Source organism: Nocardiopsis sp. TSRI0078, assembly GCF_001905145.1.
Lineage (GTDB): Bacteria > Actinomycetota > Actinomycetes > Streptosporangiales > Streptosporangiaceae > Nocardiopsis.
Window position 1 is genome coordinate 625,888 of sequence record NZ_LWLB01000001.1, and the last position, 57,671, is coordinate 683,558.

At 72.2% G+C, this 57,671-nt stretch carries 47 protein-coding genes, 2 pseudogenes and 1 riboswitch (2 of these 50 only partly in view); of the genes and pseudogenes, 19 read left to right on the forward strand and 30 right to left on the reverse strand.

What is annotated here, in order from left to right:
- Positions 1 to 427, reverse strand: partial view of a catalase gene (locus A6A08_RS02845; protein ID WP_073700896.1) — the beginning only. Its footprint begins 1,670 nt before the window's first position; 427 of the gene's 2,097 nt are visible here — the first part of the coding sequence; it begins with the start codon at positions 425 to 427; its stop codon lies beyond the left edge, outside the window.
- Between the two features lie 250 nt (positions 428 to 677).
- Between A6A08_RS02845 and A6A08_RS02850 the strand changes: the two genes are divergently transcribed.
- Positions 678 to 1,532, forward strand: coding sequence for an SDR family oxidoreductase (locus A6A08_RS02850; RefSeq protein ID WP_073700897.1), 855 nt, complete (start codon positions 678 to 680; stop codon positions 1,530 to 1,532).
- Between the two features lie 128 nt (positions 1,533 to 1,660).
- Here the strand turns inward: A6A08_RS02850 and A6A08_RS02855 are convergent, their stop codons facing one another.
- Positions 1,661 to 2,074: a ChaB family protein gene (locus tag A6A08_RS02855; RefSeq protein ID WP_073700898.1), complete on the reverse strand. Its 414-nt coding sequence runs from the start codon at positions 2,072 to 2,074 to the stop codon at positions 1,661 to 1,663.
- A gap of 362 nt (positions 2,075 to 2,436) precedes the next feature.
- On the opposite strand from A6A08_RS02855, the gene A6A08_RS02860 reads away from it, so the two are divergent.
- Positions 2,437 to 3,369, forward strand: a complete 933-nt coding sequence (locus A6A08_RS02860) for a serine aminopeptidase domain-containing protein (RefSeq protein ID WP_073700899.1) — start codon at positions 2,437 to 2,439, stop codon at positions 3,367 to 3,369.
- Between the two features lie 559 nt (positions 3,370 to 3,928).
- Here A6A08_RS02860 and A6A08_RS02865 read toward each other — a convergent pair.
- The 6 genes from A6A08_RS02865 to A6A08_RS02890 all read right to left on the reverse strand — a co-directional run bounded on the left by A6A08_RS02865 (position 3,929) and on the right by A6A08_RS02890 (position 11,760).
- Positions 3,929 to 5,254 (reverse strand): ABC transporter substrate-binding protein, encoded by a 1,326-nt coding sequence (locus A6A08_RS02865; protein WP_073700900.1) that lies wholly within the window; start codon positions 5,252 to 5,254, stop codon positions 3,929 to 3,931.
- A gap of 129 nt (positions 5,255 to 5,383) precedes the next feature.
- Positions 5,384 to 6,466, reverse strand: coding sequence for a branched-chain amino acid ABC transporter permease (locus A6A08_RS02870; RefSeq protein WP_073700901.1), 1,083 nt, complete (start codon positions 6,464 to 6,466; stop codon positions 5,384 to 5,386).
- A gap of 3 nt (positions 6,467 to 6,469) precedes the next feature.
- Complete coding sequence (locus tag A6A08_RS02875) at positions 6,470 to 7,321, reverse strand: branched-chain amino acid ABC transporter permease (RefSeq protein WP_073700902.1); 852 nt, start codon at positions 7,319 to 7,321, stop codon at positions 6,470 to 6,472.
- A gap of 11 nt (positions 7,322 to 7,332) precedes the next feature.
- Positions 7,333 to 8,052: an ABC transporter ATP-binding protein gene (locus A6A08_RS02880; RefSeq protein WP_073700903.1), complete on the reverse strand. Its 720-nt coding sequence runs from the start codon at positions 8,050 to 8,052 to the stop codon at positions 7,333 to 7,335.
- Positions 8,049 to 8,858 carry an ABC transporter ATP-binding protein gene (locus A6A08_RS02885; protein ID WP_073700904.1) on the reverse strand — a complete coding sequence of 270 codons (810 nt, stop codon included), beginning with the start codon at positions 8,856 to 8,858 and terminating at the stop codon, positions 8,049 to 8,051. The genes A6A08_RS02880 and A6A08_RS02885 overlap by 4 nt, the downstream gene beginning before the upstream one ends.
- 85 nt (positions 8,859 to 8,943) lie before the next feature.
- Positions 8,944 to 11,760, reverse strand: a complete 2,817-nt coding sequence (locus A6A08_RS02890; RefSeq protein ID WP_073701073.1) for a helix-turn-helix transcriptional regulator — start codon at positions 11,758 to 11,760, stop codon at positions 8,944 to 8,946.
- A gap of 438 nt (positions 11,761 to 12,198) precedes the next feature.
- Between A6A08_RS02890 and A6A08_RS02895 the strand changes: the two genes are divergently transcribed.
- Positions 12,199 to 13,386 (forward strand): glutamate--cysteine ligase, encoded by a 1,188-nt coding sequence (locus tag A6A08_RS02895; protein ID WP_073700905.1) that lies wholly within the window; start codon positions 12,199 to 12,201, stop codon positions 13,384 to 13,386.
- 277 nt (positions 13,387 to 13,663) lie between these two features.
- On the opposite strand, the gene A6A08_RS27320 is transcribed toward A6A08_RS02895, so the two are convergent.
- The 3 genes from A6A08_RS27320 to A6A08_RS02915 form a co-directional block, all read right to left on the reverse strand.
- A complete protein-coding gene (locus A6A08_RS27320) occupies positions 13,664 to 14,050 on the reverse strand; it encodes a hypothetical protein (RefSeq protein WP_073700906.1) in 387 nt (128 codons plus the stop codon).
- A 484-nt stretch (positions 14,051 to 14,534) separates the two neighbouring features.
- A complete protein-coding gene (locus tag A6A08_RS02910) occupies positions 14,535 to 15,572 on the reverse strand; it encodes a carbohydrate kinase (protein ID WP_073700908.1) in 1,038 nt (345 codons plus the stop codon).
- The gene (locus A6A08_RS02915) at positions 15,569 to 16,849 is read right to left on the reverse strand and encodes an AGE family epimerase/isomerase (RefSeq protein WP_073700909.1); all 1,281 of its coding nucleotides are present in this window, start codon (positions 16,847 to 16,849) and stop codon (positions 15,569 to 15,571) included. Before A6A08_RS02915 ends, A6A08_RS02910 begins: the two co-directional genes overlap by 4 nt.
- A gap of 260 nt (positions 16,850 to 17,109) precedes the next feature.
- Between A6A08_RS02915 and A6A08_RS02920 the strand changes: the two genes are divergently transcribed.
- Entirely contained in the window at positions 17,110 to 17,946 is an 837-nt protein-coding gene (locus tag A6A08_RS02920) for an SDR family oxidoreductase (RefSeq protein WP_073700910.1), read from the forward strand.
- Positions 17,947 to 17,979: 33 nt separating this feature from the next.
- Here the strand turns inward: A6A08_RS02920 and A6A08_RS02925 are convergent, their stop codons facing one another.
- The 5 genes from A6A08_RS02925 to putP form a co-directional block, all read right to left on the reverse strand.
- The gene (locus A6A08_RS02925; RefSeq protein WP_073700911.1) at positions 17,980 to 18,840 is read right to left on the reverse strand and encodes an alpha/beta fold hydrolase; all 861 of its coding nucleotides are present in this window, start codon (positions 18,838 to 18,840) and stop codon (positions 17,980 to 17,982) included.
- A 98-nt stretch (positions 18,841 to 18,938) separates the two neighbouring features.
- Positions 18,939 to 20,276 (reverse strand): acyltransferase, encoded by a 1,338-nt coding sequence (locus tag A6A08_RS02930; protein ID WP_073700912.1) that lies wholly within the window; start codon positions 20,274 to 20,276, stop codon positions 18,939 to 18,941.
- Between the two features lie 468 nt (positions 20,277 to 20,744).
- Positions 20,745 to 21,575 carry an ammonia-dependent NAD(+) synthetase gene (gene nadE, locus A6A08_RS02935; RefSeq protein WP_073700913.1) on the reverse strand — a complete coding sequence of 277 codons (831 nt, stop codon included), beginning with the start codon at positions 21,573 to 21,575 and terminating at the stop codon, positions 20,745 to 20,747.
- 99 nt (positions 21,576 to 21,674) lie between these two features.
- Complete coding sequence (locus A6A08_RS02940; RefSeq protein ID WP_073700914.1) at positions 21,675 to 22,259, reverse strand: putative glycolipid-binding domain-containing protein; 585 nt, start codon at positions 22,257 to 22,259, stop codon at positions 21,675 to 21,677.
- A gap of 187 nt (positions 22,260 to 22,446) precedes the next feature.
- A complete protein-coding gene (gene putP, locus A6A08_RS02945; RefSeq protein ID WP_083608797.1) occupies positions 22,447 to 24,015 on the reverse strand; it encodes a sodium/proline symporter PutP in 1,569 nt (522 codons plus the stop codon).
- Between the two features lie 381 nt (positions 24,016 to 24,396).
- Between putP and A6A08_RS02950 the strand changes: the two genes are divergently transcribed.
- Together A6A08_RS02950 and fxsT are read left to right on the forward strand one after the other, a co-directional pair.
- The gene (locus A6A08_RS02950) at positions 24,397 to 26,283 is read left to right on the forward strand and encodes a serine protease (RefSeq protein WP_242422068.1); all 1,887 of its coding nucleotides are present in this window, start codon (positions 24,397 to 24,399) and stop codon (positions 26,281 to 26,283) included.
- 271 nt (positions 26,284 to 26,554) lie between these two features.
- The gene (gene fxsT, locus A6A08_RS02955; RefSeq protein WP_073700917.1) at positions 26,555 to 30,346 is read left to right on the forward strand and encodes an FxSxx-COOH system tetratricopeptide repeat protein; all 3,792 of its coding nucleotides are present in this window, start codon (positions 26,555 to 26,557) and stop codon (positions 30,344 to 30,346) included.
- Positions 30,347 to 30,544: 198 nt separating this feature from the next.
- Here fxsT and A6A08_RS02960 read toward each other — a convergent pair whose 3' ends face one another.
- Positions 30,545 to 30,823, reverse strand: coding sequence for a DUF397 domain-containing protein (locus A6A08_RS02960; RefSeq protein ID WP_338013111.1), 279 nt, complete (start codon positions 30,821 to 30,823; stop codon positions 30,545 to 30,547).
- A gap of 83 nt (positions 30,824 to 30,906) precedes the next feature.
- Between A6A08_RS02960 and A6A08_RS02965 the strand changes: the two genes are divergently transcribed.
- A complete protein-coding gene (locus A6A08_RS02965) occupies positions 30,907 to 31,227 on the forward strand; it encodes a CU044_2847 family protein (protein ID WP_073700918.1) in 321 nt (106 codons plus the stop codon).
- 122 nt (positions 31,228 to 31,349) lie between these two features.
- Here A6A08_RS02965 and A6A08_RS02970 read toward each other — a convergent pair whose 3' ends face one another.
- From A6A08_RS02970 to A6A08_RS29295, 7 genes and pseudogenes are all read right to left on the reverse strand, one after another.
- Positions 31,350 to 32,432, reverse strand: a complete 1,083-nt coding sequence (locus A6A08_RS02970; protein ID WP_073700919.1) for a ribonucleotide-diphosphate reductase subunit beta — start codon at positions 32,430 to 32,432, stop codon at positions 31,350 to 31,352.
- Between the two features lie 187 nt (positions 32,433 to 32,619).
- Positions 32,620 to 35,184, reverse strand: a complete 2,565-nt coding sequence (locus tag A6A08_RS02975; RefSeq protein WP_073700920.1) for a ribonucleoside-diphosphate reductase subunit alpha — start codon at positions 35,182 to 35,184, stop codon at positions 32,620 to 32,622.
- 156 nt (positions 35,185 to 35,340) lie between these two features.
- Positions 35,341 to 35,523: riboswitch (cobalamin riboswitch) on the reverse strand.
- 566 nt (positions 35,524 to 36,089) lie between these two features.
- Positions 36,090 to 36,662 carry a hypothetical protein gene (locus A6A08_RS02980; protein ID WP_073700921.1) on the reverse strand — a complete coding sequence of 191 codons (573 nt, stop codon included), beginning with the start codon at positions 36,660 to 36,662 and terminating at the stop codon, positions 36,090 to 36,092.
- A 27-nt stretch (positions 36,663 to 36,689) separates the two neighbouring features.
- A complete protein-coding gene (locus tag A6A08_RS02985) occupies positions 36,690 to 38,354 on the reverse strand; it encodes an NYN domain-containing protein (protein WP_073700922.1) in 1,665 nt (554 codons plus the stop codon).
- Positions 38,355 to 38,589: 235 nt separating this feature from the next.
- Positions 38,590 to 39,435 (reverse strand): hypothetical protein, encoded by an 846-nt coding sequence (locus A6A08_RS28500; protein WP_242422069.1) that lies wholly within the window; start codon positions 39,433 to 39,435, stop codon positions 38,590 to 38,592.
- A 246-nt stretch (positions 39,436 to 39,681) separates the two neighbouring features.
- A complete protein-coding gene (locus A6A08_RS28505; protein ID WP_242422070.1) occupies positions 39,682 to 40,119 on the reverse strand; it encodes a hypothetical protein in 438 nt (145 codons plus the stop codon).
- A gap of 401 nt (positions 40,120 to 40,520) precedes the next feature.
- A pseudogene (locus tag A6A08_RS29295) lies at positions 40,521 to 40,610 on the reverse strand (hypothetical protein); the annotation flags it as partial.
- A gap of 753 nt (positions 40,611 to 41,363) precedes the next feature.
- Here A6A08_RS29295 and A6A08_RS02995 point away from each other — a divergent pair.
- From A6A08_RS02995 to A6A08_RS03015, 4 genes and pseudogenes are all read left to right on the forward strand, one after another.
- Complete coding sequence (locus A6A08_RS02995) at positions 41,364 to 42,107, forward strand: hypothetical protein (RefSeq protein WP_073700923.1); 744 nt, start codon at positions 41,364 to 41,366, stop codon at positions 42,105 to 42,107.
- 1,409 nt (positions 42,108 to 43,516) lie between these two features.
- Positions 43,517 to 44,254, forward strand: a pseudogene (locus tag A6A08_RS03005) (type VII secretion protein EccC); the annotation flags it as partial.
- A 184-nt stretch (positions 44,255 to 44,438) separates the two neighbouring features.
- The gene (locus A6A08_RS03010) at positions 44,439 to 45,167 is read left to right on the forward strand and encodes an RDD family protein (RefSeq protein ID WP_073700925.1); all 729 of its coding nucleotides are present in this window, start codon (positions 44,439 to 44,441) and stop codon (positions 45,165 to 45,167) included.
- Between the two features lie 267 nt (positions 45,168 to 45,434).
- Positions 45,435 to 46,019, forward strand: coding sequence for a hypothetical protein (locus tag A6A08_RS03015; protein ID WP_073700926.1), 585 nt, complete (start codon positions 45,435 to 45,437; stop codon positions 46,017 to 46,019).
- Positions 46,020 to 46,084: 65 nt separating this feature from the next.
- Here the strand turns inward: A6A08_RS03015 and A6A08_RS03020 are convergent, their stop codons facing one another.
- The 5 genes from A6A08_RS03020 to cutA all read right to left on the reverse strand — a co-directional run bounded on the left by A6A08_RS03020 (position 46,085) and on the right by cutA (position 49,435).
- Positions 46,085 to 46,996: an alpha/beta hydrolase gene (locus tag A6A08_RS03020; RefSeq protein ID WP_073700927.1), complete on the reverse strand. Its 912-nt coding sequence runs from the start codon at positions 46,994 to 46,996 to the stop codon at positions 46,085 to 46,087.
- The gene (locus A6A08_RS03025) at positions 46,972 to 47,478 is read right to left on the reverse strand and encodes an IS5/IS1182 family transposase (protein ID WP_073700928.1); all 507 of its coding nucleotides are present in this window, start codon (positions 47,476 to 47,478) and stop codon (positions 46,972 to 46,974) included. Before A6A08_RS03025 ends, A6A08_RS03020 begins: the two co-directional genes overlap by 25 nt.
- A gap of 263 nt (positions 47,479 to 47,741) precedes the next feature.
- A complete protein-coding gene (locus tag A6A08_RS03030; RefSeq protein ID WP_073700929.1) occupies positions 47,742 to 48,401 on the reverse strand; it encodes a GNAT family N-acetyltransferase in 660 nt (219 codons plus the stop codon).
- Between the two features lie 105 nt (positions 48,402 to 48,506).
- Positions 48,507 to 49,097, reverse strand: a complete 591-nt coding sequence (locus A6A08_RS03035; RefSeq protein ID WP_073700930.1) for a hypothetical protein — start codon at positions 49,095 to 49,097, stop codon at positions 48,507 to 48,509.
- On the reverse strand, positions 49,094 to 49,435 hold the full coding sequence (cutA, locus tag A6A08_RS03040; RefSeq protein ID WP_073700931.1) for a divalent-cation tolerance protein CutA: 342 nt from the start codon (positions 49,433 to 49,435) through the stop codon (positions 49,094 to 49,096). The genes A6A08_RS03035 and cutA overlap by 4 nt, the downstream gene beginning before the upstream one ends.
- 65 nt (positions 49,436 to 49,500) lie before the next feature.
- Here cutA and pyrE point away from each other — a divergent pair, with 65 nt between their 5' ends.
- A complete protein-coding gene (gene pyrE, locus A6A08_RS03045; RefSeq protein WP_073700932.1) occupies positions 49,501 to 50,034 on the forward strand; it encodes an orotate phosphoribosyltransferase in 534 nt (177 codons plus the stop codon).
- A 317-nt stretch (positions 50,035 to 50,351) separates the two neighbouring features.
- Here pyrE and A6A08_RS03050 read toward each other — a convergent pair whose 3' ends face one another.
- Positions 50,352 to 50,729, reverse strand: coding sequence for a RodZ domain-containing protein (locus tag A6A08_RS03050; protein WP_073700933.1), 378 nt, complete (start codon positions 50,727 to 50,729; stop codon positions 50,352 to 50,354).
- A 408-nt stretch (positions 50,730 to 51,137) separates the two neighbouring features.
- On the opposite strand from A6A08_RS03050, the gene fbaA reads away from it, so the two are divergent.
- The 7 genes from fbaA to A6A08_RS03085 all read left to right on the forward strand — a co-directional run.
- A complete protein-coding gene (gene fbaA / locus A6A08_RS03055; RefSeq protein WP_073700934.1) occupies positions 51,138 to 52,160 on the forward strand; it encodes a class II fructose-bisphosphate aldolase in 1,023 nt (340 codons plus the stop codon).
- 239 nt (positions 52,161 to 52,399) lie between these two features.
- Positions 52,400 to 52,810, forward strand: a complete 411-nt coding sequence (locus tag A6A08_RS03060; RefSeq protein ID WP_073700935.1) for a hypothetical protein — start codon at positions 52,400 to 52,402, stop codon at positions 52,808 to 52,810.
- 57 nt (positions 52,811 to 52,867) lie between these two features.
- Positions 52,868 to 53,629, forward strand: coding sequence for an ATP-binding cassette domain-containing protein (locus tag A6A08_RS03065; RefSeq protein ID WP_073700936.1), 762 nt, complete (start codon positions 52,868 to 52,870; stop codon positions 53,627 to 53,629).
- Positions 53,626 to 54,939 carry a hypothetical protein gene (locus A6A08_RS03070; RefSeq protein ID WP_073700937.1) on the forward strand — a complete coding sequence of 438 codons (1,314 nt, stop codon included), beginning with the start codon at positions 53,626 to 53,628 and terminating at the stop codon, positions 54,937 to 54,939. The genes A6A08_RS03065 and A6A08_RS03070 overlap by 4 nt, the downstream gene beginning before the upstream one ends.
- On the forward strand, positions 54,927 to 55,586 hold the full coding sequence (locus A6A08_RS03075; RefSeq protein ID WP_073700938.1) for a hypothetical protein: 660 nt from the start codon (positions 54,927 to 54,929) through the stop codon (positions 55,584 to 55,586). The genes A6A08_RS03070 and A6A08_RS03075 overlap by 13 nt, the downstream gene beginning before the upstream one ends.
- Positions 55,587 to 55,637: 51 nt before the next feature.
- A complete protein-coding gene (locus tag A6A08_RS03080; RefSeq protein ID WP_073700939.1) occupies positions 55,638 to 56,054 on the forward strand; it encodes a DUF3151 domain-containing protein in 417 nt (138 codons plus the stop codon).
- A gap of 452 nt (positions 56,055 to 56,506) precedes the next feature.
- Positions 56,507 to 57,671, forward strand: the 5' portion of a protein-coding gene (locus tag A6A08_RS03085; RefSeq protein ID WP_073700940.1) for an adenylosuccinate synthase. Its footprint extends 119 nt past the window's final position; the window shows 1,165 of its 1,284 coding nt (coding positions 1-1,165); the start codon lies at positions 56,507 to 56,509; the stop codon falls past the right edge of the window.

Here is a 57,671-nt window from a genome sequence, read left to right on the forward strand (position 1 = left end):
CCAGGTCGTAGTTGCCCTCCTCGGTGTAGAACTTCACCGCGAACCCGCGCACGTCGCGCACCGTGTCGGCGGAGCCGCGGGACCCGGCGACCGTGGAGAAGCGGACGAAGACGGGGGTGGTGACGTCGGGGCTGCTGAGGAAGTGCGCGGCGGTCACGTCGGAGAGCCCCTCGTAGGGGCGGAAGTGCCCGTAGGCGCCCGCTCCGCGCGCGTGCACCACCCGCTCGGGGATGCGCTCGTGGTCGAAGTGGGTGATCTTCTCACGGGCGTGGAAGTCCTCCAGCAGTGTGGGCCCCCGCGCGCCCGCGCGCAGCGAGTTGTCGGTGTCGCCCACCCCGACCCCGGTGTCGGTGGTCAGGGGCTGGTCCGGATCGACCCGGTCCCTGTCGAGCTGGCGGTCCTTGGCGTCGCGTTCCTCCGCGGCCATGGCAAGCCTCCGTGGGTCGTGCTGCTCCGGTGGATCGGTGTGCCCTGCGTTCGGGGGGATCGCCTCCCGTCCCTCTGACCGACACCGTTCGCGGACAAACACGGTTGACCCCGTTTTGGAGCGGTGTTCACCGCTTCCCGGTCAGGGCAAAGGAAGGTCCCGCGATCGCACCGGGTCCGAATCGGAAAGGAGCGAGGCGGGTAGGGGCGGGCACGCGAGGAGACCGCGAAGACGAGAAGGGGAGACGACCATGCCCGAGACTCCGCTCCCGGCGCAGAGCCAGCCCTACCCGGGCCGGACCGAGCCGATGGATCCGCAGCCCAAGGACGAGATGCGCGACTACGAGGGCCGCGGCCTGCTCCAGGGGAAGCGGGCGCTGGTCACGGGAGGCGACTCCGGCATCGGCCGCGCCGTCTGCGTGGCCTTCGCCAAGGAGGGGGCCGACGTGGTCTTCGGCTACCTCGACGAGGAGGACGACGCCCAGCACACGGTGAAGCTGGTCCAGGAGCAGGGGCGCAAGGCCGTGGGCGTGCGCGGTGACGTGGCCGACGAGGCGTTCTGCTCCCAACTGGTCCGGCGCGCGGTCGACGAGCTGGGCGGGATCGACGTCCTGGTCGAGCACGCCGGGACCCAGAAGCCGGTGAACGACTTCACCGAGCTGAGCACCGAACAGCTGCGCCGCACGTTCGACGTCAACGTGATGGGGGTGTTCTGGACCGTCCGCGAGGCGCTGGAGCACATCCCCGAGGGCGGCTCGATCATCATCACCGGGTCGGTCAACGGCCTGCGGGGCAACAAGTCGCTGATCGACTACGCCGCGAGCAAGGCCGCGGTGATGAACCTGTCGTCCTCGCTGGCGCAGACGCTCATGGGCCGGGGTATCCGGGTCAACTGCGTGGCCCCCGGACCGGTGTGGACCCCGCTCATCCCCGCCACGCTCGGGGAGAAGGGCACCGAGGGGTTCGGCGGGCAGGCTCCGATGGGCCGGGCAGCCGACCCGGACGAGATCGCGCCCTCGTACGTGTTCTTCGCCAGCGGCCGGATGTCGTCCTACTACAGCGGCGAGACCCTGGCCCCGATCGGCGGGGAGATCCAGTCGAGCTGAGTCCGGCGCGGAACCGGACCCGGTGGAGGGCGCGGCCCCGGGGCCGCGCCCTCCACCGCTCTCCCCGGCACCCGCCCGGCACGGGTCGGCCCCCTCCACGCGTGTGAAGGGGGCCGGGAGGGCGTGCGTCAGGACGAACGGGCCCTGGCGGTGCGCCGGTTGTTCTCCTTGTTCAGCGCCTCCACGAGCTGGCCCTTGCTCATCTTCGAGCGCCCCTCGACGCCGAGCTTCCGCGCCTGTTCGTAGAGGTGCTCCTTGCTGGCGTTGGCGTCCACTCCCCCGGCGGTCTTCTTGTCCCCGCCCCGTCCGGGGCCCGCCCCGGGGTTGGAGGCCTGCTCGTCCGAGGGGCCCGAGCGCTGCTTGGGCACCCAGCGGTCACCCTGCTTCTCGAACTCGTGCTTGACGGCGGCGAAGGCGACGCGGTGCGCGCGCTCCCCCTCGCCGTACTCCTCCACGGCCGAGTCGTGCGCCTTGATCCACGTGCGCTGGGCCTTCTCCGGAGACCGCTGGAGGGTCGACGGAAGTTCACTTGCACCGGGCATGGTTCTCACTCCCTCGTCGTACGCCTACACGGTCCGCCTGCCCGTGGACACGACGCCGAAAACACCGATTTGCCCCTAATACGCCCTATGTCACCCCTGTGAACTGCACTCCGTCACTACTGGTGATTCAACGGATGCACGTTCACCGGGGCGACACCATAGTGAAATCACGAACGGAGGGAGGTGAATTCCAGGTACCCGGTTCCTTTCGCTCTCCTCCATGAGAGGACGGGTCACCTGACACGGCCGACGTACCGGAACCCCCGCAGTACGGGTGGGTCGGCTGCTTCCCCCACGGGAAACCCCCCTGGTCCGCGACGCGAGGCGCGCGGATTCCCGCTGCACGAAAAGAGGAAAAAGGCGTGCGAACACACCCCCTTGCCCCCGAAACCGACGGCGCCCGCCGTAGTCCCCGTTCCCGTATCTCCCGGATCGCCGCTCGTGCGGCACTGACCCTGACGCTCGTCGCGGGTGTCACCGGCGGTGTCGTCGCTCCGGCCCAGGCCGCCAACCCCTACGAGCGCGGACCCGCGCCGACGGAGTCGAGCGTCACCGCGGCCCGGGGTTACTTCGACACCGACACCGACAGCGTCTCTTCGCTGGTGAGCGGCTTCGGCGGCGGCACGATCTACTACCCCACCACCACCCGTGAGGGGACGTTCGGCGGCGTGGTCATCGCACCGGGCTACACCGCCAGTTCGTCCACCATGTCGTGGATGGGCCACCGGCTCGCCTCCCAGGGCTTCGTGGTGTTCACCATCGACACCAACACCCGCTACGACCAGCCGGACAGCCGGGGCCGCCAGATCGAGGCCGCCCTGGACTACCTGGCCGAGGACAGCGACGTGGCCAACCGGGTGGACGGCGACCGCATGGCCGTGATGGGCCACTCGATGGGCGGCGGAGGTACGCTCGCCGCCGCCGAGGACCGGCCCGAGCTGCGCGCGGCGATCCCGCTGACCCCCTGGCACACCCAGAAGAACTGGTCCAGCGTCCAGGTTCCCACGATGATCATCGGGGCCGAGAACGACAGCATCGCCTCGGTGCGCTCGCACTCCATCCCGTTCTACGAGAGCCTGAACCGCAATCTCGAGAGCGCCTACCTGGAACTGGACGGCGCGAGCCACTTCGCGCCCAACACGTCCAACACGGCCATCGCCAAGTACAGCATCTCCTGGCTGAAGCGCTTCGTCGACGAGGACGAGCGCTACGAGCAGTTCCTGTGCCCGCCCCCCAGCACCGGCTGGCTCTCGGACTTCTCCGACTACCGGGACACCTGCCCGCACCTGACCTGATCCGGCTCCCCGGTCCGCTCCGAGACGGCGCGGACCGGGCCCGAGACACCGCGGCGGCCCGGAGGAACCCCCTCCGGGCCGCCGCCCTGTGTGCAGGGGACCATGCTCCAGGAGCGGAGCAGGAGCGGGGGGAGCCGCGCGCTCCCGCGGGTTCCGGGAGCGCCGGGTCCCTGCGGAGCACGGAGGCGCCGGAAGCCGTCGGGCACCGGACGGTCCCCGTGCTCACGGGCACCGCGGGGCTCCGGGACCGCAGGCTCACGGAGTACCGCAGGGCCCGAGGCCGCAGGCTCACGGAGTACCGCAGGGCCCGAGGCCGCAGGCTCACGGGGCGCCGCACGGCCCCGGAACCGAAGGCTCACAGAGGCACCGCAGGGCCCCGGGCCCGGAACCTCTCGGCGGCACCAGGGCTCCGCCGAGGAGCCCAGGACCCAGGGCACGCCAACGGCCCCGGGGCGAGAAGCCCGCGGGGCCGGATGGGGATCACCGGAACGGCCGTGAAGGATCAGGGCGGGCCGCCCGGCGCCGGCACATCTCCCGAACGGAGGGCGCCGGCCGGGGATCAGTCGTGGAAGTCCAGCTCGTCGGGGCCGAGGGCCTGGAAGTCGGTCTCCTCGATGGGGCCGCCCTCACGGTCGGTCACACGCGGGTCCTGGACCATCTCGATGCTGCCGCCCTCCTGGTACTGGACGACGTACACGCCCTGGTGGCCGCCGTGGTCGTCGCCACTGGAGGCGAAGGGGACGGGGCTCGGGCCCTGCCACTCCTGGGACTCCAGGGCGTCGATCAGCGACTGGCGGGTGAGGTCCTCGCCCGCCGACTTGAGCACCTGGGCGAACATGACGGCCTGGGTCATGCCGAAGACGTGCGTGTTGGTGAGCGTTCCGCCCTCGCCGTACTCCTCGTACACGTCGATGAAGAACTGCGCCCACGCGTCGTCCGGGTCCTCCACGCGCGGCATGTAGCTCGTGATGAGCATGCCGTCGAGGAAGGCGTCGGCGGGGACGCCCTCGGCGTCGGTGTCCTGCGTGAACCGGGACAGCAGCCCCTGGAGCGTCGCGGTGTCGCCGCCGATGCTGGAGACCACCCACTGCGGCTCGTAGCCGATACGGGCCGCCTCCAGCATGCTGAGCGCGACGAACGCCGGGATGCAGGAGCACACGACCACCTCGGCCTCGGAGCGCTCCAGCTCGGCGATCTGGGCGCTGAGGTCGGTCACCTCGGACTCGTAGTGCTCACGGGCCACGACCTCCTCGTCGAGGTACTGGTCGAGCCCCGCCTGGGAGTCCTCACCGATGTCGTCGTTCTGGTACAGGTACCCGACGTTCTGGTCGGCGAAGTTCTCGGCGATGTACTCGCCCTGGATCTTCGCCTCCTTCGTGTAGTCGGTCTGCCAGCCGTAGGTGAGGGGGTGCTCCTCGGGGTTGTTCCACGCCAGCGCGCCCGAGGACGGGAAGACGTCGGGCACGCCCTGCTCGTTGAGGTAGTCCAGGACACCGCTGTGGGTGGGTGTGCCCAGGCCGCCCACCATCGCGAAGATCTCGTCCTCCAGGACGAGCTGCCGGGTCACGTCGATCGTCTGCGCCGGGTCGTAGGCGTCGTCCTCCACCCGGTAGTCGATCGTGCGCCCGTTCACACCGCCCTGGTCGTTGACGTACTCGAACACGGCGCGGGCCCCCTGGGAGACCGCGAGGTACCCCGGGGCGGCCGGGCCCGTCAGGGGCTGGTGGGAGCCGATGATGACGGAGTCCTCGGTGACGCCGGTGGAGACGTTCAGGTCGACCTCCGAGCCCTCGGTGACCTCGCCCGCGCCGCTGCACGCGGTCGCGAGCATCGTCAGGGCCAAGGCCGCCGCCAGGGCGGTCCTGGTGCCGCTGCGGTTTCTCATGGTGTTCTCCTTCGTTGGGGGGTGGAAGCGGTCGTCCGGGCGCGGCGGGGTTCCGGAGGTGCCGAAGGTTCCCGCCTTCGGGGCGCCCGAACACGGGGCAGAGCGAAGCGGAGCCCCGAGAGGGCACTGCTAGCGGGGCTTGGTGGGCCTGATGCGGGAGGCCAGGCGCTGCAGCGCGCCGTGGATCCCCAGGGGCCAAAAACGCAGGACGAGGATGAGGACCACGCCGAAGAACACGACCGGGAGGTTGTTCTCCGCGTCGCGACTCAGGCCGAGGGACCCGGCCAGGTCCGAGGCCCAGATCTCCAGGTAGACGATGGCGACCGAGGCCCACAGCGCGCCCCACATGCTGCCGATGCCGCCCAGGACGAGGGCCGCGAGCAGGGTCAGGGACAGTGCGAGGGTGAAGGTGCTGGGGGTGGCGGTGCCGAGCACGTAGGCCTGGAGGCCGCCGGCGAGGCCGCCCGCCGCCGAGGCGATGACGAACGCGACCACCTTGGTCTTGCCGACGGGGACCCCGGCCATGGCGGCGGCGGTCTCGTCGTCGCGGATGGCGCGCATGCGGCGTCCCAGGCGTCCGGTGGAGACGACGGCCAGTACCGCGAGGCCGATGACCACCACGGTCCACACGACCAGGGCCTTCCACTCGCTGTCGGTGACCAGTCCCTGGAGGAGGGGCGGGGCGCCCGAGGTGCGGATGTTGAGCCCGTTGCTGCCTCCGAGGAGGTCGTGGTAGCGGTGGGTCAGCCCGGGCAGGCCGACGGCGAGGATGAGGGTGGCGCCCGCGAGGTAGGGGCCGTGCAGGCGCGCGGTGGCGGCGCCGACCGCGATCCCGGCGGCCACGGCCACCGAGACGATGATCAGCATGTTCACGGCCAGGGGGAACATGGGCTGGTACAGGACGAGCAGCGCCATCGTGTAGGCGCCGATCATCATGAAGGCGCCGTGTCCGAGGGAGATCTGGCCGCTGCCCCCGACGAGCAGCTGCAGCCCGGCCACGGCCAGCATGGTGTAGCCGACGGCGGCCACGCGCAGCGCGGTGAGGTCTCCGGTGACCAGCAGCAGGGCGGTGACGGCGGCGAGTCCGAGCGCGGCCAGCAGCAGGTGGCGCAGCGGTGAGGGCAGGGAGCGCCAGCGCCCCTCGGAGGGGGCTGCGGGCGGGTTCGCGGGGGCGGCGGCGCGTTCCGCGCGCTGCCGGGTGGGTGAGGACATCGGCTACACCTTTCGCGCGGTCGGACGGGAGAGGATGCCGTCGGGGCGCACGCTCAGGACCACGACGACGATGACGAGAGCGGCGAGGGTGGCCAGCTCGGGGCCGGCGTAGCCGGACACGTAGGACATGCCGAGACCGATGAGCATCCCGCCGAGGACGGCGCCGAAGGGGTTGTCCAGGCCGCCGATGACGGCGGCGGTGATGCCGTAGACGAACACGACGTCGAAGACGTTCGGGGAGATGAACGGGGGTCCGGCGAGCATGCCCGCCAGCGCTCCGATGAAGGAGGCGATCGCCCACCCCGCGGTGAGCATCAGGCCGACCCTCACGCCGCTGAGCCGGGCGGCCTCGGGATGGAAGGCCGCGGCGCGCATGCGCAGGCCCAGTGGGGTGAACCGGTACAGGGCGAACAGCAGCAGGGCGACGGCCCCCACGGACACCAGGGCGAACACGTTGGCGGGCGAGAAGCGGCCCACGTAGCTGAACGCGTACCCGAACCCGTGCTGCTCGTTGCCCCAGACGACGCCGACCAGCCCCTGGATGACCAGGAGGAGGCCGAGGGTGACGATGATGGCGTTGAGCTGGGAGGTGCGGGCGATGGGCCGGACGATGAACCGCTCGACGAGGGCTCCGGAGACCAGGCCCGCGGTGAGGGCCGCGGCGAAGCCGATCCAGTACGAGCCGGTGAGCTGGGTGACGGTGTAGGCGGTGTAGACCGCGATCAGGGCGAGCGCGGGCTGGGCGAAGTTCACCAGGCGGGTGGCCTGGTAGATGATGACCAGGGACAGCGCCAGCGCCGCGTAGGTCGCCCCGGACGCCAACCCGTTCAGGGTCAGGTTGATGAAGTGGTCCATGGAAGATCCCCTCAGAAGCCGAGGTAGGCGTGGCGCGTGCGGTCGTCGGAGAGCAGCTCGGAGGACGGGCCCTCCGCGACGACGCGTCCCTGGTTGAGGACGAACCCGCTCTCGGTGACCGACAGGGCCCCGGCGGCGTTCTGTTCGACCAGGACGACGGTGAGCCCGGTGCGGTCGCGCAGGTCCCGCAGGAGGGTGAAGATCTGCTTGGTGATCAGGGGCGCCAGGCCGAGCGAGGGCTCGTCCAGCAGCAGCACCTTGGGGCGGGCCATGAGGGCGCGGCCGATGGCGAGCATCTGGCGTTCGCCGCCGGAGAGGGTGCTGGCGGACTTGCCGCGCCGTTCGGCCAGGGGCGGGAAGAGCTCCAGGACCTCGTTCAGGGTGGACCTGTCACCGCGGTCGGAGCGCCACAGTCCGCCCAGTCGCAGGTTCTCCTCGACGGTGAGCTCGACGATGACGCCGCCGCCCTCGGGGACGTGGGCGAGGCCGCGGGTGATGACCTTCTCGGCGGGCAGGCGGGTGATGTCCTCGCCGTCGAGCAGGACGCGCCCGGAGGAGGCCGGGTGGAGCCCGGTGAGGGTGCGCAGCAGGGTGGTCTTGCCCGCGCCGTTGGCGCCGAGGACGGCGCACACGCCCTTGGCCGGGACGGTCAGGGAGACGCGGTCCAGGGCGCGGACGGCGCCGTAGGAGGCGCTGACCTCCTCCACGGACAGGATGGACTGGGCTGTCATCGGGCGGCTCCGTTCACGTCGCCGGGGGTGTCGGCCGGTGTGCCGAGGTAGGCCGCGGTGACCTGGGGATCGGCCTGGACCTCCTGGGGGGTTCCGGTGGAGATGACGCGGCCGAAGTTGAGCACGACGATGTGGTCGCAGACCTGCATGACCAGGTCCATGTGGTGCTCGACCAGGACGACGGCCATGTCCTGGCTGAATCCGCGGATCTGGTCGGCGAGTGCGCTGATCTGCTCGCCGGACAGGCCGCTGGCGGGTTCGTCGAGCAGGAGGAGCTCGGGCTCGCTGACGCAGGCCCGGGCGAGGGCGACCTGCTTCTGCAGGCCGTAGGGCAGGGTGCCGGGCAGCCGGTGGGCGTGCTCGGCCACGCCGAAGCGCTCCAGGGCGGCCAGTGCGCGGGCCCGGAGCTCGCGTTCGTCGCGGTGGTGCCGTCCCAGACCGGTGATCAGGGAGAACGGCCCCCCGGTGGCGAGGCGGTCGGCCCCGGCGACGACGTTGTCCAGGACCGTCATCATCGGGAAGAGGTTGAGGCCCTGGAAGGTGCGGGCGATCCCCGCGCGTGCGAGGTGGTGGGTGCGGCGGCCGGGCGGCGGAGCGCCCTTCCAGGTGATGGTGCCCGCCGTGGGGCGCAGGACGCCGGACAGGACGTTGAACAGGGTGGTCTTGCCCGCGCCGTTGGGACCGATGAGCCCGACGACGGATCCGGGCGCGACCTGGAGCCCGACGTCGTCGAGCGCGGTGAGGCCCCCGAAGCGCACGGTCACCCCGTCCGCCCTCAGGAGGTGCTCCGTTGCGGTCGTTGTCATCACTGCCTTTCTCGCGGAATCCGTACCGACCAGTTGGTATGAGGAGGTCGTCGGCGGCGCCGGTCCCCTCAAGCCCCACCCGGGGTCAGTTGAACATGCGGGCCAGGTCCACGCGGGACCTGATGTTGAGCTTGCGGAAGATGCCGCGCAGGTGGTGTTCGACCGTGCGCGGGCTGATGAACATGTGTGCGGCCACCTCCCGGTTGGTCGCCCCTTCGGCGACCAGTCGGGCGATCTGCTGCTGTTGCGCGGTCAGCTCACTCGTGGAGGAGGGATCGGGGCCGCGTTCGGCGGTCCCGATCGCGCGCAGCTCGGCGCGGGTCTGTCGCACCCACAGCCGTGCTCCGAAGCGCTCGAAGGTCTCCAGCGCGTTGTACAGGTGTTCCCGGGCCCGCCCGGGCAGGCGGATCCGGCGCAGGTGGGCGCCGAACAAGAGCTGGGTGCGCGCGTGCTCGACGTCGTCGTCGCCGCAGGCCCGGTGCAGGGCCAGGGCGTTCTCGAAGTGGTCGGCGGCCTCCTCGCCCGTGGCCAGCAGGCCGGAGCCGCGGGCGGCCAGGGCCAGTGTGCTGGGGTTGCCCACCGACTCGGCCCAGCGCCGGTACCCGGCCAGGGACGTGCGCGCCCACTCGGTCTCGCCCATGCGGGTCGCCGCCTCCACGAAGTGCGGCGCGGTGAGCAGCCGCATGGTGGGGTGGCCGTGTCCGGGGGTGGCGTGCACCAGGGCTCGCAGCCGGAAGAACGCCTCGGCGGCGTTGCCCCGGGACAGCTCCAGGACGGCCAGCGCCCACGCGGCCAGGGCGGCGGCCAGCCCGAGGCTGTTCTCACTCGCCTGGGCGGCGACCGCGCGGGCCCTGATACGGCAGGTGTCCACGTCGCCCTGGATGGCGGCGATCATCGCCAGCGAGGCCAGGTGCTGGGTGGCCCAGACCGTCTGGCCGCTCTCCCGGGAGACCCGGAGGCCGGTGAGCGCGGTCCCCGCGGCCGAGGGGAAGCGCCCGCTCCAGAACTCGGAGAAGACCAGGAAGCCCAGCGCGGCGGGCATGGTGGCCTGTTCCCCCCGGAGGCGGCCGAGCTCGACCGCCTGGGAGGTCACCGACCGCACGAACGGCGCGTCGCCCAGGCGCAGGCCGCTGACGCCCGCCCAGATCAGCTCGGAGGGCTTGGCGATCTCGGCCAGCCCGGTGGCCTCGCGCAGCAGCGGGGTGGAGCCGGGGTAGTCGCCCCGGAAGGAGATGGCGCACCCCTCCAGGAAGGCGGAGACCAGGCGCATGGGCTCCGGGTCGTCCGGGCGGACCAGGGGGAGCGCGAGCTCGGCGGCGCGCCCGTGGAGGACCGCGTCCCCGGCCAGGGAGGCGGAGTCGGCCGAGCGCACGAGGGCGCGCAGGGCCAGGGAGCGGTCGTGCGGGATGAGGTCCCGGCCGACGGCGAGCAGGCGCTCGGCGACGTCCAGGGCGTTGCCGCCGCGCATGGCGAGCTGGGCGTCGATGAAGTCGACGGTCACCCGGCGCCGGTCGGACACGGCGAGGGGCCGTGCCCTGCCCAGCAGGCGGGCGGCGCGCTCGGAGCTCCCGGCCATGTAGGCCTCGTAGGAGGCGGTGGTCAGACGGCACGCGCGCTCGTCGGAGTCGGGCGAGAGGTCGGCGGCGCGCTCGAAGGCGTGGGAGGCCGTGAGGCGGCCCGCGAGCCGCTTGGCGCGGTGGGCGGCCTCGGTCACCGCGTCGGCGAGCTCGGCGTCGGGGGTGCTGGTGCCCGCGGCGGTGTGGCGTGCGAACTCCACGGGCGAGAGCTCGGGGTCGCACACCCCGGCCAGGGCGCGGTGGGCCGCGCGCAGCCGCCCGGCGGGAGCGTCCTGGGCGATGGCCTCACGGGTCAGGGGGTCCGTGAAGACGACGGTGTCGCCCTCCACGCGCACCAGGCCGCGCTCCTCGGCGGGTTCGAGGGCGGTGACGGTCGCCTCGGGGTCCCCGGAGGCCTCCATCAGCACGTGGAGGCGGGGGATCTCGCTCAGGGAGGTGAGCAGGAGGAGGTGGCGGGTCTGCTCCGGAAGCTCCTGGTAGGGGGCCAGGAACTCGGCGCGCAGGCGGCCGGGCAGGCGCGGCGGGTCGGGGAGGGGGTCCTCGCCGAGGAGCTGGGCGCGGGACAGTCCCCGCAGGAAGCCGAGGACGGCGGCGGGGTTGCCGTGGGCTGCGCGGACCAGGGCCGCGCGCACGGCGGCGGGGAGGGTGACCGGCGCCTGGTCGGTGAGGAGGTCGTGCACCGCCCGCTCGTCCAGGGGGGCGAGGATGTGCTCGGCGATGCCGGGGACGAGCGCGTCGGGCACGGGTTCGGCGGCGGTCTCGGGCAGCCGTGGCCCGGAGGGCTTGCCGTGGCCCTCGCACGCGGTGAACACGGCGGCGACGGGGGCGCCTCCGATGCGGCGCGCGGTGAAGGAGAGCGCGTCCAGGGAGGGGGCGTCGAGGCGGTCGGCGTCGTCCACGCACAGCAGCAGGGGCCGGTCGAGTTCGGCGGAGGCGCGGGAGAGCAGTTCGAGCAGCCCGGTGTAGAGGGCGAGGCGCTCGGCGTCGGCGACCGCGCCCCGGGTGAGGGCGTCGCGCAGCGGGCCGCGCCAGGGGTCGGGGAGCCGGTCGGCCACGTCGGCGAGGGGGCGCAGGAGTCGCTGGAGCCCCGCGAAGGGCAGGTCCGCCTCGTCGTCGACACCACCCGCGTGGAGCACGGTGAAATCGCCTGCGGACACACGGGTGTCATCCAGGAGGGCGGTCTTGCCCCGTCCGGGGCCGCCGGAGACGAGCAGGGACGCGCCGCGCCGGGACCTCGCCCCGTCCAGGGCGTCGGCGAGGAGCCGCTGCTCCGCGTCACGACCTCGGAGGCGGGTTCTGGGAAGTTCCGTGTACCTGCCAGTCACGTGCTCACATTCGCACAGCGGGACCCCGTAGCGGCAGGTGCGGGCGGGCACACTGGTCGTTTCACGGATACCCGCACGGAGTCGCACGGATCCGTTCGGAGACGCCTCGCAGGGGGTACTCCGGGGGTACGGGGAACGTGTGCGCGGGTGCGCGATCACGGCGCCCACCTGCGTTTCCGCCACCCGCAAGAGTGATGGGAGTCACTCCGGAGAGGGGCCGCGAACCCGTCGCCGGCCCCCCGCGGCCCCGGGGGGCCGGTTATCAAGCCGCAACGTGCGCGCAACGGCACACCCGCGACACCGACAAACAGGGCAAAAGAACATATAAGTATCTTTTTGTCTTCTTTAGGACACCGTCGCAGCCGCCCCCTCCGGGGAGGTTCCAGTCCGACGACACCTCGGGGAGGGTACCCCGACCTCAGGGAGGGACCGACGCCCATGGAGGACCGCTCCACGACAGCGGAGAACCGTTCCACGACGGCACACGGGGGGCGGCGGCCGGCGCCCGCCCGCGCCGAGAACCGTACGGCACCGCCCACGTTCGGCGTCGAGGAGGAGTTCTTCGTCGTCGACCCCGGTACCCGCGGCATCGTGTCCCGGGGGCCCGAGGTGCTCGCCGACACCCGTCTGGCGGGCGGCAGCCCCTCCGGGGAGTTCAGCCGCGTGCAGGTGGAGGCCAACACCCCCGTGTGCGACGGGGCGGAGGAGGCCCTGTGGTTCCTGCGCGCGGCCCGCGGGGAGTTCGACCGCGCCGCCGGCGCGAGCGGGCTCTCCGTCGTCGCCTCCGGCACCCCGGTCCTGGGTGACCCCGCCTCGGCTCTGGTGAGCGAGGACCCCCGCTACGCCGACATCGCCGCGCACCTGGGCACCCTGCGGGAGGCGCTCGTCGTGTGCGGCTGCCACGTGCACGTGGGCATCCCCGACCAGGGGGCCGCGGTGCTGGTGAGCGACCACCTGCGCCGGTGGCTGCCGTTCCTGGTGGCGGTGTCGGCGAACTCGCCCTTCCAGGCCGGGCGCGACACCGGGTACGCCAGTTGGCGGGCGATCGCCTGGAGCCGCCTGCCCTCGGCCGGACCGCCCCCTCTGCTGCACTCCCCGGCCGGGCACGAGCGGATCGTGAGGGCGCTCGCCGACACCGGGGCGATCCTGGACCGGCACATGGTCTACTGGGACATCCGCCCCTCCGACCACCTGCCCACACTGGAGATCAGGGTGGGTGACGTGGCCGCCACCGCGGAGGAGGCCCTGCTGCTCGCCTGCCTCACCCGCGGCCTGGCCGCCCGCGCGCTCACCGACGTCCGGCACGGGGTCCCCGCGCCGGACATCCCCGACCACGCGCTGCGCGCGGCCCTGTGGCGGGCCGCCCGGGACGGGATGGAGGGCGTGGTGCCCGACCCGATGACCGGTGAGGCACTGCCGGGGTCGACGGCCGCCGACCGGCTGCTGCACGCCGCGCTCCCCGGGCTGCTCTCCAACGGCGACGCCGACCTGACCGCCTCCCTGCTGGACCGCGTACGCGCGTCCGGAACGGGCGCGGCGCGCCAGCGCGCCGCCTACGCCCGCCGGGGCAGCCTGGTCGACGTGGTGGACCACCTCGTCACCGAGACCCGGGAGGGCCTGGCCTGAGGCGGGGCCGCCCGGTCCCGGGCGGTGTCCTCCGCACGGGCGGGGTCGTGTGGCCGGACACGGGTGGAGGAGGCTCGGACGGCCCCGTTGTGGACCGCGGCTCCCCTGCCGTGGCTTGTCGCGACCGTCCGCCTCTGCTCGGGCAGGGTGATCGCGCGTTCGGCGGTGTCGTGGCCGCGGCGGGCTGGACGATGGTCGCCTCGACCTTGCGTGCGCGCAGGTGGGCGTGGACCGCGACCGGGGGATGCCTGGTCGCCCAGGACCCGGCCGGGGCGGGTCAGCCGCCGTACAGGAAGTAGGACAGGCACGCCCAGGCGATGACGCCCACGAGCATCGTCCACACGACCCAGGAGGGGGGCTCGTACTCCTTGGGCCCGATCGTCTCCCCGGCGGCCTTCCGGCGGTTGAGCTCCTTCCGCCTGCCCCAGGGGAAGAACAGCATCAGGGACAGCAGGGCCAGGGCCCCGCCGAGCGTGAACAGGATCATGTTCGGCGGCTCGCCCTTGAACAGTCCGGTACCGACGCCGCCCGCGAGCGGGATGAGGACCCACAGCAGCGTCGTCCGCTGCCGCCAGTCGACGGTGACGGCGCAGTGGCTGAGCGAGAGGACGGCGGCGCCGAGGGCGAAGGCGGCCAGGGCGAGCTCGCGGGACGCGTGGAACACGGTCGAGGGTCCTTGGGTGAGCGGTGGGCGAACGGGGTGACCGGTGAGACGGAAGCTGGGAACGCGCCACGAGGCATCCTCCCAGGATGCGGAGTGCCCGGACGTGTTCCGGGCCCCCGCCCGCCGCCGCCAGCGGCCAAGAGCCCGTCGCGAGCGATCGGATCGACCGGCGCGCGTGCCCACCAGCACGCTGCCGGGGCCGCGGGAAGGGGGACACCGCGCGGGACGGATCGGACGGACGCTCCCGGGGCGGACCGACCACCAAGGTCCACCTGACCGCCGACCAGCACCGGCGGCCCCTGGTGCCGGCCTGCGTCCCAGGCCGGCGGGGCCGCGACACCGCGGAGCGGACGATCAACCCGCTCAAGCAGAACCGGGCCGTCGCGACCCGCTGTGACGAGCGGGCCGCGATCTTCGACGGGACGGTGCGGGTGATCTCGGTCCGGGTCCGGCTCCGCGACCCGATCCGCTCAAGGAACAGTGCCTAGCCCACGAGCTCCCCCGGCTCCTCGCCGCGGTCCGCCAGCTCGTCCATGGTGGGCGGGTCCGCGCCCTCCCTGGTCACCGTGACCGCGGCGACGGAGGCCGCGAACCCCAGCAGGTCCGCCAGGGCGGCCTCGTCCAGCCCGGCCAGCCGCGCCCGGGGCCGCTCTCCCAGCAGGTCGCGGCGGTCCAGCCAGTTCAGCAGGGCACCCATGAAGGAGTCGCCCGCGCCCACGGTGTCGGCCACCTCGGCCCGGGGCGCGGCCACCGACACCTCCCTGCCGTGGGAGACCGCGAGGGCGCCGTCGCCGCCCATGGTCACCACCACCAGCGCCGGACCCAGCGCGGCGACGGCGTGGGCCGCCCGCACCGGGGACAGGTCCGGGTAGAGGAACGCCAGGTCCTCGTCGCTCGCCTTCACCAGGTGCGCCTGCGCGGCGTGCCGCAGGGCCAGCGCGCGGGCGTTCTCCGGGTCGCCGATGACGTCCCGGCGGATGTTGGGGTCCAGGGTGAGCGTCACCTGCCCGCGCCCGTGCTCGCGGCGCAGCAGCGCCTCGATCATGGTGGCGCCCGGCTCCCGGAACAGCGCGATCGACGCGGCGTGCACCGCCCGCACCCCCGGCTCCAGCTCCTCGGGCAGCTCCCCGGGGCGCCAGCGCCAGTCGGCGGCGTCGTCCATGCGGAAGTCGTAGCGGGCCGACCCGTCCGGGCCGAGCGTGGCCAGGGCGAGCGCCGTCGGCTCCTCCGCGGCGAGCAGCCCCGAGGGGTCCAGTCCCTCGCCGAGCAGGCGCTCGCGGATCAGGGCGCCGAAGCCGTCCGCGCCGATGCGCGCGAGCAGGCGGGTGGGGGTGCCCAGACGGGCCGCCGCGACCGCCGTGTTGGCCGGGCCGCCGCCGGGCGCCGCCCGCAGCACGTCGGCACCGTGCGCGGTCGGCAGCAGGTCCATGACGTTCTCGCCGATCACGACGAGCCGTGGGTCCCCTCCCCCGGCTCCTCCCTCCGCGAGGCCTCGGCGGTCCTGTGTGTTCTGGGTGGTCACGCGTCCCCTCCGGGGGTGTGTTCTGATGCGGTCGGCAGCGCGCCCGCGATGGAGGCCGACAGTCCGACCTGGGGCAGGAGCACCGCCTGGTAGGCGTGGTAGACGTCCGGCTTGCCCGACCACACGCCTCCGGCGGGCCGGTTGCCCGGGTCCAGCTCGTGGTGCCAGCTGCCGCGTTCGCGGTCCACGTGGTACCGGTCGGCGTAGGCCCACCAGCGGTCGTACAGGTCGGTGTAGGAGGGCTCCCCCGTGTGCTCGCCCAGCGCCCAGGCGGCCATGGCGGCCTCGGCCACCACCCAGTGCATGCGCTCGCGCACGACCGGGCGGTCCTCCCAGTCGAGGGTGTAGACGAACCCGTCGGCGCCGTCGACCGCCCAGCCCCGGCGGAGGGCGCCCGCGAACAGCGACTCCGCGTCGGTGCGCAGCCATGCGGGGACGGGCTCCCCGGCCCGGGCGAGCGCGATCTCCAGGTGGACCAGGAGCCGCGCCCATTCGAGCAGGTGGCCGGTGGTGCTGCCGAAGGGCCGGAAGGGGTGGTCGGGCTGGTCCCGGTTGTAGTCCGGGACCGGCTTCCAACCGGGGGTGAAGTGCTCGGGCAGGCGCCAGTCGTGCTCGGCGGCCACGCCGTGGACCAGCCGTTCGGCGATGGAGAGCGCGCGCCGGGCCCACAGGATGTCCCCGGTGGCGTCGGCGGCGGCGAGGAAGGCCTCCACGGCGTGCATGTTGCTGTTGGCGCCCCGGTACTCCTCGGTGGCGGTCCACCGGTCGTCCCAGCTCTCCCGCAGGGCTCCGGCGGACTCCTCCCAGAAGCGGGCGTCCATGACGCGCAGCGCCTCGTCGAGCAGCTCGCGGGCACCGGGCCGTCCGGCGACGGTGGCCGTGGAGGCGGCCAGGACCACGAAGGCGTGCTCGTAGGCGGACTTGCGCGGGAGCTCATGGGAGCGCTCCCGAAGCGCGTCCGCACCAGATGGCGCGGGCACCTGGTCGAACCATCCGCCGGCCTCGGCGTCGCGCAGGGGCCCCTCCGCCAGGGCCGCCACCCCGTGGTCGGCCAGCCGTCCGGCGTCAGCCGCGCCGCGCAGGTGCGCGAGGGAGAACACGTGTGTCATCCGCGCGGTGATCCAGGCGGCGACGGGCCGGTCCTCCACCCGTCCGTCCGCGTCGAGCCACCCGAAGCCGTCGGAGACCGCGGACCCCGCGGCGAAGCCGCACAGGCGCCCCTCCTCCTCGCGCAGCCACTCGGGGCTCCCGGGGGCCGGGTGTGTCGATGCTGTCAATCCACTGCCTCCTCAGGCGTCGGTTCGCAGGTCCACGCTATCCCGCGGCCTCGGCACGGTGGTAGCCCGGGGACCCGGATCAGCGCGAACCTGGTCAGCGGAAAACCGGATGCGCCGCGGGCCCCCGTCTGCCAGAGTCGCTCCGGCGCCCGCGGGGTGGCGCTCCTCCACGGCGGCCGGCGGCCCCGCCCACCGGTCCGGGCGGGCGTCCCCTCCGAGCGGCCGGGACCCGACCACGTCACAGGACCAGGAGAGCCACCATGACCCACTCCCGTTCCGCGGCGCGTCCGGAGGGAGGCGACCTTTCCCGCGACCCGCTCCCGCTGCGCGGCCGGACCGCCCTGGTCACCGGGGCCAGCAGGCGCGGCGGCATCGGCTACGCCGTCGCCCGCCGCCTCGCCGCCTACGGCGCCTCCGTGATGCTCCACCACCACCAGCCGCACGACGCCGAGATGCCCTGGGGCGCCGACGACCTCCACGAGGTGCTCGACGGCGTGCGTGCGGTGCTCGGCGACCCCGGGGCCCGCGTGGCCGACGTCGGCGCGGACATGGCCGATCCCGGCTCACCCGCCCGGGTCGTCGGTGCGGCCGTCGCCGAGTTCGGCCGCCTCGACGTCCTGGTGGCCAACCACGCGCGCAACGGCGGGGACGCGCCCCTCGCCGAAGTGACCCCGGAGATGCTCGACGGACACTGGGCCGTCGACGCCCGCGCGCCCATCCTGCTGGCCCAGGCCCTCGCCGCCCGGCACGACGGGCGGCCCGGCGGCCGGGTGCTGTTCATGACATCCGGGCAGATCCACGGCGCGATGCCCGGCGAGGTGGCGTACGCGTCGGCCAAGGCGGTCCTGGCCCAGATCACCCCGACCCTCGCCGCCGAACTGGGCCCGCGCAACATCACCGTGAACGCCGTCGACCCCGGTCCCGTACAGACCGGCTACATCGACGACGAGCTCATGGAGCGCGTCCTGCCCCGCTTCCCGGCGGGCCGGGTGGGCATGCCGGGCGATCCGGCCCGGCTGCTGGCGTGGCTGGCCACCGACGAGGCCGCGTGGGTCACCGGCCAGGTGATCAGCTCCGACGGCGGCTTCAGTTGCTGACGAGCCGATCGTGCTCGCGGACCCGGGACCGGATCAGGCCCCGGATTCCGGGCTCCGGCCCCTTCCCGCCGCGTTGCGTGCGGCGACCCTGGTGTCGCCCACGTCGGCGGCTCGGCAGGTCCACCGGATGTGCTCGGCGGCCGTGACCGGATCGTCGGCCATGGGGATGTGCCCGCTGCCGATCAGCGAGACCATGCGCGCGTTGGGCACCCGGCGGTGGGCGTGCACGGCGCTGGAGGGCAGCAGCGTCCGGTCGCGGTCGCCCCAGGCGATGGTGACCGGGCACTCGATCGGCCTGGCGGTGAAGTCGTACTCGGCGATACGCGACACCATCCGGATGAAGGGCGACCCCTTCTGCAGCCCCCGGACGCTGAACCGGGTGGCCTTGGCCCTGGGCGAGGTGGGGTCGCCACGCAGTGCGACCCGCGCGAGGGCCCTGGCCGGCGCGGTGTCGGCGAGGCGTTCCTTGGTCCGCATCGGAACGTGGGTGGCGAGCCGGGAGAGGCCGCCGACCGCGCGTATCCCGAACCTGCCGAGGCTGTCGGAGAACCCGGCCGGGGAGAACACCGTCACCGACGCGGCCAGGCCCCGCACACCCAGTTCCAGGGCGATCGACCCGCCGAGCGAGTTGCCGGCCAGGTGCGGTCGGCCCAGCCCGTGCAGCTCGCAGAACGCTTGGATGTCGTCCGTCAGGGTGCGGACGTCATAGGGCTCGTCGGGGGCGGGCGCCGGGGTGGCGCCGAACCCTGGCAGGTCCACGCAGAGGACGCGGTAGTCCTCCGCGAGTCGGGCCATCACGGCGGTCCAGCTCTGGCGCCGGTCCCCAAGGCCGTGGAGGAGGACCAGAGGGCGGCCGCTCCCCCGCTCCTCGAAGGCGATACGTTTCGGGTCCATGGTGCCTGGTCTACCCGATGCGGCGGTCCCCAGCATCCCCACGGGCCACGGAAACGTCCGGGCTCGCGGAACGCGGGAGGACCGTCCGCGCGGACCGGTCAGCCGTGGCGGGGCTCCCGGGTCAGCGTCACGCCCGTCAGCACCGCGAGCAGGCCGAGCAGCGGGGCCAGGCCCAGTCCCAGCCCGGACACCGTCAGCGTCAGCATTCCGCCGCCGACCAGCGCCGCCGCGGCCAGCGCCCGCACCATGCCGGGGGAGCCGCCCAGCGCCTTCGGCGGGTTCTCGAACCGCACCGCCCAGTGCGCCAGCGGCGCGATCAGGGGCAGCAGCGCCACGACGCCCAGCACGCCCCACAGCAGCCACAGGCCCGTCATCGGCTTCGGGGTGTCTACCCCCAGCCCGAACACCAGCACGCCCGCCACCACGCTGATCGGCAGCATGTGCCACAGGTAGACCGTCATCAGCTGCGGGCAGATCCGGTCCAGCAGCCGCGCCGGCCCGGGGCGCTCCGACCACGCGCTGATCCGCTCGCGCAGCAGCACCGCGACACCGACCTGCAGCACGCCCACCGCGGCGAGCACCAGGGTCGGCGGGGACACGTTCGAGGTCTCCGAGGCGAACACGCCCGTCATGTTCGGCGAGTACGGGCCGAACAGCACCAGGGCCAGGGCGGTGGCCGCGCCGCCCACCGCCATCCCCGCGGCGTAGCGGAGGCGGATCGCCCCCGTCGCGTAGCGGAACCCCAGCTGGTGCACGCCCAGCCACACGAACGCCACGTTCAGGTAGCCGACCCAGTCGGCGCCGGTCCCGAACCGGGTCAGGTCCACGGCCGCCGCGGCGGCCAGGAGCGCGGCCGGGACCCACCAGCCGAACCGCTCCTGGGCTGCCACCAGCACCGGGGTCGCCACGACCACCAGCACGTACACGGCCAGGAACCACAGCACCATGCCCGCGGCCTCCGCGCCCACGAGCACCGCCTGGGCCGGGGCTCCGCCCAGGACCAGCAGGTGGGAGGAGACGATCCACACGGCCGCCAGCGGCACCACCGGCCAGGCGAGCCTGCGCAGCCGCCTGGCGTACCAGGTCGACACGGACACGCCCCGGTCGGAGGCCGAGCGCCAGCTGATGAGGTTGGCCGCGCCTCCGACGAAGAAGATCAGCGGCATGACCTGGACGGCCCACGTCAGGAGGAAGCCCCCGTCGGTGGCCAGGACGCTCCCCGCGCTGAGGGTGTCCTGCTCGTGGACCAGGACCGGCAGCCACCAGTGCTGCAGGACCACCAGGGCCATGACGAACAGCCGGATGACGTCGAGGAACCTGTCCCTGCCCGCGCCGGGACGCGGCGTCCGCCCGTCCCGGGGAGGCGTCGTCACGGCGGTACCGGGGGGATACGCCGACGACGCGCCCCCGTGCTCCTTCTCGACGGTCACGGTCATCGGTCGCTCCTTGCTCTTCCCGCGCACGGGGTCCCTGGGCACGGCGCGGGCACAGGGGCCCGTCCGGCCGGGATCAGGGGGTGGCGACGCGTTCTCGAACGCGCCCGGTGGCGTGGCCGCGTCGGTTCAACGGATGATGACGCGTCGTAGACGACCCTAGGGCTGGTCGGGGGGTGGTCGCTATGGATCTGGCGCCCCTCTTCGAACGGCGGTCCACCCACCCGGAGAAGGTGGTGTGCGCACCACCGCGCGTCGGGACGCGACGGTGTAGGGCCCCTTCCGGACGGCGTCGTCCGGGAGGAGTGCCTCGCGCGGGGCGGCGCCCCGAGAGCCCGTGAAGGTTGCACACACGTTACCCGGGGCGCGGGTGTGTCCGGAGCGCGTCCGCACGGTGGTGCGGGTGCCGCGGACCCGCGGGTCCGCGGCACCCGCGTCGGCCCGGAGGGGGCCGTGGAGGGACCGAGGGTCTCAGGGAGCGGTGGGCAGCGCGCGCTTGTGGGCGGTGGCCCGGTACCGGTCGACCAGGGCGGTCTCCACGTGCTCGGGCACGGGCAGGCCCTCCAGGAAGTCGTCGATCTGCTCGTAGGTCAGGCCGAGCGCCTCCTCGTCCGGCTTCTGCGGAGTGAGCGTCTCCAGGTCGGCGGTGGGCACCTTGTTCACCAGGTCGGCGGGGGCGCCGAGCGCCGCGGCGAGCGCGCGCACCCGGCGCTTGGTCAGGCCGGTCAGCGGCACGAGGTCCACTCCGCCGTCACCGTACTTGGTGAAGAACCCGGTGACCGCCTCGGCCGCGTGGTCGGTGCCGACCACCAGGCCGCGCAGGCCTCCCGAGACCGCGTACTGGGCGATCATCCTCTGCCTGGCCTTGACGTTGCCGAGGACGAAGTCCCTGGAGGAGTCGCTGTCGTAGGTCATCCCTGCGGCGGCGAGGGAGTCGGCCATGGCGTCGGTGGCGGGCCCGACGTCCACGGTGAGGCAGCGTTCCGGCGCCGTGAACGCCACGGAGCGGACCGCGTCCTCCTCGTCCTTCTGCTCGCCGTAGGGCAGGCGCATGGCGACGTACTCGCACTCGTGGCCGTTCTCCCGGGCCCGGTCCACGGCCAGGCGGCACAGGCGGCCCGCGGTGAGCGAGTCCACACCGCCGCTGATGCCCAGGACCAGCGCCCTGGAGCCGGTGGCGAGCAGCCGCTCGGCGAGGAAGGCCACGCGCTGTTCGGTCTCGACGCCCGCGTCGAAGTGCTCGGGCACTGCGAGGTCGCGGATGATGTCGCGACGGGCCTGGCTCAGCTCGGTGTCGGTCACTGCGGTCCCCCGTGGGTGTGGTACGTGTGCCCGCTGATTATCGCCTGTCCGGCGGCGCGGGACGAGTCGGGGGGTGCGGCGGGAGGAAGGCGGGAGGACTCAGGTGTCCGTGCGCAGGCGTCGGGCGAAGCGCTCGTAGTCGACGACCACGCCGTCGCCGTCCACCGACAGGCGGTACTCGCCGTGCAGGGGGTCGCGGTAGGTGTAGCGCTCCAGGCCGTCCTCGGCCGGGTGGCGGGTGTAGCGCTGCCTGACCCGGCGCACCCGCAGGGAGGGGATGTCGATCCAGGCCACCACGATGTCGCGGTACTCGCCCGGGCGCAGGCCGAGGCGGCGGATCGGGAGGGTGTTGGTGAGCGGCGTGGCGGCGACGTCCACGTCCAGGCAGCCCACCAGCTCGGGGAGGGGGCGCCCGTAGGCGTCGGTCCAGTGGCCGCCCCGGGACGAGAGGGCCACCGACTCCAGCCCCTGGGCGGACAGGACCTCGGCGCGTACCCCGCGGGTCGTCCACGCCAGGTCGGTGCGGACGGTGAACCGGGTGAGGAAGCGCTCCTCGCCCACGGCGACGGTCTCACCGGCCTCCAGCCGGTAGCCGTCGGGTTCGGAGATGAGCGTGCCGAGGCCGAGCCCCTCGGGGACGTCGGTCCGCGACCACACGGCTGGGTGTTCCGTCAGTGACGACATGTCACCGTTCTACCGTTCCGGGGACGGGTGCGCCAGAGCGGCCCGGGGCCCGCACCACCTGTACGGTACGGGCCCCGGGGGTTCGGGATCCGGGGAGGAGAGGCCCTCCCCGGGAGCCGTCGGCCGCACGCCCGGTCCGGCCCTCACGGCCGGGCTGAGCGGTCGGCGGAGCGGTTCCGCGAAGCGGTCAGAGCTTCACGGTCTCGCCCTCGGCGGGACCGGGCCTGGCCCCGCGCACCTCGGCCTCGACCCGCTCGAAGTCGCTCTCCATCTGCGGGCTGGCCTTGGTCAGGCCGTTGAGGGCGAAGATGGCGATGACGCTGAGGATGACCGCCGGGACCATGGCGTACAGGCCGGTGCCGAAGTAGTTGGCGTCGAGGATGTCCCACAGGATCGCCGTGGTACCGCCCGCGACCATGCCCGCGAGCGCGCCGGTCCAGGTCATGCGCTTCCAGAACACCGAGAGCACCAGCACCGGACCGAATCCCGCGCCGAACCCGGCCCAGGCGTAGCCGACCAGGTCCATCACCGACTGGTTGCCCCACAGGGCGATGGCGGCGGCGGCCAGGGCGACGGCGACCACGGTGACGCGGCTGGTCCACAGCAGCGTCCTCGGGCTGGCGTCGCGGCTCACGAAGGCCTTGTAGCCGTCCTCGGTGAGCGCGGACGCGGCGACCAGCAGCTGGGAGTCGGCGGTGCTCATGACGGCCGCGAGGATGGCGGCGAGCAGCAGGCCGGCGACCAGCGGGTGGGTCAGGGCCTCGATCAGGAGCGGGAAGACCTGCTCGGAGTTCTCCAGCGGGGTGTCGAAGTAGGCGATGCCGATGAAGCCGACCACCACGGCCAGGAACATGGCGGTGACCGCCCAGGCGACACTGACGATCCCGGCCTTGGGGATGTCCTGGACCGAGCGGATGCCCATGTAGCGGGAGAGGATGTGCGGCTGGCCGAAGTAGCCCAGGCCCCAGGCCAGGCCGGAGACGATGACGACCCAGCCGAGGGTCTCGGTGGACACCCACTGGCCGGCCTCGGCGTCGAGCGCGGTGCCGCCGACGGCCGACAGCAGGCCGGTGCTCTTCTCGGAGACGCCCTCGGTCAGGCCGCCGAGGCCGCCGAGCACGGTGACCGCCATGACCGGGACGACCAGCAGGGCGATCCACATCATCGCGGCCTGGATCACGTCGGTGTAGGACACCGCGAGGAAGCCGCCGAGCACGGTGTAGAGGACGACGATGCTCACGCCGATGGCGATGGCGGGCGCCGGGCTCAGGCCGAAGACCTGGTCGAACAGGGCGGCCATGGCCACCAGGCCGGAGGCCACGTAGAAGAAGTAGAAGACGATGATCAGCACCGCCGAGACCCCGCGCAGCAGCCGCGTGGGGTCGTTGAAGCGGTTCTCCAGGAAGGAGGAGAGGGTCAGGGAGTCGGAGTCACCGCCGGAGCGGGCGTCGGTGACGCGCTCGGTGTACACGCGCAGGCGGGGCGCGAGCAGGATCCAGCTCCCGGCGAAACCGCAGGCCAGACCCACGGCGATCCAGGCCTCGCCCAGGCCGGAGACGTAGATGGCGCCGGGCAGGCCGAGCAGCAGCCACCCGCTGAAGTCGCTGGCGTTGGCGCTCAGGCCCGCCACCCAGCTGTTGAGCTGCCGTCCCCCGAGCACGAAGTCCGACTGCGAGACGGTGCGCTTGTAGGCCCAGAGGCCGATGGCCACCATGATGGCGAGGTACACGCCGAAGGTCGCGATGGACCAGACCACGGATTCGCTCAAGACCGTCCCCTCCTTTCCCTTGCGCGCGGCTGAGTCCCTTACGCGCTGGTTGCGAACATTGTGGGAGATCATTGCCCCTTGTTCGGCGAGTCACAATGCCCGTGCGTGGAACAACACCGCTTTGAGACCTCGCCGAGTCATTGACCAGGCACGATTGTCCGCCAGGCCATGCCTCGGCGCCGGCGTTTGTCGGATCGGACATACAGAGGAACCCATGATCGGACCTCAGGCCGTCCAGTGCGGCGCGTGTCGCGGCGCCGTCGGAGATCGACGCGGAACGAGGGGGCGTCCGGGCCTCTCCTGGTTCACCCGCTGTCCGAGAGGGAACTGTTGTGGACGAAGCGGATCGGAAGATGAGGTCCCACGAACGTGGCCACCCCCCATACCCCGCGTGGTCTGCAGCGACACGAACCCCCGTGGCAGATGCGGGTACTCGACGAGTACGACGTCGTGGGCGGCGCCGTACTCCTGTCCCCGGGCCTGCTGATCACGTGCGCGCACGTCGTCAACGCCGCGCTCGGCCGTGACGGGGACAAGGAGGAGCACCCCGGCACGGAGGCCACCGTGCGCCTCCAGTCCTTCGACGACCGCGTGTGGAGCGCCAGGGTCGACACCCAGCTGTGGTCCGCGGGCCCGGAGAGCCGCGACCTGGCCGTGCTCCGGCTGCCGGGTGCGGGGCAGCCCGACACCACCTTCCCCGTGCTGGGGGAGTGCGCGGACCTGCCCCCGGACCAGGCCCTGACCACGACCGGCTACCCGGAGGGCATGCGCTCCCTCCAGGCCTCGCTCGCCTACCGCGGCCCGGGCGGCCCCACGGGGTTCACCCACCAGGTGGAGACGCCCGCGACCCGGCCGGTGCAGATCACCGGCGGGTTCAGCGGCTGCGCCGTGCGCACCGAGACCGGCGAGCTGGTGGGCATCATGCAGAAGAACCACTACTACGCGTGGAACGACCCCGACCGGCCCTCCGGCATCGCGTTCATCCTGCCGGTGGAGGAGCTCGTGGGTGTGCGGGACGACGGTGACAGCGTCTCGGTCCAGCGCCTGGCGGACGAGTCGCTGTGCGGCAGGCGGGACTACGACAGGCTGCACGACCTGCTGGACTCGGTCTCCCTGGAGGAGGTCCCGCCGGAGGACCTGCTGCGTTCCGGTGAGCTGCGCCAGCTCCGGCGGCACGGCTCCTCGGGCACGACCGCCTGGCGGGTCCTCACCGCGCTGTGGGACCTGGTCCCGCCCTTCGGTGAGCCGCCGCCCAGGGTGACCTGGGTGCACCACGTCTACCAGGAGCTCCGGCACCAGCGGCCGCTTCCGCCCACCGTGTGGTCGTGGATCAGGCAGGAGGCCTCGCCGATGGGGCGCGACTGGGAGGAGGCGCTGACCCGGGACCGGGACCGCCGCCTCCTCAGGAGCAGGGACCCGGACCGGCCCGCCGCCGCGTCCCGCGGCCGCGCCGAGGACGGGCTCCCCGACACGGTGGTGCTCTTCGAGCTGGAGCCGGTGGCGGGCGGCTACAGGCTCTCGCACAGCATCGCCCACCTGGAGGAGGGGTACCGCCGACTGCCGCAGGGCACGAAGCTGGTCAGCGAACCGGAGATCTGCGACGAGATCGGCGACCTCATGGGCGAGGCCACCATGCAGAGGCTGGTCACGCCGAACGAGGAGTCGCTGCGGCTGCGCGTGGTGCTGCCGAAGGACCTGCTGCACCTGAACCCGGGCCAGGCCACGCCCCACCGCGACCTGTTGGAGTTCCCGCCCCGGCTCTGCACCAAGTACGAGATCGTCTACCACGTCCGGGAGCGGGCGCTGAAGCCGGACTACATGGGGGCTTCTCCGGCCCTGCGGCACCTGCGCTCGGAGAGGCAGCGCAGCAGCCCGCTGGTGGAGGACCGCAACGTCCTCACCGCCTGGCAGCTGGAGGTGAGCGAGGTGGCGAACGCCCTCAGCGACGAGGAGTACACGATATGCGTCACGGACTCCGACAACGGCGATGTCCGGCATGTCTACGACGCGGCCCTGCACCAGGGAATCCCCACCATTATCAGGGGCCCCAAGGATGCGGTTATCGGCCTCGTCAATGAACTCCTCGACCGGGATCCGGACTCGCGCGTGAGGATCGCCGAGCTGCCCCGTTATCTACGTGACCGGGCAAGGGATAACTCAGACAGCCGAAACATCGCACTCATCCAGGACGATTTCGGCGACCCCCTCCTGGAGGCTCCGGGAGACCCCGGAGGCGAGGGGCGGAACGGCTCTTGAGGAATCGCGTCTCTGGGGGATCATGGAGGGGTCCCGCAAACCCTGGATGAACGGCACGGAGAGCGGCCCCGGATCCCGGCCGCGGAAGGCACCGCCCCCGAAAGAAAATCATCGGAAAAGAAAGCGCCGGCAGCCCCGCTGCCCGTGCCAGGGCCGCACCTGCCTTGGTTAGGGTGTGATTGGCCCCCGGCGCCGGAGGTAGGAACTTCCCAGAGGAGCGACCGAGGGAACATGGTTCACAGAACCGCCTTTTGAGGATGAAAACGACATCATGGATGATTTGTCGCACAGGTATCGCAACGCACTCGACAACCTGACAGGCGGGCCGTCCCGCCTGGTCATCCTCGTCGACTCCTCGCCCCTGATGGCCCTGCACCGGCACGGCGTCGCGCTCCTGGTCGAGGCGGCCGAGCAGGCGGGATCACCCGTCGTCCGCTTCGACCCCGGCCGCCCCGCACTCCCCGACACCGGACGGGACGCGGCGGCGGCCGTCATCGTCACCGACACCCAGGACAGGGGCTGGCGCCAACCGAGGCTGCGCTCGTGGATCGCCTCACTCGCCACCCGCACGCCGACCGCGCTCCTCCACCTCCTCGACCGCTCCGTGTGGTCCCGGGGGCCGCTCGCGCCGCAGCCGATGCGCATGACGGGCCCGGACCCGGCCTCCCCCGCCTCCTGGACCCCCGCGAGTACCCGGGCCGACTCCGAGGACACCGGCCCCGCCCAGGACACGGCGGTGCTGCCGGTCCTGGCGTCCGGCCCCGGCGCCCTCACCGAGTGGGACGCGGTGGCGCACGGCCGGAGCGGCGTGTGGGAGGCGGACGTGTGCGTCCTCCCGCCCGACGGCGCCCGCCCCCCGAGCACACTTCCCTGGGACCCCGACCCGGTCTCGCGCTTCCTCTCCCACGCCTCGCGCGGAGCGCGCGAACTCGCCGTACGCCTCACGCAGGCACCGGTGAACCTCCAGGTGGCCGAGCTGATCCAGCGCAACATCCCGCACGCGCCCCGCGACGAACGCAGCGCCGTCACCGAGATCGCCGAGGTGTTCGGCGGTGAACTGATGGACCCGACGCTGCCGCTGGGCGATCTGGACGACCCCGCCGCCACCGCCCTGGACTTCCTGCCCGGTGTGCGCAGGGACCTCCTCGGCCGCTTCGGCGACCTCAGCGTCATGCGGTCGGTGTTCTACTCGCTCGGCATCGAGTTCAAGGACTCCGCCCGGATCTACCAGTGGCTCTCCCGGATCGAGACCGGAGCACCCCTGGTCCCCTCGCTCGACGGAGAGGAGGACCTGGCCAGGGCCATGCTCCCCGCGCTGTCCGAGATGCCCGGGGAGTACCGGCGCTTCGCCGACCACCTGCGCACGGCCCTGGACGGGACACCCGACCAGGCCCCCGCCGCCCCGGGGAGCACCGGCGCCTCCCCCGCCACCGCCGCCCCGTCCACGCCCACCGCCCCCCGAGAGGAACCGAGCTCGACCGTGACCGACCCGCAGACCTCCGAGCCCGTCGCCTCGGAGCCCACCGCCCTCCACCCCCGGAGGAGGCAGGCCCGGAGCAGGTCCCTGGCCAAACTCCGCGGCGTCCCTCCGCACAACCTCAACTTCACCGGGCGCGAGGAGATCCTCGAACGCGTCCACGGCCTGCTCGCGGAGTCCTCGGGCGGCGTCTACCTGCTGTCCGGCGGAGGCGGCATCGGCAAGACCCAGATCGCCACCGAGTACGCGCACCGGTACCGGGACGACTACGACCTGATCTGGTGGATCCCCGCCAACAGCGGCGCGGACGTCCAACAGTCCTACATGCGCCTGGCCCGGCACCTGGGTCTGGCCGAGGAGAGCGGCAACCTGGAGAAGACCGCCCAGCACGTCCGGGACGTACTGGAGACCGACCCCGAGGTGGGGCACTGGCTCCTCGTCTTCGACGACGTACCCGACCTGGACCGGCTGGGCGAGGGCGAACTGCCCGCGAACGGTCCCGGCGACATCATCATCACCTCCCGCGACCAGAGCTGGATCCCCAGCGGGCGCAGCGAGGGCTCGGTCGTGCCCAGCCTGGCTCCCGAGGAGAGCGTCGCCCTGCTCCGCAAGGTCTGCCCCCAGGGACTGGAGAACGACGCGGACGCCCTGCGCATAGCCGAGCGGCTGGAGCATCTCCCCCTGGCCCTGGCCCAGGTCGGCGCCTACCTGCGCGACTCCCTGATGGACGTCGGGGACTTCCTCCACATGCTGGAGGACAAGTTCGACGAGCTCGTCACGCACGTGGAGCCGGAGGACCTGTACCCCCTGCCGCTGGCCGCCGCCTGGAACATGCAGCTCGACGACCTGCGGCGCGGCACGGGAGGAGGAGACCGCGCCCTCAAGAGGATGGTCCGCGAGTTCGTCCAGCTGTGTGCGTTCTTCGGCCCGCGCCCGCTGGCGCGCACCCTGTTCCACCGGGCCCGGGGCCTGAGCGCCAACCCCGAGCTGGCGCAGATCCTGGGCAACGAGATGGCCCTGTCGAAGGTGCTGCGCTACGTGAGCAGGCACAGCCTCGCCGAACTCGACCGGACCAACCACACCTTCCAGATGCACGTCACCTTCCAGACCGTCGTCCAGAGCACGCTGGGCGACGAGGCACGCGTGCGCTACCGGGACCTGGTCCACCGGCTGCTGGCGCAGAGCGACCCGCTCGGTCCCGAGCTCCCGCAGAACTGGCCCGAGTACCAGCTGCTGTTCAGCCACGTGGACGCCTCGGAGGCCTGGCGCAGCCACGACCCGCAGGTCCGCGGCCTGGTCAGCAACGTGATCACGTACCTGGTGGAGACCAAGAACGAGGACGCCGCGCTGGACCTGGCGGACCGCGCCATCGAGGCCTGGTACGACGACACCGCCCAGCGCTTCCAGATCCAGCTGGTCCGCACCAGGATCCTCCGGCTCCGGGGCGACAGCGAGATCGCCCTCGCCGAGGCGGAGCGCATGTACGCGGAGCAGGTGGAGCTGGAGGGCCCGGAGAGCGAGGAGTCCCTGGACGCCAACCGGGCACGGGCCATCGCGCTCAGCAACCTCGGCCACTACGGCCAGGCCCTGGACATGTTCGAGGAGATCCACCGGATCAGGACCGCCCGGTTCACCGAGGACGACGAGAAGACCCTGGTCATCGCGCACGACATCGGGGACTGCCTGCGCCGCCTGGGCCGCTTCCAGGAGGCGCTGGACATGGACCGCCGCACCCTCGAACAGCGCAAGTACCTGTTCGGGGCGAACGGCATCCCGACCCTGCGCACCCGGTTGTCCATCGGCCTGAGCCTCATGGCCCTCGGCCACCTGGAGGAGGCCAGGGAGACCCTGGAGGACTGCCAGAGGCGCTTCGAGGCCGCCGAGGCGGACGCCAGCACCCACACCGAGGAGATCCCGGTCTTCCTCTCCGTGATCAACCGCAGGCTCGGCAAGCACGAGACGGCCCTGGAGCTGTCACAGCAGGTGTGCGGGGTCAACGTCGCACGCTACGGGGCGCACGCCAAGCCGACGCTGCACGTCAACAGCATCCACATGGTGAACCTGGCCTTCAACAACCGGGGGGAGGAGGCTCGGGAGCTGGCCGAGGACCTCCTGACGCACATGGAGGACAGGTTCCCCGACCGCCACCTCTTCCCCTGGGCCTCCCGGGCCAACGCGGCCATCGTGTTCCGGGTGGTGGGGGAGTACGAGCGGGCCCACGAGCTCGACCGGTCCGCTCTGACGGAGATCCGCCGCCTCTTCCCCGACGCGCACATCACCGTCGCCGCGGTCGAGGTCAACCTGGGCAACGACCTGTTCTCGCTGGGACGGCTCAAGGAGGCCCGGAACCAGGACGCGGCGAGTGTGGAGCTGTGCCTGGAGGTCCTGGGCGAGCACCACATCTTCCTGACCACCGCCCGGCGCAACCTGCTGGTCAGTCGACGGGCGCTGGGAGAGGACGTCCGGGAGGAGTGGGAGGCCCTGCGCGACCTGTACGCCGCCCGGTTCGGCCCCGACCACCGCTTCGTGACCACGATGGCCGACTTCGTCCGGCTGGACACCGACATCATCCCGGTCGGCAGCTGAGGCCGGGGACCGCGGTCCCCGGGTCCCGCGGTGGCCGGGGCCCGGGACACGGCGTCCGGGGAACACCCTTCTTCCGTTCCGGCCCGGCGGGGAGACGGGCACATCCTCCCTCCCGGGACGGGGAGGGGCCGGCCCCGCGGTCCCGTCCTTGGGCGGGGACCGGAACCCGCCACGGGCACGGGTGCGGCGCGGGGAGCCTCAGGGCAGGGACGCGAGTAACGACAACCACTCGCGGGTACCGAATCGCAGGACGTGCCCGTCCGGATGGTGGGAGTCCCGGAGGAGAACCCCGTCCGGTTTCCCCAGGGAGGCCTCACAGCAGTCGGCTTTCGCCCCGGACTTCGATGACTTACGCCATCCGGTGCCGTCGCGTCCGTCCCGCCAGATGGCACGTGCGTCGTCTCGCCCGGTCATCACTGGTTCGTCCCACCGTTTCTTCCGCGCGGACGGCAGCGGAATCTCCTCTTTTCCGGACATCTCTCAGTATTTTACTTTCCGAATCCCTCCACAGGAATGGCAAGTCCCCCCTACGAAGAACCCGTGAGGTCAACGTGAACAAAGTGATCGACTTCGTCACCGACGACGGAACCGTGGTCAGCATCGAGTCCGTCCCGGTCCGGCGCGAGGGCGCGTCCAACGTCTCCAAGAAGTCCGAGGACACCACCGGCGACAGGAGGCTCGACTCGGTCCTGCTCCGAATCCGAAAGGTCGCCGAATCCGTTTCCGGGCAGCTGCGTGAACTGTCCGAATCCTCCCGGGCCCCCTCGGAGACGGAGGTCGAATTCGGGGTGAGCGTGACGGCCGAATCCGGGGCCGTGGTCGTCAAGGGAGGTGCGGAGGCCACCTTCAACGTCAGGATGACCTGGTCGGGCCAGGGCTGAGAGGAGGCCGACGGCCCGGGTCGCGCGCCTCGACCCGGGCCGTCCGTGTGGAAGGGGCCCTCCGGGGCTCCCGAGAAGAGGGGTTCCCCGCTCCGCCGACGCGGGGACCCCCGTCCGGTGGATCAGTCCCAGTCCAGGCCGCCACCGGTCTGGTACTCGATCACGCGGGTCTCGAAGAAGTTCTTCTCCTTCTGCAGGTCCATCATCTCGCTCATCCACGGGAACGGGTTCTCCGTCTCACCGAAGATGGGCGCCAGGCCGATCTGCTCGGCACGGCGGTCGGTGATGAAGTGCATGTACTTCTCACACAGCTCCGCGTTGAGGCCGAGCACGCCGCGCGGCATGGTCTCGCGGCCGTAGGCCACCTCCAGCTCGCAGGCCTCGGTGAGCATACTCCTGACCTCGGCCTGGAACTCCTCGCCCCACAGGTGCGGGTTCTCGATCTTGATCTGGTTGATCACGTCGATGCCGAAGTTCAGGTGGATCGACTCGTCGCGCAGGATGTACTGGTACTGCTCGGCGATGCCGACCATCTTGTTGCGGCGGCCCAGCGACAGGATCTGCGCGAAGCCGGTGTAGAACCACATGCCCTCGAAGATCACGTAGAAGGCCACCAGGTCGCGCAGGAACGCCTGGTCGGCCTCCGGGGTGCCCGTGCGGAACTCCGGGTTCTCCAGGTTCTGGGTGTACTTGAGCGCCCAGGCGTCCTTGGCCGTGATCGACGGGACCTCCCGGTACATGTTGAACAGCTCGCCCTCGTCCAGGCCGAGGCTCTCGCAGATGTACTGGAAGGTGTGGGTGTGCACCGCCTCCTCGAAGGCCTGGCGCAGCAGGTACTGGCGGCACTCGGGGTTGGTGAGCTGGCGGTACACGGCCAGCACGATGTTGTTGGCCACCAGCGACTCGGCGGTGGCGAAGAAGCCGAGGTTGCGCTTGAGCATCAGGCGCTCGTCCTCGGTCAGCCCGTCCTGGGACTTCCACAGCGCGATGTCGGCCTGCATGGCGACCTCGGTCGGCATCCAGTGGTTGTTGCAGCCCGCGAGGTACTTCTCCCACGCCCACGTGTACTTGAGCGGGAGCAGCTGGTTGACGTCGGCGCGGGCGTTGATCATCGCCTTGTCGTCGACGTTGACGCGCTCGGCGTCGCGCTCGATCTCGCCGAGGCCGCTGGTGGCGCTCGCGCTGTTCTCGGAAACTGCGGTCATCCTGGGGTTTTTCCGTTCTCCGGCCGTGCCGGACACGTCGTTTCTGGTGCAGGGCCGCGAAGGCGCCTCCGCGGCCCGGGTGCCGTCGCCCGAGAAGGGGCGTGGGCGGTCCCGTTCCCGGACCGCCCCGGCCGCCGGTGGCCGGGCGCTCCGCGAGGGGCGTGCCCCGGCCACCGGGACGGCGGTGCTACTGGCAGGCCTCGCACTCGGGGTCGTCGATCGAGCAGGCCTGGCCGTCGACGATCTCGAACTCGTCCTCACCCGAGGCGTTCGCGCCGCCGTCGCCGGGCACCGGGTTCGCGGACGGCGAGGGGGACGGGCTCGGGGACGGGGACGGCGAGGCCGCGGGGACGGCCGCCGGGGTGGCGGCGACCGCGTTGAGGCGGCCGTCGGTGCCCTTGAGCGTGCTCTTCTCCACGTGCGTGGCGCTCTGCGAACGCAGGTAGTAGGTGGTCTTGAGACCGGAGCGCCACGCCCGGCGGTACAGGGAGTCGAGCTTCCTGCCGCTGGGAGCCGCCATGTACAGGTTCAGCGACTGGGCCTGGTCGATCCACTTCTGGCGGCGCGAGCCGGCGTCCACCAGCCACTCCGGGTCCACCTCGAACGCGGTGGCGTACAGGGCCTTGAGGTCGTCCGGGACACGGTCGATGGCGCCGAGGCTGCCGTCGTGCATCTTCAGCGCGGAGACCATGTCGTCGTCCCACAGGCCGCGCGCCTTGAGGTCGCGCACCAGGTAGGGGTTGACCACGGTGAAGTCGCCGGACATGTTCGACTTGACGTACAGGTTGCGGTAGACCGGCTCGATCGACTGGCCCACGCCGGTGATGTTGGCGATGGTCGCGGTCGGGGCGATCGCCATCACGTTGGAGTTGCGCATGCCGGTGGCCTTGACGCGCTCGCGCAGCGAGTCCCAGTCCAGGGTCTCGCCGCGGTCCATGTCCAGGTCGCCGCCGCGCGCCTCGGCCAGCAGCCGCAGCGAGTCGATCGGCAGCACGCCCCGGCTCCACAGGGAGCCCTCGAAGCTCTCGTAGGAGCCCCGCTCGGAGGCCAGCTCCATGGAGGCCTCGATGGCGTAGTAGCTGATCAGCTCCATGCTCTCGTCGGCGAAGGTCACCGCGCCCTCGGAGGCGAAGGGCGTGCGCAGCTTGAACAGGGCGTCCTGGAAGCCCATCAGGCCCAGGCCCACGGGGCGGTGGCGCATGTTCGCGCGGCGCGCCTCGGGGATCGTGTAGAAGTTCACGTCGATGACGTTGTCGAGCATGCGCACGGCGGTGCGGACGGTCTTGCGCAGGCGCTCGGCGTCCAGGCCGTCCGGGCCCACGTGCTGGGCCAGGTTGACCGAGCCCAGGTTGCAGACCGCGACCTCGTCGGCGCTGGTGTTCAGCGTGATCTCGGTGCACAGGTTGGAGGAGTGCACCACGCCCACGTGCTGCTGCGGCGAGCGCAGGTTGGCCGGGTCCTTGAAGGTGATCCACGGGTGCCCGGTCTCGAACAGCATGGTGAGCATGCGCCGCCACAGGTCGACGGCCGGGACCTTCCTGGAGACCTTGATCCGGCCCGCCTCGGCCTCGGCCTCGTAGCGGACGTAGGCCTCGGCGAACTCCGCGCCGTACTTGTCGTGCAGGTCGGGGACCTCGTCCGGCGAGAACAGGGTCCAGGTGCCGCCCTCCTCCACGCGCTTCATGAACAGGTCCGGAACCCAGTTCGCGGTGTTCATGTCGTGGGTGCGGCGGCGCTCGTCACCGGTGTTCTTGCGGAGGTCGAGGAACTCCTCGATGTCGATGTGCCAGGTCTCCAGGTAGGCGCAGACCGCGCCCTTGCGCTTGCCGCCCTGGTTGACCGCGACGGCGGTGTCGTTGGCGATCTTCAGGAACGGGACGACGCCCTGGCTCTTGCCGTTGGTCCCGCGGATGTGCGAGCCCAGGCCGCGCACCGGGGTCCAGTCGTTGCCGAGTCCGCCGGAGTACTTGGACAGCATCGCGTTGTTGCTGATGCCGTGGAAGATGGCGTGCAGGTCGTCGCCGACGGTGGTGAGGAAGCAGGAGGACAGCTGCGCCCGCACGGTGCCCGAGTTGAACAGGGTGGGCGTGGAGGCCATGAAGTCGAACGAGGACAGCAGTTCGTAGAACTCGATGGCGCGGGCCTCGCGGTCGTCCTCGTTGAGGGCCAGGCCCATGGCCACGCGCATGAAGAACGCCTGCGGCAGCTCGTAGCGGACCTCGTCGCTGTGCAGGAAGTAGCGGTCGTAGAGGGTCTGGATCCCGAGGAAGGTGAACTGCTCGTCGCGCTCGGGGCGCAGCGCGGCGCCCAGGCGCTCCAGGTCGAACCCGGCCAGCGCGGGGTCGAGCTGGCCGAGGTCGATGCCGCGGCCGACGTAGGCGGCGAGGTAGGAGGCGTAGCGCTCGCCCATCTCGGACTGGCCGGCGGCGTCGGGGGAGCCGCTGATGAAGGTGAGGGCCTCGCGGCGCAGCTTGTCCAGCAGCAGGCGGGCGGCCACGTACGAGTAGTCGGGGTCCACCTCCACGAAGCTGCGGGCGGCCATGATCAGGGCCAGCTCCACCTCGGAGTCGGAGATCCCGGGGTAGAAGCCGCGACGGGCCTCGGTGAGGACCTTCTCCGCCGAAACACCGGTGAGCCGCGCGCAGGCCTCGGCTACGACGTGCTCGATCCGGTCGACGGCGGCGGGAGGGTTGCCGTCGTTGGTCGGTGCGGACCGAACGGATGCGGGCACGGCTTCGACGTCAAGGGTCATACAGCGGCTCCAAAACCTCAATAGAAGAGTCCCGGCGGGGAGGGGACACGAGAAGCGAGGTGCACGGTACCTCCGGCGGACCGGCGCACTGGGTGCGTACGGTCGTCGACCGGTGGATCGCGGCGGCTCACCCTCGAAGCCCCGTCGTCGGCACACGCTCACGTGCGCACCGGTGGCAGGTCTTCGGGCTCGTGGAGGTCACCGCTCCGGGACGTCCTCGGGGGTTCCCGGCGCCTGTGGCGGCCTCGTCTCCACTCACCGCTGCGGGGCAGCCCCGGATTCACACCGGATTCCCTCTTGCCTCACCTCGGGAGGTGAACCACCAGCGGGAGAGATACTACATCTAGGGGATGGCGGGTTGGAACACCGCAAGATGATGGCGTGTCACTGATTTCTCAGGTTCTTCGACGACTGTCGAACGCACACTCGGAGCGTGGTATGGGGACCCGCGTCCACCCGCTCACCGCAGGCGTCACGCCTCGTCGGGGGCCGCTCGGGGGCGACTCGACACAGCCTAAGTCGTCACCGGGGCCGCCCGTGCCCGCCGCGCCCCCCGGGGCACCCTCCACACGTGTCACAGACCCGCCCACGGCGGCCCGGACGCGTCCGCGGAACCTGGCCACCCGGTCCCGGCCTCCGCCGTCCGGGGCCCGCACGGGCGGCCCGTGCGGAGAGTCGGCCCGGGCGTGTCGAAGGCCCCGCGGACGTCGGAAAGCTCACTCCCCGCGTCCGTCCGCCGGCCCGGAGCGCCGCGGCGGAGGAGGGGACGAAGCCCGAGGGCGTGACCGGGTCCCGCGACCGGACCCCGCGGGGCGGGAGGCCCCGCCGACCGTGCCTCGGCCAGGACCACGGGCCCGGGGCGCGCGCCCCGCGCCCCGCGGGCCGCGCCGTCCCCGGCGACGGGGTCACGCCCCGTCGAGCCGCCGGTCCAGGGCGTCCTCGTCCAGCCCCAGGTCGAGGCGGATGCGAAAGCGGATCCGCAGCAGTTCCATCAGGAGGTCGTGGACGTAGGGCGAGGAGGCCAGGTCGAGGAAGCGGCCCGCGCCGGCCGTCGCCCACCGCTCGGCCCCCTCCATGTCGTCATGGGCGTACAGCGCCTCGGCGACGTGGATGTAGGTCTGCAGGCCCGGGGGCTCCTCCGCCTCCAGGCGCTTGAGGTGCGCGTAGGCCTGTTCGGCCTCGTCCAGGTTCAGCAGGGCCCCGGCGCTGAGTGCGCGCGCGTCGATCACCGTGGGCCCTCCGTCGTCGATCGCCCGCTGGTAGGCAGCGCAGGCGCGCTCGAACTCCTGGGCGATCTCCCACTGCTCTCCCGCGCGCACGAAGAGTTCCGCGCGGGAGATCTCGCTTCCGGCGTCGACCCGGTTGGCCAGGTCCAGGAGCTGGGCGGCGACCGGTCCGTGCTCACCCGACCGAACGGCGTGGAATTCCAAACGGTCGAGTTCTGCCGTCGTCACGTGGGTCAACCGCATCGCCCCCATCCCCTACTCGCACTCCCATGCTCAAGGTCAGGGTCTGGCGCGCTCCAGTGCCTGCCAGAACCCCTGGCGCAGTCCGTCCCGAACCTCGTCACGCAACAGGTGGTCGATCGGCAGCGAGGAGCCCTGGAGCAGGCGCGCCTCCAGGTCGGAGGGCATCCTGGGTCTGCGGGCGAGGACGGCCTCCACCCACAGGGCGGGCGCCTCGCGAGCGATCGACTCCGCGAAGTCGTTCCCTTCTTTGTGCGCAACATGCACCGCTTCGTCAACGGTATGCGCGGCGGGGTGCGTCTGCTGGGGATATCCAGGACTGGGACGCGGTTCCTGGTAGTTGCCGGTGTCGAACCGTTCGGCGTGCTCGGGACCAGTAGGCTGCGGCCCTCCGTAGGAGGAGACCGCTCCACCGCGGTGAGCGGTGTCAGTTTCCGTACTGGTCCCATAGGTAGGGTTTGCGTCGGACGCACCCCCGTAACCGGGATTGTCCCCGGCACCGAACCTCGGGTCCTGTGGTGGCCCGCTTCTCTGCGGTGGCGTGTGCCCCGGCTGCCCGTGCTGCCCCTCATGTGCGAACGAGCGCTGCGGCCCGGTCTCGCTCGCGAAGGACTGCTGCGGCCCCGTTCCGCCGTTGAAGGCCTGCTGCGGCCCCGTCATGGGCTGTCCCTGGCCGGGCCCCTGTCTGGAGGGAAGCCCGTAGCCCGACTGGTCGGCGCCGCGCATCGACGGGTGGCTCCCCGTGTGGGGGTACCCTCCCTGGGCGTTCTGGGACGGGTGGCCCCCGGTCATCGAGGCACCGGGATAGGCGCCGTTGCTCCCCCCGTTCGGCGGGGACTGCCCCCCGGAGGGGAACCCGTTGGCGTCGATGGCGCCGGGCTGCTGGCCCTCCGCGCCGGATCCGGCCAGGTGGTCGCCGCCGCGCTGCTGGGCGAGGCTCCGGCGCATGGCGCGCAACTGGTCCATGGCGTTGCCCTGGGGGACGGGCTGCCCGCCGGTCCCGGCGAACATCGCCTCCAGACCCGTGTCCGAGGAGGCGGCCGGCTCGACCCGGCTCCCGCCGGGCTGGGCCGCGACGGGCTGCCTCGGGGTCTCGGGCGCCGAACGGGCACGGCCGTTGGCGAACGGCGTGGTGGTCTTGGCCGCCGTCTCCTGGACGGAGCCGCCGCTGGAGAGCAGGTTGACGTGCGGGCGCAGGTGCCCCGCGCCGATCTCGATGAGGTCGTCGCACTCCCGGCGCAGGGCGCGGGAGATGGTCCAGTTCCCCTCCACGGAGATGTGCACGACGGTGACGCGCACACCCATGTCCTGTACGTCCGCGACGACGGAGGCCATGTCCTCGTCACCGCTGACCAGGACGGCGTCGCACAGGATGCCGGTGCGGGCCAGCGTGGTGAGGTCGCGCTGGACGTAGCTCTCCACGCCCTCGCGGCGGCCCGGCCTTATACGCGCGGCACGGAACTTGATGCCGGGGATGTCGGCGATGCCGTCCTGTTCCTGGGTCCGCCGGTCGTCGGCGACGGCCTCGTACCAGTAGCAGCGCAGGAGCGGCAGGCCGGTGCGGTCCCGCGCAACCTCGTTGAGGAACTGGACGAGACCGGTGTAATCCCAGGAGACGGAGTCCCGGTTGCGGGTTCCGTGCACGGCCATCGCGCCGTCCGCGAGAAGGTATCCCGCGTCAACGAACAACGCGCAGCGGTCCACTCCACCGCCCCCTTCCCTGTTGTCTCTGGGGCCATGTCCATGACCGGGGCACAGCCTAGCCAAGTCTGTATGGTTTTGCGTGCCCCTTGCCGACACAGAGAGTTATGGACCTGCTACGCGAAGGCGGGTCTTCGGGTGGTCGCGGGAGCACTCTCCGCGCGAGGGCCGCGGGAAAGTCGTGTGCGACCCGGACCTCAGGTACGCATGGGAGCCGTCAGGACCACCACTCCCACCACTACGGCGTCCTGTTCCGAGTGGATTCGGATATCCGTTTCCCGACCGAGCACCGGGTCGAATCTGACCACGTCAGTACCGAACGCGTGGAGGCCCCCTGCGCCCCACGGACCGAACCGGTGAACGCGTTGTCGGCCTCCCCGCGTCCGCCGGTCGGCGCGGTGACGGGTCCGCCCAGCCCGGCGTCGCCCTCCCAGGCCACCACGTCGAGACGGGCGGGCACCGCGGCGGGCAGCAGTCCCGAGGCCGCGAAGGGCCCGCTCCCCCCGCCTTGGAAGACCGTCCGGGCCTCGTCCAGGACCATCACCTGCTGGTACGAGCCCGCCTCCGGGTCCTCCAGCACGACCACCAGGCTCCAGCCCGCGTAGAGGCCGCGCCCCTCGCGCGCGGGCGTGTCCGCGACCCACCACTGGCCGCCGCCGTGGGTCCGCAACAGGTCGGTGACCTCGACGAAGGCCTGGTAGGCGGGGTAGCCGGGAAGCTCCGTGACACGGGTGTCCGTGGCGGTGACGGTGCGGTAGGAGGCCATCCCCGGACCCTTGGCACGGGCATCGGGTGCGTCGGCGCCCCCGGCGCCGGAGAAGTGCGGTCCCGCCCAGCGCACCCTGCCGCCCTCGGGGAGTTCCCAGGTCGCGGAACTGGACGCGGTGGTGGTGGGATCGTGGTCGGCGTCCAGCGGGACCATCGTCCAGTGGTCGTTGTCCAGGAGCGGGCCCTGCCGGAGCCGCGCCCGCGCGCAGGGGTCCGCGGGCGGCTCGCCGTCGGCCTCCGGGGACGGGCCGGGTTCACCGCGGCCGCTCCCCTCCGGCTCCTCCTCACCGGTCCCCCCGCCGGGATTCGTGGGCACATCGTTGTCCGACGCACCCGCGTTCCCTTCAGAACTCCCTTTGCCACCTTCTCTCTCAGCGGTCACACCTCCCTCGGGGGACGCCTCCGGCTTCGGATCCGGCTGTTCCGTATCCGGGGATTCGGAGATGTCCGGCGACCGACCGCGATCATCGTCGGCGGAGCCGGGGAACGTGCCGTCGGCGGAGGGCTCCGGGAGCGGGACGGTTCTCGGTGAGGTCGGGACACGGGGCCGCTCCGACCACGGTCACAGCCACCACTCCCTCGGCCTCCCCTCGGGTTCGGCACAGGTCATCAACGCGTTGCCGACGCTCTCGGCGCGCACCCGGCCCGCCGTGGCGTAGCGCGCCGCGACGCCCTCGGCGCCCACGCCCCTCCTCCCGGCCGCCGTGGCGGACACGTCGCCGGAGGACACCGACACCGTGGCGGGCACGCCGACGTCGGCGTCCGGGGCCACGCGCACGTCGATGAACTGGGTGCTGTCCTCCTCCGCGGCCATCCCCGGGCGCACGCAGCGGCCGCCGCCGCTGCCCGCGGAGCAGCTCCAGTCACCGTGGCCGACCGCCATGGGAACCGCGTTTCCGGCCCCGCCGGAGGAGACCATCTCGACCCCCGGGGGCAGGGTGAGCAGGGCGACGACGTCCTCGGGGGCGTGGGCCCCCATGTTGCACACGTCCATGACCATGATCCCGTCGCTGCCCGGGAGCAGCGCGCCGACCGGATCGACGCCGACCGCGAACAGGGGGTGGGAGCCTCCTCCCCCGGGACCTCCTCCTCCGGCACGTCCGCGGGCGGTACCGCGGGCGGGGACTCCGGGGCCTCCTGCTCCGCGGGTTCCTCCGGCGGACCCTGCGGGCCCGGGGGCGGGCCTCCGCGGGAGGCGGATCGCCAGCGGCGCGACATCCGGCCCCACCAGGCGCCCGCGGCCGTACCGCCGGGGGTGGTGGCGAGGTAGCCCGCCGCGCCCGCGCCGGCCATCAGCGGCAGGACGACCCCGCGCAGGCCGGCGTTGACGTCCATCAGTTCCGCGTACACCTCGCGGCAGTCCGCGCAGGCGTCCAGGTGCCGGTCGACCTTGGCGGTGTCCCGCCTGGCCAGGCCGCCCCGGACGTGTGAGCCGAGCAGGCCGAGGACCGGACGGCAGGGCTCGGCGGCTCCCCCGCCCGCCAGGTGCATCTGGAGGTAGGCCTGGCGCAGGCCCTCCCGTGCCCGGTAGGCCAGGGCCGCGACGCCGTTGGGCTTCGTCCCGAGCAGGGGCGCGGCCTCGGCCGGTTTGGCCCCCTCGATCTCGGTGTGCCAGAGCACCGACTGCCAGCGCTCGGGAAGGGAGAGGAAGGCCCGGGCGATCAGGGAGCGCTCCAGCCCCTCCAGGGCCGGGTCGACGAAGGGTTGGCCGGGGGCGAGGCTCTCCAGGTCGTCGGTGGCGATCTGGCGCCTGTCCCCGCGCCCCCGGCCGTAGGCGGCGTTGCGGACGGCGGTGAGCAGGTAGGGGCGGAAGGCGTCCTCGGGCCCCTGCCCCGCTGGATGACGCTGAGCACGCGGGTGAACGCCTCGGCGACGGCGTCCTCCGCCTCCGCCTCGCCCCGCATCAGCTGTCTGGCGAGTCCTCGGGCCGCCGCGGCATGGCTTTCGTAGAGGACGCCGTAGGCGCCGGTGTCGCCGTCGCGGACCCGCTGGATGAACTCAGCGTCTTCGATCGGTGCCTCTGCGCGGTGGTCGGGGGCGTCGCTCACCCGGCGTCCTTTCTGGAGACTGCGCCACAAGCCAGGAGAACGCTGGTTCGGCGTCGGAGGACACGTGCTCGAGAAAATATCCCGCATCCGCGTCACAGCCGCCACCGATCTCCGTAATCAGAAGGGGGTCCGGGGAACGACGTACGGACGCGGTGCGCCGGCCCCGTGGAGAGGGCCGACGATGTGGAGCTGTGCCATGGGTGATGCCGAGGTGGGAGCCGGGACGGGGGACCGTGCGGTCCGCGCCCCGCAACTGCGCGCCCCGTGGGGGCGGAGGATCCGGGAGGCGGGGTGGGAGCCGCCCGAGGAGTGGTGGACACCGACGGTGAACGCGGTGTGCGACGCCTTCGCCTCCGGAAGCGACCTGGTCGGGCCCTGTAGGCGCCTGGGAGAGGCGAGGGCCCGTCTGGGGACGGGGATCGGGCAGAGCCTGGACGGCCTGTCGGTGTTCACGGCGCTGGCCGGATGGCACAGCCCTCCGCTGGCCCTGGTCCGGGCACTGGCCGAGGGGTGGGCCGACGCGGGTCCCGGCCGGGAGTCCTGCCAGGACCCGCTGACCGGCCTGGCCACCGCCGGGTACCTGCGTACCCGGCTCGGCGAGCTGTACCGGAGCACGGGCGGGGGCGCGCCGCCCGCCACGGGGTACCGGTTGGTGGTCGTGGTGCTGGGCCCGGCGGCGGACCCGTGGCAGCGTGCCGCGAGGCTGAGCGTGCTCAGCCACGAGCTGTGCCGGTTCTTCACCCGCGGGGAGTCGGTGTGCCTGCTCGGCCGGGGCCGGATCGCGGTGGTCGCGCCCGAGTCAGACGGACTGGACCGGGAGCTGGGCGGGCTGTGCCGGGGAACCGCGTGGGAGTACGGCGCGGCCGTCTGGGCGGTGGCCCTGCCGCCCGCGTACGAGGAGGCGTGGGACCTGGTCGCCGGCCTGGAGAGGCCGGGATGACCCCGTGACGCCGTCCCGACGCCGCACGGCCCCGTTCTGAGCGGCCCGGCGCAGGGGACGGTAGCCGACCGGTTCCGGTGGATCCGTTGAGGGGACGGACCCGACCGGTCGGCGGAAGGGGGCGCCGCACGGCGGTGCCCCGGAGGCGCGTCCGTGAGGGGAGGCGGGCGCGCCTCCCTTCCTGTCACCCGGCCACGGGGCCAACCGGGGTTGAGCCGTCCTCCGGTGGCGGTGAAGACGGCGCACCGCCAGGAAGAGGCCGGGATCCGCTTCACGGCGGCGATCCGCTGCTCGTATCCGCCCGGCACGGGGGGTGTGCCCGTCGTTCACCGCATCGATCCAGGACTCGATCCCCGGGGTCCTCGGCACCTCGGACCCCGGCCGCGGGGGCTCCGGCCGTGCGGAAGCGTCCGGGGGCCGGGGGCTCCTCCCGGAGCGTGCCCTGGACCCGTTCCGGACGCCCGGTGACCGGCTCGGACGCGGCCGGGCCGTCCTCGGACGCGGTGGCGGAGGGTGCTGCCTCCTGGGGTGCGGGGGCTGCCTCTGCTCCGGCTCCCGCCGTCCCCGTCCCGGGAGCGGACGGGGAGGAGTCCCGGTGTGCCGGGGAGGCCTCGCCCTCCGGGCCCTCCTGCCGCTCCCGTTCCTCCTTCTTCCGGGCACGCCGGTCGGCGCCGAGGACCAGGAAGACGTCCGTCTCCTCGGCGTCGGGGTTGCGCGAGTCCTCCTCACCCCACGGGCTGACGGTCGGCGGATCGGCGGGACGCGGCGGACCGACCTTCCGGGGCTCACGGCTCTGTCCGCAGGCCTCCCCGGAGCGTGACGCGCCGGAGGGCAGTGACGTCCCGGACCACGCGCGGGCGGGCGGGACCTTCTCCTGGCGCTCCGGTGTCGGGGAGGACGCCTGGCCGCGTGCGGGCTCCGGGAGCGGGGCTTCCGGAGGCCGCACGGGAAGGGCGCGGTGGGAGGGGAGGAAGGAGTGGCCGCCGCGCCCTGGTGTGGGGGCACGTCGGCGGCCGGCTCCCGCCACGGCTGCCGGGACTGGGGCTGCGGAGCCCGACGGTGGTTGGTGCGGATGGGGCTGGCACGACTGCTGCGGCCCCGATGCCTGTTGGTGCGGTTGGGGCTGATGTGGCTGATGTAATCGCTGTGGTCCGGACAGCGGTTGCTGTTGAGGCGGCTGCGATGGATACGGCTGCTGCGGGCCGGACAGCGGCTGCTGCCGGGGCTGCGGCGCGGGCATGGGCGCCCCGGACAGGAAGGCCTCGGCCACCGAGTCCTGGACGAAGGCACGCGGCGGTGCCACTCCCCCGGGCGCCGTCGGGGCCGCTGCGGTCCCGAGTGCCCCGACGGTGCCATCCGGTTCGGACCGGTGGGCCCGTGCGGTCCGGGCGGCTCGACGGCGTGGGGACCGCCGGCTGTCGGCCCGTGTCCTGCCCGCGGCGGAGTCGGAGCCCGGGGCCGTGCCGATCGGCGTGGACGAGCGCGCGCTGGAGCCGGTCCTGCTCGACCTGTTCGAACGCGACCAGAACCTGCTGGTCATGGGGGACGGGGAGTGCGGCAAGACCGACCTGCTGCGGCTGGTCGCCGAGAGGCTGGTGGAGCGCTACTCCTCGGACGAGGCCGTGTTCGCGGTGATGGACCCGCGCCGGACCCTGCGGGGCGTGGTGCCCGGCGAGTACATGGGCGGGTACGCGAGCGGCCCGCGGGTGTGCGCGGGGCTGGTGGGCGGCGTGGTCAAGGAGGTGGAGGGCCGCCTGTCCGGGGACGGGGACGTCGACTCCCTGGAACCAGGATCGTTCAAGGGCCCGCGCATCGCGGTGCTCGCCGACGACTACGACGTGCTCACCACGGCGGGCCAGAAGCCGCTGGTGCCGTTCGTGCCCAACGGCCGCGACATCGGTCTGCGCTTCGTGGTGGCGCGCCGGGTGGCCGGAGCGGGGCGCGGCATGTACGACCCGCTGGTGCAGGCCATGCGCGGGATCTGCACGAGCGCCCTGGTGATGTCCGGCGACCGCGGCGAGGGCCAGCTGCTGCCCCGGGTGTACGCGGCCAACCGGCCCGCCGGACGCGGCAGGTGGATCACCCGCGGCGGCTCCCCGCGGCTGATCCAGACCGCGCTGCGCGAACCGCGCGAGGCGGGTGAGTGACCCTCACCGGGGCTTCGAGCGCCCGCCGGAGCGGATGGCCGGAGCCCCGGAGAGCCGCCGTCCCCACCAACCTCCTCGGCCTCCGCGGCATCGGACAGACCGTGCGCCGGGGCCGGCCCCCGGCCCTTCCGTTCCCTGACGCCGTCACACACGGCACATCCCCGACGACACCGACAGGAGCACCATGCAGCCCCCGTCCCAGCCCTTCGACCACGGCCGCACGCCGGAGGACCCATCCCCGCAGTCGGGTGGCGGTGTCCGTTTCGATCCCGCGCCCCCGTATCCGGCTCCCGGCCACCCCGCGCCCGCGTACCAGCAGGACCCGCGGGGCCGGTACCCCGCTCCGGACCACGGCCTCCAGGGCCGCCAGGGCTACTACCCCCCGCCGCGGAACTGGCTCCCTCCGACGCTCACCGACCCGGGGCAGTGGAGCCCGGCCCAGCCGCAGGTCGGCCTCGCCGATCCGGGGATGCGCTTCGCGGCCCGGGCCATCGACACGCTCGCCTTCGTCATCCTCTGGTTCCTCATGATGATGCTGGGAACGGGGATCAGCGTGGCCCTCGGCGGCGGTGAGATCGAGGGCGGTGCCTCGAACGTCTTCATGGTGTTCGCCGTCTTCAACTTCTTCCTGATGCCCGTCGTGGTGGAGTGGCTCCAGGTCCGCATGTGGGGCCGTTCGATCGGCAAGATGCTGCTGGGGTTGTGGGTGGTGCGCTCCGACGGCGGCGGAAGGGTCACCGCCGGCCGCGCACTGGTCCGCGCGCTGCTCTACGCTCCCGGGCACACCAACCCGGTCAACTGGCTTCTGCCCTGGTCGCTCACCAACGTCCTCTGGTCCCTGCGCGACAAGACGCTGCGGCAGTGCCTCCACGACAAGGCGGCGGGAACCGTGGTCGTCCAGGTCCGCCGGTAGCGGCACCGCCGAACTCCCGGTCCGGTCTCCTGGAGCGCCCTCGGGCCGGGAGCACCGGTGGTCCCAGGAATCTGCGTCATCACGAGTTCTACTACTGAGTGCCGCTTCCTGGCCGCAGCCGGCCAGAGCGGCCCGCCCCACCGGGACTCGTGACGCCGAACCAACCGCGGACGTGCTGTGTCATGGGCACCTGACAGGAAACCACAGGAAACCGGACAGCCCCGAAAGGCCCTTGGGCGCCGACGGCCGTCCTGGTAATTTCACGATATGACGCGATTCGTGGGGTTCCTCATCGGCGCGGGTTTCGGCCTGGCCTTCGTCCTCGCCAACTCCGGCCCGCCGCTCGATCCCGCCGTCGCCCTCGTGCTGCGCGTCCTCGCGGTCGCGGCGCTCCTCGCTGTCATCGCGCTGGTCGTGGTCCTCGGACGCGGGTCCAACCCAGGCCCCGGGACCGCCTCCGCCCATGAGGGGCCGCGAATGCGGTTCGGTCCCTTCTACGGCGTGGTCGTGGTCCTGGAGGCCGTCCTGCTGTTCGGCGGCATCCAGGTGCTGCGCGCCCTGGACGCGCCCATGCAGGCCAACGTCGCCTGGATCGCCCTCACCGTCGGACTGCACTTCTTCCCCCTGGCCTGGTACTGGCGGACCCGCTCGATCCTGGGCGCCGCCGTCTACATGACGGTGCTCGGCGCCGTCGGCCTGGCGATGGCCTTCACCGGACACCCGGACTGGGTGCCCCTCGTCAGTGGCGTGGTCACCGGGATCGGCATGCTGGCCGGCATCCTGGTCTCACTCGCCCTTATGAACAAAGCCGTCGGTGCCTCCGCCGACACGCCGACGACGCGCTCGTCCTAGGGCGTGTTGCTGAACGCAGTCGTGGTGTCGCCGGTGAGGGGGCGTCGCGTCGACAGCATCGCGCCTCACTCGCCGAGCTGACCGTCGATCCAGGTATGGAGGTCCTCGAGCGCTGCGCTGGCCATGGGCGTCGGGTGCCCGGTGAAGCCATGAGGCGCGGCGGGGTAGATACGCAGGTCAACAGCGACGCCGGCTGCGGAAAGCTGCGCGGCCATGGCGAGGTTGTCGCGCAACAGGATGTCCTCTTCTCCAACGATGATCAGCACCGGAGGCAGGCTCGTCAGGTCGGCGTAGACGGGAGAGAGGTCCGGGTGGGTGCGGTCGTGCGCCAGACCCGCGTAGGCCTGGATGAAGTACTCGTCGGCGATCAGACGTCCACTGGGTGTCTCTCCGCTGAGATCGTAGGTACCGAACTGCAATACCGCGGTGTTGAATGTGGACATGCCGCGGTCACGGAGACGAACGAGAGTCGTCATCGCGAGAGTGGCGCCCGCTGAGAACCCGCCGATGGCGAGGCAACGAGTTCCGAATCGGCTGACCGCGTGTTCTGCGAGCCATAATGCTGCGGTCTCGCAGTCGTCCGGTGCGGTCGGCCACGGATCTTCTGGCGCAAGCCGGTAATCGACACTGACGACCACGATGCCGAGGGTGTCTGCCAGGTCGCGGTTGCGGACATCGCCTGCCGCTGCTGATCCCGTGTAGAACCCACCGCCATGGACGTCTAGGAACACGCCTCTGGGGGCGGTCGACGTCGGAAAGTGAATTCTCACCGGGACCGCGCGGTCACCGTAGTCGGCTATTTCGACGTCCGCGGGAGGGTTCGATGGCGCGGGAGTTCTCGCCGCATCCCGGATGGACTGCAGCTCGTCCCAATTGCTCGGGCCCCGGCCCGTGCCGCGCTTCTCGTAGAACTCGCGGGTCGAGTCGACCAGGGGAAGTAGGCGCGGGTCGATCAGCTGGGACAGGCTGAGCTCCATAGACTCAGGCTATCAAGCCACCGTGATAGCCGGCCGTAGCCAGTGACCGGGGTGAACCACCCCCATAGGAGCGCTGCGGCGAGACAGAGGCCGGCGTGGTGGTTGCGGGCGGTCTTGTCCGAGCGCATCGCGATGCCGCGCCACTGCCTGAGCTTGTTGAAGCATCGTTCGACGATGTCGCGGCCGCGATAGCGGGCGCGTTGGTCGCCTCCGAAGCCGATCGTGCGACCCGGCTTCTTGTGGCGATGCGCGACCTGGTCATCGCGTTGGGGGATCGTCGCAGCGATCCCGCGTTCGCGCAGCCACGCGTGATCCGCCTTCGATGGATAGCCCCCATCGACAAGGACCCGGTCGGGTCGCGACCGCGGTCGGCTCCTTGTCCCGGCGACGCGTATCTCGCTGAGCATTGCCTGCAGCATGCTCGTGTCGGCGTCCTGCCCGTCGACCTCACCGCCGGAAACAGCGGCCCGATCACGGCCCATGCCCCATCCGAGACCACATCACGCGACATTCGCCAAGACTCGCCCGCGCGACGCCGGAACGGGTTTAGCAACACGCCCTGGAGGACTGGTCATGAACGTTGCGGGTGTGGAGCAGGAGGTTCCGCACCCGTTGATCTTGTACCTAGAGCGAGTTCGGGCGCCTGAACTCGCTCTAGGTGCAAGATCACGCCGGACGGGACCGTTCCAGCGAACCTTCGCGGTCACCGCACCGGGCCCACGGCCCCACCGGCCGCGGTGGGTCGCTACTCCTCTGAGGAGCCGTCCAGCCCGAGGAAGGGCAGACACGGCTCCAGCCCCGTCACGGTGACCGGGACGGTGCGGTGCGCCTCCCAGTCCTGCCTGGTCAGCCGGTAGCGGTGCTCCACCGCCCGCTTCCCCCTGACCTCGATCAGGTTGATTCCGTCGGCCCGGTACCCCAGGCGCTCGCAGACCCTCTCCGAGGCCCGGTTGCCCTCGATCACCGACGACACCGCGGCCACGGCGCCCAGCTCCGCGAAGGCCAGGTGCAGCACGGCCGCCCGCATCTCGGTGCCGATCCCCCTGCCCTGATGGGCCCTGCCCAGCCACGAACCGGTGCCCACCTGCCGGATGACCGCGAAGTCGCGTGCCCTCATGTCCTGGATGCCCACCACGGCGCCCTCGTGGACGACGACCAGGTTGAGGTTCCAGTCCCTCGGCGTCCACGAGGCCATCCGCCCCAGGTTGTACTGCACCACGCCGAGCGCGACCCTGTCCGGCGGCTGGTCGGTCCACGGTTCTGCGAACGGCATCGTGTCCGGGCCGTGGATCCCCTCCACGGCCACCTCGGCCAGCTGGCCGAGGTCGTCGTAGGACGGAACCCTCAGTTCCAGGCGCGGCGTGTTCAGGCGCAGGCCCAACGGCGGGAAGTGGTCGGTGATCATGCGCCGATTCTCCGGAGTCCGCCCCGCGGTGTCACCCGGTTTTCCGCCATGGCACGGTGCCGTCCGCCCCGCGCCGCCACCACGTCGCGCGCTCCACGAACGCGCTCAGCTCATCCCGCGCAGTTCCACCAAGAGCTCGGCCAGGGCCTGGGGCGCCTCGTCCGGGGCCGCCTCGCGCACGCTCCAACCGCGCAGCCCCGCCAGGCGCGCCACGTGGCCCAGGCCGGGATCGGTGAGCAGGTAGCCGCACGGTGCGTCCGGCCAGTCGGAGGCCATCGGCAGCGGTTCGGTCCGGTAGCCGGGCGGCTCGCCCGCGGGCGGCGTCCCGGGATCCGCCTTCTCCGGGCTCTGGGACCTCGCGATCTCCTCCCGGGTGGGGCTGCCGGGCTGGGGCAGGAACGCGTCCACCAGCACGTAGCCGAACACCGGCCGGTGCGCCGACCGCTGGGCCTGCCCGACCGCGCCCAGCAGCGGGCCGGCACCGCCCTCGGCCACCAGGGCGGTCGGGGCGCCGGGGTCGACCAGCCGGTTGATCTCCAGGCTGGCCCGGGCGACGTAGCGGGCCGCGTGCGGCGGGTGCTCGTCACCGCCCACCTCGGGGCGGACGGGGGTGAGGCCGTGGTCGGGCAGCCGGTCGGCCAGGCCGGGCAGCCGTGTGGGGACGCCGAGGGTCGGGGGGAGCAGGACGGCGATCACGCGGAGGTGCCCTCCCGCGTCTCCTCGCGCACCCACTCCAGGTAGGAGGGGTCGCCTCCGGTGACGGGCACGGCGACGATCTCTGGGACGTCGTAGGGGTGGACGCCGTTGATGTGCGCGGTGAGGTCGTCCAGCCGGTCGGCGGCGGTCTTGATCACCACCGTCCACTCCTCGTCGGCCTGGATCCGGTCCTCCCAGCGGTAGAAGCTGGTGATCGGCCCGCCCACCTGGGCGCAGGCCGCCAGGCGGTGTTCGACCACCGACCGCGCCACCCGTTCGGCGCCGTCCCTGCTGTCGACGGTGGTCTCGACCCGAACGGTGTTCGCGGACTGTGGCATGGCCGTCCCTCCGACCGGGTGCCGCGGTGCCTTCCGTACCACCCGGTGTTCTAGGCTCACTGATCATGAGCGAACGTGATGAACTCCTGCGTCAGATCAACGATAAGGCGGTCGTGCGGGGGAAGGTGACCCTGTCCTCGGGCATGGAGGCCGACTACTACGTCGACCTGCGCCGGGTCACCCTGGACGGGGAGGCCGCGCCGCTGGTCGGCTCGGTCATGTTGGACAACGTCGCGGACCTGGAGTTCGACGCGGTGGGCGGCCTGACGCTGGGCGCGGACCCGGTGGCCACCGCCATGCTGCACGCCGCGCACGCGCGCGGACGCAGGCTCGACGCCTTCGTGGTGCGCAAGGCGGGCAAGGCGCACGGCCTGCAGAAGCGGATCGAGGGAGCCGACGTGCGGGGGCGGCGCGTCCTGGCCCTGGAGGACACCTCGACCACGGGCGGCTCGGTGCTGACCGCGGTGGAGGCGCTGCGCGAGGCGGGCGCCGAGGTGGTGGCGGTCGCGCTGATCCTGGACCGGGGCGCGCGCGAGCGGATCACCAAGGAGGGCCTGGAGTACCGGGCGGTGTACGGGGTGTCCGACCTGGACGTCTAGGGCCCGTCCTTCGAGCCGGGTCTTCGGCCCCCGGGGGTCGTTCGGGCGCCCGCGGGGCTGTCCGGAGGTGGCGCGGGCGGGTTCGCGGGGAACGGGCGGATCCGCCGTGGGCGCCGGAGGTTCCCGCTCTTCGGGCGGCCGAACACGGACCGAAGTGGAAGGTCCTGGAGGACACCGTCCAGCGGGGTCCACGCGTCGGGCGGCCGGTCGCGGACCGGCCGTCGGCTTCCTCCCGGTGGCTCGGCCACGGCAGGGGGCGTCCCGGCGGTGGCGGGGCCCGTCGGCGGCAGGTGCGCTCGCCGAGTGCCGGGTACCGTCTAGCCGTCTATCGTGAAGCCGTAGTCGGCTCCCTCGTCGGAGATGTCGCGCCGCTCGCCGTTGACGAAGACCTCGACGGCCGAGGGGTCACCGATGGTGACCTCCAGGCCCTCGTCGGCGCGGTTGTAGTTGACCGACTGGCCCTGGCTCATCTCCTGGTCCATCAGGACGTCGCCGCCCGGGATACGGACGAAGACCTCACTGGACTCACCGATGACACGGATGTACAGGACACCCATGTTCTCCGTGTCCGGGGCCTCCGACGCCGTGCCGGAGGCGTTCGCACTCACGTTGGTGCCCGGGAGCGAGCGGTACAAGAAAAATCCGCCGAGGGCCAGGAGCGTCACCAGGAGCACGACGGCCCCGACGATGGCCATCACCTGGCCAACGCCGCGAGGATCATTCCTATGCCTTCCCACGGCGTTGAATGTAGCGCGTATCACCGCAAAAAGCGACAGCAGACGCCTGGAAGCCCAGGACTCCCCACAATTCGTCCGCAAAGAGGACAGAGGGTTCCCGACCTGTCGCTCCCGGTCCACGGCTCCGGGCGCCTCGCCCCGGCGCCCGCGCCCGCACCGACAACCTCGGGCAATTTGGTCTAGACCTTTTCAAGGGCTCCGGGTATTCGGGATACTTGGGTGACACCTGGTGGACACGTCCGGACGCACGGCCCCCGAGGGCCACCCCCCCAGGGTCCGGGCACCCACCGGGGCAACGCACGTGGGGTGCCGTCGGCCCAGGTCCGGCGGCCGCTCGCTCCAGGCCGAATCCAGGGAGAGTCAAGCATGCCCATCGCCAGCCCCGAGGTCTACACCGAGATGCTGAGCCGCGCGAAGTCCGAGGGCTTCGCCTACCCGGCGATCAACGTGACCTCCAGCCAGACGCTGCACGCCGCCCTGCGCGGCTTCGCCGAGGCCGAAAGCGACGGCATCGTCCAGATTTCCACCGGCGGCGCGGAGTTCCTGTCCGGTGCCACCGTCAAGGACATGGTCACCGGCTCGGTCGCCTTCGCCGAGTTCGCCCGCGTGGTGGCCGACAAGTACCCGGTGAACATCGCCCTCCACACCGACCACTGCCCGAAGAACAAGCTCGACGGCTTCGTCCGTCCGCTGCTGGAGATCTCCAAGGAGCGCGTGGCCGGGGGCCAGGAGCCGCTGTTCCAGTCCCACATGTGGGACGGCTCGGCCGTCGAGCTGGAGGAGAACCTCCAGATCGCCGAGGAGCTGCTGGCCGCCTCCAAGGAGGCCCGCACGATCCTGGAGATCGAGGTCGGCGTCGTCGGCGGCGAGGAGGACGGCATCGTCGGCGAGATCAACGAGAAGCTGTACACCACGCCGAACGACGCCCTGCGCACCGCCGAGGTGCTGGGCCTGGGCGAGAAGGGCTACTACATGACGGCCCTGACCTTCGGCAACGTGCACGGCTCCTACAAGCCGGGCTTCGTGAAGCTGCGCCCGGAGGTGCTCAAGAACGCCCAGGAGGCCGTCGCCGAGAAGTACGGCAGGGCCAAGGCGTTCGACTTCGTGTTCCACGGCGGCTCCGGCTCCACCATGGAGGAGATCCACGAGGCCATCGAGTACGGCGTGGTGAAGATGAACGTCGACACCGACACGCAGTACGCGTACACCCGCCCCGTGGTCGACCACATCATGAAGAACTACGACGGCGTGCTGAAGATCGACGGCGAGATCGGCAACAAGAAGGCCTACGACCCGCGCGCCTACGGCAAGGTCGCCGAGGCCGGCATGGCCGCCCGCGTGGTGGAGGCCGCCCAGCACCTGAAGTCCGCCGGCAACAAGATGAAGTAGTCGCGACCCCGCACCGCGGTTCGTGACAGGGTGCCCGGCGGCCGAGGCCGCCGGGCACCTCGTGTCCGCGGGGCACCCTGCCTCGCCGGGTGCCGCACCGGCACACTCTGCCTACAAATCATCCGAAATACCCCAAACCATATTCTCCTCTTTTCCACAGCCTCCACGGCACCGTTTCCCGTAGGGGTGCCCGGGAATTACTCTGAAAGTCCACACCCCCCGAAGTGGAATGAGGAGAATTGAAAGCCAAGAATCGCGCTGCCCGAATCCTCGCGGCCGGGGTGCTCACCGCGGGCGCCGTGCTCGTCGGCGCGTCGGCGGCCGGCACGGCGTGGGCCGGAGGCGAAGCCGCGGCCGAGCGCTCGCCCGCCGCGTGCGGCCTCGGCGCCAACAGCCCCCTCACCTCCGGAACCACGATCTCCGGGACCGGATCCCGCACGGGATGCGGCGGCACCGTGACCCTCACCGTCCAGGTGCGCAAGCACCGCCCCGCCTGGCCCGACAAGGTCGTGGCCGAGGCCAGCCGCAGCGGTTTCGGAAACGGCACCCTCACGACCGACGGAAAGTGCGAAGGCAACGGCACCTATTTCACCGAGGCTCGGAGCGCGACCGGAAACAAGCTGTCCTCCGGGCGCGTCAACCGATGCTGACCGCGACAGAACACACGCACTCCCGTGCGGACGCGGCGAGTGGGAGCGGGCGGGGCCATGCACATCACCGCTGAGGACCTGGAGTTCGCCCACCTCGGGCGGAGGAAGGTGCTGGACGGCCTCACCTGGACCGTGGGGCCCGGTGTCACCGGGCTCCTCGGCCCCAACGGATCGGGCAAGACCACGTTCCTCTCGCTCGTCGTGACGCTGCTCCCGGCGCGGAAGGGGCGTCTCCTCCTCGGCGACCACGACCTGTCCACCGCGGCCGGCCGCTCCGGGGCACGGCGGGCGCTGGGGTTCGTCCCGCAGCGCTTCTCCCTGGCCGGGGAGCTGACCGTGGAGGACACGGTCGCCTACGCCGCGTGGGTGCACGGGCTGGCCAGGCGCGAATGCGGGCGGGCGGCCGAGCGGGCACTGGACCTGGTCGGCCTGGGCGACCTCTCCGACCTGCGCACGCGCGTCCTGTCCGGAGGGCAGCGCCAGCGGGTGGGCATCGCCGCCGCGCTCGCCCACGACCCCCGGGTCCTGGTCCTGGACGAACCCACCGCCGGACTCGACCCCGGGCAGCGGCTGCGCGTCCGGGAGGTGGTCGCACGGCTGGGGCAGGACCGCACCGTCCTGGTCTCGACCCATCTGATCGAGGACGTCGCGCACCTGTGCACCAGGGTCGGCGTCCTCGCGGGCGGGCGGGTCGGGTTCCACGGCACCTTCCCCGAACTGGAGGCGCTGGTCGAGGACGACTCCGGCGAAAGCATCTACGGGTCCGGTTTCGAGCGGGCCTACGACCGGCTGATCGAGCGGATCGGAGAGCGCGCGTGAGTCCTTCGGCGGCCCGGTTGCGCGCCTCGCCCCTCTTCTGGCCGCTGCCGCCGGCCTTCGTCCTCGTCCCGGCGGGGCTCATCCTCGCCATGACCCTGGCGGGAACGTGGGACCAGTTCGGCTGGCGGGCCCTGGACTGGGTCTACCTCTGCGCACAGGTCGGTGCCCAGGCCCGCCTGCCGGTCGTGGTGGCGGCCGGGGCCGCCGCCCTGGTGGCCGGCCGGTTCACCCGCCGGTCCCTGGTGTTCGCCCAGCCCTGGCAGCCCCGCGCGGATCGGGACGTTCCGCTGCGCCACGCGGCGGTGGTCGTGGGCTGGTGCCTGGGGGCCTACCTGGCGGGCATGCTCCCCCTGACGTTCGTCACCGCCGCACAGGGCTCGGGGACACCGGACGCCGTCGCCGTCGCGGGTGCCCTGACGGGGTTCGTCGCCCTCACCCTGCTGGGCTACCTGTGCGGTGTCCTGGCGCGCGGCCTGCTCGCCGTGCCCGTCGCGGTCGGCACGGTCTTCCTCCTCACCAGCCTGGTCTTCGTCTCGGACTCCTGGACCGCGCTGTCGCTCCAGCTTCCCTTCGACCCCTTCCTGGGCAGACGCGAGGCCGCCGCCCTGGGGCCGTACCGGCTGGGGTTCTTCCTGCTGCTGACGGTCGCGGTCGCCTGGACGGTCGCCTGGCTGCTGCGGGCTCCCCGGCGGTTCTCGGCCGTCCACGGCGCGGCCGTCGCCGCCGTCGCCGTGACCGTGGTCCTGCCGCACCTGCACCCGTTCCCGCTGGTGGTCCGCGCTCCGGGCCCCGCGGTCTGCGAGGAGCACGGCGGTGTCCGCTACTGCGTGCACGAGGGGCACGCGGAGGAGCTCGCCGCGATCACCGCCCTGGCCGCCCCGGTGTTCGACGCCTACGGACTGACCGACGCCCTGCCCCGGCAGGTCCGCGACCAGAGCCTGGCCCGCGGGGACGAGGAGGTGTTCGACGGCCCCGCTCGGGGCGTGCTCTGGCTGCCCGTCCACCCCGGCTGGGACCCGTACCAGCAGGTGCCCGCGTTCGCGGCCGAGTGGTTGGCACCTGACGTGCTGCGGTGCGGTTCCGAAGGTGTGGTCAGCCTGGACCGAAACGCCGAACCGCAGGAGCGCCGGGCGGCCGTCGTCCACGGCCTGAAGGCGTGGCTGGCCTCACAGGCCTTCGGGGGCGGGGCCCACGGTGACACCCTCTTCGCCGACGCCGCCCCCGACCGGGTCCGCGCGTGGATCCGGCAGGACCGGGAACGCCTGGCGTCGTGCGAGGTGGACCCCGAGGAGCTGCCGTGGCGAACGTGATCCTGCGCCCCTCGCTGCTGCCGGTGCTCGGCGCGCTGGCCGCCGCGGCCGTGGCGGCGGCCTTCGGCGTGGCCGCTCTGGGGATCGTGGTGCCGGTGGCGGTGTTCGAGTGGCCCCACGAGGAACAGCGCATACCCGTCGCGGAACTGCTGTGCGTGTGCGCCGCCATGGCGGGTGCCTGGGCCAACCGCCCGCGGCTGTGGGTGTGGGAGCGCCTGGGCGGTGCCCGGACCCGCGTACGCGCGGCCGCGGTGGCCGCGGTCGGCGTGGCCCTGCCGGTGGCGGCGGGATCCGCCGTCCTGGCCGCCTCTCCCCCCGCGGAGAACACGTGGCTGCTGGTGACCAACGTCCTGCTGGCGACCTCCGCCGTGTACCTGCTGGCTCCCCTCGTGGGCGCGGTGCCCTCGGGGCTGGCGGTGCTGGCGGGGATCTTCCTGGGAGCCGCGGCCTGCAACATGGCACCGGGGCTGAACCGGGTGAGTCCGTACGCGTACGCGGGGAGCGACGGGTGGGTCGCCCCTGACCTCCTGCCCGGCGGAGCGGTGCCGGCCCTGGCCGTGGGCGCGGCGGTGGCGGCGCTGGGGGTGCACGCGGTGACGCGCGGCTCGACGTCCCGGGTCCACCGTCGCGGGGAGGAGGCGGGGTGAGCCGGGCCGCTCCTTCCGGCACGCGGTACCGCCCGGTGGCAGGATGGGGTCATGAACCTGCACCAGAACCTGCTGAACGAGCCGCCCGAGACGCGCCTGGCCGACCACCCCGAGGCCCGCGAGGCGCTCGCCTCGGCCGACGACCCCACACCGGTCGCCGGGCGCTTTCCGGAGTACTCCGCCGCGTGGGCGCGCCTGGCCGAGCTGGCCCTGGCCGACGGCCGGGCGGTGACCGCCTACGCCTACGCCCGCACGGGCTACCACCGGGGCCTGGACCAGCTGCGCCGCTCGGGCTGGAAGGGCCACGGACCCATCCCCTGGGAGCACGAGCCCAACCAGGGCTTCCTGCGCGCGCTGCACGCCCTGGGCCGTGCCTCCGCGGAGATCGGCGACACCGAGGAGGCCGAGCGCTGCGCCACCTTCCTGCGCGAGTCCAGCGCCGAGGCGGACAAGGCCCTCAACGGCTGAGGACGCCTCCCACGGCCGAGGGGCCGTCCGGGTTCCGGCGGGAAACCCGGGCGGCCCCTTCACGTGCCGGGGAATCCTTCACGTGCCGGGGAGCCGTCCGCGTGCCCACCCCATTCCCTGGGGCGGCAGGACGCTCCCCTCGGTCGCGGGTCCCGCGGTCCCCGGGCGCCCCGGGCATGGTCCGTTTCGCCGGCCCCGGCCCCTTCCGTTCCCGAAAGCAGGCCCACCGCCCCGTTCCCCGGCCGGAGGGGGCGCGCGAACCGCTCCTCCGCGCGCGCCGGAAGCAGGGGTGAACCGGGTGCCGCAAGTGCCATAGCGTCCCACTTAACCCGGATGCGGTGGTCGTGTACCCTCAATACGCAACGGCCCCTGTCGCAGCCTTGCGCCAGGGGTTTTCCATGTTCGGGGCCGTAAAAGTCCCGGTCAGGTGTCGAACGAAGAGGTAGAGACCAATGCCGGCGATCACGCTCGTGGGTGCCCAGTGGGGCGACGAGGGCAAGGGCAAGGCGACCGACCTTGTCGGCGACCGCGTGGACTACGTGGTGCGCTACCAGGGCGGCAACAACGCCGGGCACACGGTGGTCATCGGCGAGCAGAAGTACGCCCTCCACCTGCTCCCCTCGGGCATCCTGTCCCCGAACGTGGTCCCGGTCATCGCCAACGGCGTCGTCATCGACCCCGGTGTGCTGCTGGAGGAGCTGCACGGCCTCCAGGAGCGCGGTGTGGACACGTCCCGCCTGCTCATCTCGGCCAACGCGCACCTGATCATGCCCTACCACCGGGCGCTGGACAAGGTCAGCGAGCGCTTCCTCGGCAAGGGCAGGATCGGCACCACCGGGCGCGGTATCGGCCCGACCTACGCCGACAAGGTCTCCCGCCAGGGCGTGCGCGTCCAGGACATGTTCGACCCCAAGATCCTGCGCAAGAAGATCGAGCTGGCCCTGAACGACAAGAACCAGCTGCTCACCAAGGTGTACAACCGGCGCGGCCTGGACGCCGAGCCGATCATCGAGGAGTACCTGGGCTACGCCGAGCAGCTGCGCCCCTACGTCGCCGACACCTCACTGGTCCTCAACAAGGCGCTCGACGAGGGGAAGACGGTGTACCTGGAGGGCTCCCAGGGCACCCTGCTGGACATCGACCACGGGACCTACCCGTTCGTGACCTCCTCCTCCCCCACCTCGGGCGGCGCGGCGGCCGGTTCGGGCATCGGTCCCACCCGCATCACCAAGGTCGTGGGCATCCTCAAGGCCTACACCACCCGCGTGGGTTCGGGCCCCTTCCCCACCGAGCTGCTCGACGAGCAGGGCGAGTGGCTGCGCACCCAGGGCGGCGAGTACGGCGTGACCACCGGCCGCAACCGCCGCTGCGGCTGGTTCGACGCGCCCATCGCGCGCTACGCCACCCGGGTCAACGGCGTCACCGACTTCTTCCTGACCAAGCTCGACGTGCTCACCGGCCTGGAGCGCATCCCCGTGTGCGTGGCCTACGACGTCAACGGGGTCCGCCACGAGGAGATCCCGATGACCCAGACCGACTTCCACCACGCCGAGCCGGTCTACGAGTACCTCGACGGCTGGTCGGAGGACATCACCGGCGTCCGTGAATTCGACGAAC

Coding starts and splice junctions, on each gene's coding strand:
- A6A08_RS02880 (WP_073700903.1), bottom strand. CDS start 8,052: ATGACAGCCCAGTCCATCCTGTCCGTGGAGGAGGTCAGCGCCTCCTAC.
- A6A08_RS03015 (WP_073700926.1), top strand. CDS start 45,435: ATGACGCGATTCGTGGGGTTCCTCATCGGCGCGGGTTTCGGCCTGGCC.
- pyrE (WP_073700932.1), top strand. CDS start 49,501: ATGAGCGAACGTGATGAACTCCTGCGTCAGATCAACGATAAGGCGGTC.
- A6A08_RS02850 (WP_073700897.1), top strand. CDS start 678: ATGCCCGAGACTCCGCTCCCGGCGCAGAGCCAGCCCTACCCGGGCCGG.
- A6A08_RS02940 (WP_073700914.1), bottom strand. CDS start 22,259: ATGTCGTCACTGACGGAACACCCAGCCGTGTGGTCGCGGACCGACGTC.
- A6A08_RS03030 (WP_073700929.1), bottom strand. CDS start 48,401: ATGATCACCGACCACTTCCCGCCGTTGGGCCTGCGCCTGAACACGCCG.
- A6A08_RS02980 (WP_073700921.1), bottom strand. CDS start 36,662: ATGGGGGCGATGCGGTTGACCCACGTGACGACGGCAGAACTCGACCGT.
- A6A08_RS02895 (WP_073700905.1), top strand. CDS start 12,199: ATGGAGGACCGCTCCACGACAGCGGAGAACCGTTCCACGACGGCACAC.
- A6A08_RS02920 (WP_073700910.1), top strand. CDS start 17,110: ATGACCCACTCCCGTTCCGCGGCGCGTCCGGAGGGAGGCGACCTTTCC.
- A6A08_RS02875 (WP_073700902.1), bottom strand. CDS start 7,321: ATGGACCACTTCATCAACCTGACCCTGAACGGGTTGGCGTCCGGGGCG.
- A6A08_RS02970 (WP_073700919.1), bottom strand. CDS start 32,432: ATGACCGCAGTTTCCGAGAACAGCGCGAGCGCCACCAGCGGCCTCGGC.
- cutA (WP_073700931.1), bottom strand. CDS start 49,435: ATGCCACAGTCCGCGAACACCGTTCGGGTCGAGACCACCGTCGACAGC.
- A6A08_RS28505 (WP_242422070.1), bottom strand. CDS start 40,119: ATGGTCATGGACGTGTGCAACATGGGGGCCCACGCCCCCGAGGACGTC.
- A6A08_RS02975 (WP_073700920.1), bottom strand. CDS start 35,184: ATGACCCTTGACGTCGAAGCCGTGCCCGCATCCGTTCGGTCCGCACCG.
- A6A08_RS03010 (WP_073700925.1), top strand. CDS start 44,439: ATGCAGCCCCCGTCCCAGCCCTTCGACCACGGCCGCACGCCGGAGGAC.
- A6A08_RS03020 (WP_073700927.1), bottom strand. CDS start 46,996: ATGGAGCTCAGCCTGTCCCAGCTGATCGACCCGCGCCTACTTCCCCTG.
- A6A08_RS02855 (WP_073700898.1), bottom strand. CDS start 2,074: ATGCCCGGTGCAAGTGAACTTCCGTCGACCCTCCAGCGGTCTCCGGAG.
- fxsT (WP_073700917.1), top strand. CDS start 26,555: ATGGATGATTTGTCGCACAGGTATCGCAACGCACTCGACAACCTGACA.
- A6A08_RS03080 (WP_073700939.1), top strand. CDS start 55,638: ATGAACCTGCACCAGAACCTGCTGAACGAGCCGCCCGAGACGCGCCTG.
- A6A08_RS02925 (WP_073700911.1), bottom strand. CDS start 18,840: ATGGACCCGAAACGTATCGCCTTCGAGGAGCGGGGGAGCGGCCGCCCT.
- A6A08_RS02930 (WP_073700912.1), bottom strand. CDS start 20,276: ATGACCGTGACCGTCGAGAAGGAGCACGGGGGCGCGTCGTCGGCGTAT.
- A6A08_RS02870 (WP_073700901.1), bottom strand. CDS start 6,466: ATGTCCTCACCCACCCGGCAGCGCGCGGAACGCGCCGCCGCCCCCGCG.
- A6A08_RS03025 (WP_073700928.1), bottom strand. CDS start 47,478: ATGGGCCGTGATCGGGCCGCTGTTTCCGGCGGTGAGGTCGACGGGCAG.
- A6A08_RS02885 (WP_073700904.1), bottom strand. CDS start 8,858: ATGACAACGACCGCAACGGAGCACCTCCTGAGGGCGGACGGGGTGACC.
- A6A08_RS02995 (WP_073700923.1), top strand. CDS start 41,364: ATGGGTGATGCCGAGGTGGGAGCCGGGACGGGGGACCGTGCGGTCCGC.
- A6A08_RS03050 (WP_073700933.1), bottom strand. CDS start 50,729: ATGGCCATCGTCGGGGCCGTCGTGCTCCTGGTGACGCTCCTGGCCCTC.
- A6A08_RS03065 (WP_073700936.1), top strand. CDS start 52,868: ATGCACATCACCGCTGAGGACCTGGAGTTCGCCCACCTCGGGCGGAGG.
- fbaA (WP_073700934.1), top strand. CDS start 51,138: ATGCCCATCGCCAGCCCCGAGGTCTACACCGAGATGCTGAGCCGCGCG.
- A6A08_RS02865 (WP_073700900.1), bottom strand. CDS start 5,254: ATGAGAAACCGCAGCGGCACCAGGACCGCCCTGGCGGCGGCCTTGGCC.
- A6A08_RS02960 (WP_338013111.1), bottom strand. CDS start 30,823: ATGTCCGGAAAAGAGGAGATTCCGCTGCCGTCCGCGCGGAAGAAACGG.